This is a genomic window from Bifidobacterium aerophilum, assembly GCF_010667685.1.
Classification (GTDB): Bacteria; Actinomycetota; Actinomycetes; order Actinomycetales; family Bifidobacteriaceae; genus Bifidobacterium; species Bifidobacterium aerophilum.
Map to the genome: position 1 here is coordinate 1 of NZ_WHZW01000002.1, position 57671 is coordinate 57671.

Here is a 57671-nt window from a genome sequence, read left to right on the forward strand (position 1 = left end):
GAGACCTACCTCTCCGATGTTCACCTCGCGCTCATCGCCATCCACCTCAAACGACCCTTAGAGTAAACACACCCTAGTAGAAACGACTCACTTCCCTTGCGCGATGCGCTTGCATTCGGCGGAGAAGTCCTGGTGCTGCTGCAGCAGGTCGACGGTCAGGGGCTTGGGGAACGTCTTGGAACGCTTGGACGCGTTGGCGGGGGCCTTTTCGCCCACGTACAGCGGCGTCGGATACGTTTCGAGCAGTTCCTTGCGGCCCTGGTCGATGATCACCGCGGCCATCTTCTGCGCCTTCGGGTTCGTCATGCGGCCCTTGTCGAGCACCGCCACCGATTCGGTCAGCGAGTAGTTGCCCTCCTCCGGGTCGACGTAGTCGATCGGCAGGCCCTTCTTCTTGTCGGCGACGGCCTGATGGCGCAGGCCGAAGCCGATCGCCACCTCGCCCGAACGCACGGCCTTCAAGGGTCCGGAACCGGACTGTTCAAGGTGCGGGCCGGCGTTGCGGTAGATCGCGGTGAGGATCTGCTTGCCTTCCTCGCCGGTGCCGTACGCGTCCGCGATCGCCTGGATCATCAGCCAGCCGGTCGACGAACCTTCCATGTCGGGCACGGAGATCAGCCCCGCGTACTTCGGGTCCGCGAGATCCTTGAAGCTCTTCGGCGCATCCACACCGGCCGCCTCAAGCGCCTTCGTATTGACGATGATCGCGCCCTCCTGCGCGGTGGTCGGACGGCGGTAGTCCGGCGCCTTCGAGTTTTCGGACGTGCCCAGCAGCTGGGACTTCACGTCGGTCAGCGGCGCGAACATGTGGTTGCGCTCCTGCGCCGAATCGACGTAGTAGGAGCTCATGGTGAGCATGTCCGCCTCGAGCGCCTTGCCTTCGGCGAGCATCTTGCCGCCGAGCTCGGAGGTGCCGAAGCTCTGGATGATGTACTGGTCCTTGAACCCGTTGTTGTCGAGCGCGTGCTGGAAGGCGACCACGGCCTCGTCGTCGGCGTTCGTGTAGATCACGACCTGGCCGTTGGCGGAGGCGGTGGACGTCGCACCGAAGCCGAAGCTGACGAGCAGCACGGCGAGCACGGCCGACAGTCCGGCGGTGAACGCGTTGCGGGCGCGGCGGTTGCCGCTGGTCGGCAGCGGGAAGTCCGGCGTGCCGTTCTCGGCGGCCTGCACCGCTGCGGTCAGTCGGGTGTCGGCGGCGACGGTGGAGCGTGCGGCGGCGACCTGCGGCGTGCGCACGGTGGCGCGCGCGGTCGCGCGGCTGCGGGCACGTTCGGCGGAACGGTCGCGCGTGGCGAACGCGATCACGCCCTTGACGACGAGGTTCGTCACGAGGATGAGCAGCGACAGCACGAACACGTCGTCGAACTTGGCGATGTGCTGCAGCGCGGAGATCTTCGTGGTGATGACCTGCGTGCGTGCGCCGGTCAGGAACACGACCGCGGAGATCGTGACCATCGCGTTGACGAAGTAGTAGCCGAACACCTGCAGGATCGTCGGCAGCGCGTTCGGCGTGACCACGCGTACGATCGTCTTGATCCAGTTGTCGCCCATGAGCTTGGCGGTCGTTTCCCAGCCGGCGTTCATCTTCGACAGGGAATCCTTGATCATCTGGTACGGGGTGGCGAAGTAGTGGATGATGTTCGCCGCGATCAGGATCCAGAACGTGTTCTGCAGTCCGGAGCCGGAGAACGCGAACAGGAACGCGATGCCGAGCACCATGCCGGGCACGGTGTTGATGATCGCCGAGATCGCGTCGACCGAACGCTTCGCCCAGTTCGGCAGCTTGGAGCGCGAGGTCACGAGTCCGGCCGCGTACGCGAACAGGCAGCCGATGATGGCGGTCATCACGGCCACGTACAGCGAGTTCGTGAACACCTGCGTGAGTTCCGAATCGGTGAACATGTTCGCGATGTGCGCGAACGTCGGCGCCGTGTTGAACGGCCATTCGGAGACGAACGGGATGAGCAGGATCACCGCGAACACCGAGAGCGTGCACACGAGCACGACCACGGAGGCGATGCCGCATGCCCAGTCGCGGCGCGGTCCCTTCGGCAGGTCGACCTGGCTGATCTGCTTGTAGCGGATCGCGAACCGTTCGAGCACGGTCATCAGGATGATCGAGATGATCGAGGGGATGAGCATGAACACGGCGATCACGGCGCCGCGGTTGAAGTTCGGGATCGAGCCGAGCATCTGGTTGAACAGCGTCATCGCGAGCACGTCGTACTCGCCGCCGACCGACGTCGGGATGCCGTAGTCGGTGAACGCGAGGAAGAACGATTGGATGAACGCGACGGCCATCGTGCCGATCAGCGGGCGCAGCACCGTGTTGAGGAACGTGGTCAGCGGCTTGTCGCCCATGATGTGCGAGACGATGATGAACTTCTTGTCGACGAACTGGAAGCTGTTGTTGATCAGCAGGAAGCAGGTCGGCAGCGTGTAGATCACATAGCCGAGCAGCAGGCCGTTGAACCCGTAGATGTCGAACAGCTGGTGGCCGCCGAGCAGGCGGGTGATCAGGCCCTGCTTGCCGAACGAGTAGATGATCGCGAATCCGTACGTGATGGTCGGCAGCAGCATCGGCAGCTGCGCGAGCAGTCCGATCGCGCGCTTGAAGCCGGCCGGCACGTTCGTGCAGTTGATCGTGTACGCGAGCAGGAACGCGAGCAGCACGGCCACGAGGGCGGACACCGCGGAGACCGCCAGCGAGTTGGTGATCGAGCGTGTGAATTCGGGGCGCGAGAGCACGGCCGCGTAGTTGGCGAGCGTCGCGCTGCCGTCCGCCGTGGTGAACGACTTGACGATGACGAGCGCCATCGGCACGACGAGGAACGCGGCGAACGCGACGGCCACGATGACCAGCAGAGTCCACAGTTCGGTCTGCTTCGGCGCCTTCGGACGGCGTTCGTAATTGACGATTTCGGGGCGGATGTTGGGCAGCTGATTGGCCGCCTGGATCGATTCGGCGGACATGTCAGGCCTCCTGCGCGCTCTGCTCGGCGGCGGCCGGCTGCGCGTTCGCCGCCGTCGCGTGCGCGTCGCCTTCGTTGAACAGCGTGTAGATGTTGTTGCGCTTGACCTCGAGCTGGTGCAGGATGAACTTCTTCACGAAGTCGGACGCCGGGTGCTCGATGATGTTCTCCGGGGTGTCGTACTGTGCGATCTTGCCGTGGTTGATGATGAGCACGCGGTCGCTCATCGTGCACGCCTCCTCGGGGTCGTGCGTGACCATGATCGTCGTGAGCTTGTACTGTTCGACGATCTGCTTGATCTTCGCCTTGATCGACTCCTTGATCACGCCGTCCAATGCGCTCAGCGGCTCGTCGAGCAGCAGCAGCTTCGGCTTCATCACCAGCGTTCGGGCGAGCGCGACGCGCTGCTTCTGACCACCCGACAGCTCGTCGATGCGCTTGCCGAGATGCTCCTCGAGTCCGAGCAGGGAGATGAGCTCCTTGATCTCGCCTTCCGAGGAGATGCCGGGGTTGTTGCGCAGACCGTACGTGATGTTCTCGTAGGCGGTGAGGTTCGGGAACAGCGCGTAGTCCTGGAACACGATGTTGAACCCGCGCTTCTCCATCGGCACCTGCGTGAGATCCTCGCCGTTGTAGAGGATCTGCCCGCTGGTCGGATCGGTGATGCCGAGGATGATGTTGAGCAGCGTGGTCTTGCCGCCGCCGGACGGGCCGAGGATCGACATGATCTGGCCGTCTCCCAGCGTCAGGCTGATGCCGTTGAGGACGTGCGTGTCCCCGAAGGATTTGGTGATGTTCTTCAATTCGAGCATATTTCTCAACTTGCCTTCCGGCAGGCTGCCCGCAGCGGCCTGCTCGTTATCGACGCCGGACCGTGCGCCGGCGTCTCCGTTCGGTATTCAGTTATGTGCGACCGAACTTCACGCCGCAGTTTCCATCGTCCGCCCGTGCGGCGGCGGCGCGTGCCAGTTGAGGGGAAAGGTCAATAAAAGAATGGTGAACAATGCGTAAAACTACGCCACGCCGTTGTAGTTTCGTAGTCCATGGACGTTGCGTGGCGTTTTTCGCTCACCGAGCATGCGCTCAGCGAGCGTTTTCTGCCACGGGGGGTGCGGTCCACGAGGTGCCGCGGAACGGGTCAGCCGTGGTATTCGCGGTCGGCGATGATCCTGCCGGAACGGTCGAGTTCGGTGGAGAAACGGCCGTAATCGCTCAGGATCACGCCCATGTACAGCATGTCCACGATCGCCGTGTGGGCGACGCGCGAGAAGATCGCGTTGCCGTAGATCGTGTGTTCGCCGTGGCCGGCCAGCAGGCACACGTCGGCCCATCCGGCCAGCGGCGTGCCTGCGGCGTTCGTGACGGCGATCGTGTGCGCGCCCCGCGACTTCGCCAGCCGAAGGGCCTTGACGGTGTCGGCCGAGGATCCCGAATAGGAGAAGGCCACCGCCGTGTCGTTCGCGTCGAGATGGCCGGCGCCGATCTGCTGCAGGTAGGCGTCGGTATTCAGCCTGGCCTTCAGGCCGAGATATCCGAGCTTGGTGAACAGGTCGGTGGCCGGCACGAGTGAATTTTCCACGCCGTAGATGTCGATCATCGACGCCCCGGCGATCAGGGACACGGCTTTGCGGAACGCGGTCTGGTCCAGGGCCGACGCCAGATCGTCGAGCAGCGTTTTCGCGCTGTTGACGGCCTTGGCCGGCACGCCGTCCACGTCGTCCCACGGGTTGAGGTCGAACCCTTCCAGCGGGTCGAAGGTCACGCGGCGCTCCGCTTCGGGATGACGCAGCACATATCGCAGTTCGCGGTACCCGCCGAAGCCGAGCTTGCGGGAGAACCGGATCACCGTGGGCTGGCTGACCCGGGCCGCCTGCGCGAGCTGACCGACGGTGAGTTCCGCGGCCTCGGTGAGGTGATCGCGAACGTATTGGGCCACGGCCCGTTCCGCAGGGCGCAACGAGGGATACACGTGGTCGATGCGTTCGCGAATGCCGACCGAGGATTGCATGACGTCTCCTTCACGCCTTGACTCACTGTTCGGCATTCAGCTTATGCGGTTCAGACGAGTTTTCGTGCATCGGAAGTTGAAGACCGGATGAACACGCATTGAACAGTTCGCTGGGGAGCGGTTGGGACGATAATGGGACGCATGGTGACGATAACGGTGGGCATGCCGACGCATCCGGCCAGCGAACGGCTCTACGGCGTCTTCTTCGAGGACATCAACCACGGCGCGGACGGCGGCCTGAACGCGAACATGGTGAACAACTACAGCTTCGACGGCGTGTACCTGCGCCACGAATCGTTGCGGCTCAAAGGCGCCGACCGGTGGCGTACCGAAGCCGACCCGCTGCGCAACTGGCGGTTCGACGGACTGTCCGCGACCAGCTGCGGCACCGAGATCCGCGGGGAGCACGGCCAGCGGGTCGCCACGGACTGTCCCGCGCCGCCGATCCACCGCAACAGCCGATACACGCGCATCGCGATCACACGTCCGGACGACGGCGTTGCGAACGGTGATGTCGCGGACGGTGAATGCGCGGCCGCGTCCATCGAAAACCTCGGATACAACGGCGACGGCGACCATGCGGACTCCTGCGCGATGGCGGTCGAATCCGGGCACGCCTACGATTTCTCCGCGTGCGTCCGCCCGGTCGCGCCGTCTCCGGACGGCACGCCGGTCACGCTGCGCGTCATCGTGCTCGGCGCCGACGGGCGCCCGCTCACCGACGACGTGCGTTTCGACGTCGACCGGTTCGCCGGCGAGCCGATGCGAGACGGCTGGATCCAGGTACGGCATCGGCTCAGCGGACTCGGGACCGGCTACGGCAAACTGCATATCGACGTGACCGGCGAACCGGACGCGACGTTCGACCTTGACTGCGTCACGTTCATGGACGCGGACTCGTGGGGTGCGGGCGATCCGAAATGGCGGCATGGCCGGCTGCGGCGCGACCTGGTCGAATCGATCGCCGCGCTGAAGCCCGCATTCATGCGTTTCCCCGGCGGCTGCATCGTAGAAGGCGTCACCCCGGGCAACGAATACCGGTGGAAGGATACGGTCGGCGCGCTGCCGGCCCGCCGTCAGCAGGCCAACATGTGGGCGTTCAAGACGCCCGACGGCTCCACATACTCGCAGAGCTACCAGATCGGCTTCTACGAGTACTTCTGCCTGTGCGAGGACCTCGGCGCCAAGCCACTGCCGACCCTGTTCGCCGGCATCACCTGCCAGTCGCCGTACCGCGACCCCAAGCACGTCGACACCGACTCCGACTGGTTCCGCAACGTCGTCGTGCAGGACTACCTCGACCTCATCGACTTCGCCAACGGCGACCCGGACACGAGCGCATGGGCGGCCGCGCGGCGCGACATGGGCCATCCCGAATCGTTCGGACTCGACATGATCGGCGTGGGCAACGAGAACTTCGGCGCGGACTACGTCGAAAAATTCGACGCGATCAGCCGAGCCATCCACGCCAAGGACCCGCACATGCTGTGCGTGATGAGCGCCGGATTGTTCCCGTTCCGGCTGCCGATGAGCCGGGCGTGGAACCACGCGCACCAGGTCGCGGCCGGGCAGGTGCCGGGCGTCGAAGCAACGCGCGATGACGGAGCCGGCCGTGACGCCGACGAGCCGGGATTCGGCGAGCCGTCCATCCTCGTGGACGAGCACGCATACCATTCCGCGGACTGGTTCATCTCGCAGGCCGACCGGTTCGACGACTACCGTCGCGACGGCACCGGCGTCTACTTCGGCGAATACTCCGCCAACGGATACTTCGCCGCCCAGCCGCAGGACTACGACCACGCCAGCCAATGGCGGTCCGCGCTCGGCGAAGCAGCGTTCCTCACCGGCTGCGAACGCAATTCCGACGTTGTCAAGATGACGTCGTACGCGCCGCTGCTGTCTCACGTCACCGGGCACGGCTGGGAACAGAACCTCATCGAATTCAACCCGGCGTATGTCATGCCGAGCGTCAACTACGAGGCGGAGCGGCTGTTTTCGACGAACTACGGATCGTTTGCCTGTTCGTGCACGACCGACGGGGAAACGGACGGCCTGTTCGTGTCCGCCACCGGTGACGACGCGCAGGGGAGCGGAGCCGATGCCGCTCGCGGGGCACGGCGGTTCGTCAAACTCGTCAATACCGGACAGACGCGCATCGGCGTCACCCTCAATGTCGCCGTACCGGTCACGGGAACCGACCCGCTGCGATCCCTGCACATCGAAACGTTGGCCGCCGACCCGCACGAGCGCAACACGATCGGCTACATCGGCTCCGGACATGACTGCGTCAGCCGTACGGTACGCGACTCCGTGCTGCCGTCCGACGCCGCGGCGCCGGTGCGCATCGCCCTCACTTTGCCCGCGTACAGCATCACGCTGGTGCGACTGTCCTGATGCGACGCTACGTGTTCGAATCCGAAGATCGGTCGGAACGGGAGGGCATGCGGCCGTAAGGCTGAGCGGGTGTATACGGCGAAATCGGTCGGAAAACAACACGTCGAGACGACGTAATTGGCTTGTTTCCCCGCTAAAATCATCCACGGTTAACGAACGGTGAACTTCGGAGGAACAATGCGTCGCTGGGCCATCGAGCTGCTCAAAAGCGAAACGATCCTGATCGTCGCCACGGTGCTCGCGATCATCTCCTGCTTCATCGTTCCGCCCGACGCCGACTACAAGGACTGCGTGCACATGAGCACGATCAGCCAGCTGGTGTGCCTCATGCTCGTGGTGTGCGGCTTCCAGCGCATCGGCGTGTTCCGCATCATCGGCTCGCGGCTCTTGCACCACGTCGGCACCGCGCGCGGCCTCGTGATCACGCTCATCTCGCTCACGTTCTTCTCCGCGATGCTCATCACCAACGACGTCGCGCTCGTCACGTTCATCCCGTTCGCGATCTCCGTGCTCATCATGGCCGACATGGAGGAGCATGCCGTGCTCGTCGGCACGCTCATGACCATCGGCGCGAACGTGGGCAGCATGCTCACGCCGATCGGCAACGCGCACAACCTGTATCTGAAGGCGCTCACCGGCATGCCCGCGATGGAGATGATCGGCATCATGGCGCCGTATTCGGCCACGGCTGCCGTCATGCTCGTCATCATCTCGTGCATCGTGTTCGGCAAGAAACCCGTTTCGGAATTCCGCTCGCTCGACGGCGCCGGCATCGAACAGGGCGTCCTCGCCCCGTCCAGCGAAGGCCACCGGCCCGACGAGATCCGCATCACCGGCTACGGCGCGGGCTACGGCGGCTGGCGCACCGTCGTGTACACGCTGCTGTTCGTCGTCTGTCTGCTCGCGGTGAGCGATTTCATCCCGTTGTGGGCCATGTGCGTGATCGTGTTCGCCGCGTTCCTCGTGTGCGACCGCAAGGTGTTCAAGAACGTCGACTGGGGTCTGCCGCTCACGTTCACCATGTTCTTCATCTTCATCGGCAACATGAAACGCGTGCCGGAATTCTACGAACTGGCCGCGTCCTTGGTCAACATCCGCCCGCTCGAGGTCGCGGTCGGCTCCAGCCAGCTCATCAGCAACGTGCCGACCACGCTGCTGCTGTCCGGCTTCACCGAACAGTGGCGTCCGCTCATCATCGGCACGAACCTCGGCGGCATGGGCACGCTCATCGCGTCGATGGCCTCGCTCATCGGCTACAAGAACGTCGTGCGCAAGTACCCGCATCAGAAGGGCCGCTACCTGGCCGTCTACTCGGCCGTCAACGTGCTGTTCCTCATCGTGCTCGTCGGGCTGAGCTGGATCATCGAGCCGTGACGTCGCCGACGCGGCAATGGCGTTTGGTGATCCGTTGTGCAGACAGGTGCCGATAGGAGTTCCGAATCGGCACCTGTCTGCACAACGGATCACCTACCGGGAAACTGGATCGTTGAGTTCAAGAACGATTGTCTGATGCTCTTTCCGTTGAACGGTAAATTCCTTTTCAGAATATAGAAAAGTAATTCCATTGTTATTTATATGCGGACAGTTTGCTTGTATGGTCCACATGCCAGCTGTTAATTCCGGTTTTATTATTCCTTTGTCATTCGTATAAAGAGCCATGGCGATATTATTTTTCGTATTTTCGCTATTTTTGAGGAAGGCCACGGAACATTGTGATTGCGGATCGCCATTGACGTCCACTAATTGAATGGTGACACGAGAAGTATATTTCGGATTGCTATTTGAGATAACGAAAATTGTTGTTGCTGATATGACAAATATCAGCAACAACAATAATGACTTCATATATTTAGTCAATCTCATGATTTTCTATTATAATCCGTCCTTATTGGCGTCATTGTATAATTTGTATGTTCTGTCGTTGAATCGGGGACTATAAAGAATCTGACTTTCCTCGTTTGCTGCCGAAGAAAGACCGTTGGCCCAACCAATGCCAGTTGAAGAATTGTAGAGTTGGAGCCAAGGTCCTCCCGAAGCTCCTCTTGCATTTTTGAAACTGCAATCCGTTGCTTGAAGAATGTTTCCAATATTCAGAGGAGAGACTGTAGTGACCTTGGACGTACAGGATTGGGGTATTTGATTATCTCCCGGATCGGCAGGATATCCTATTATTGTGGCGTCAAAATTTCCGAGATTGGAATGACCGAATCCATGTCCTCCATACTTTTTAACGAGTTCTGCAGTGCCTGAGGGAAGAATAGATGAGTTTATTGTAATGAATCCAATATCATTGGGTATGTCGGAACTTTTTATTGATTCATTTTCGAGCTCGGCCTTATTTATCCAATCGGTAAAAACTCTTGCCGTTCCTCCGGGATACATTTGATGACTGCCGCCTGTAGGTGCGGCATTAGGGGCAAACATGAAGTTACTGTGCCAGTTCTTATTCTTTCCGTCATGCAGACAATGAGCGGCAGTGAGTATTAATTTTTTCGAGCTACTATTAATCAAGGATGCGGTACAACTTCCCTGGCCATCGTCCGTTGAAAATAGGAGTAATCCAGTGGGCTTGGAAGACTGATCCTTATCGAAACCGGATCTAGCGGAGGGTATTTCAGGTGCACTGGGAGGGGTGGGTTGAAAAGTTGTTGTGATGTCATTTTCGATAGTCGATGCGTGGCTTCCGTCCTCCTTGATTGTTGTAATGTCAATCCGGTTTGAAATGGCGTTATTGATATTCTCTTGATTCCAATAAGTGTATGGATTAGCCCTACTATTGTTAATAGTATACGATGTGGTACTATCTGAATAATAGCTATTGGATGTTATGGGTAAGATGTCGTTTTCATTTGGATTATTGTTTGTTGCATAGGCTGCACTTGTGGGGATCAATGACAGTAATCCGCACAATGTGATGCTAAATAGTTTTTTTTATCATTAGCCCTTCTTCGTTGAAGATTGTTTTTGGGATTGCAACTATGCAATCCAATAACGATTATACATCGTCTCGGGTGTGGTCTGACCGGCGTGGTTTTATCATGGATGTATTGAAACATGGGTGTTCTGGTCTGTTGACGGGGGAGAACTTCATGGAAAAGACCCCGCAGAAGAGGCGCCGCGAACGCGTCGCGCGCATTGTCGCCGGCGTGGTCGCCGCGCTGATCGTCATCGGACTGCTGCTGTATTACGTGCCGTGGCCGCAACGCATCCGTATCGACGGCGATGCGTACCGGGCCGACAAGAACGCCGGTTCCGATACCTCGTACACGATATCGCTGGACGTGACCCGACTGCACTATCTGTTTCGGGAGGACCGGCTGACCGGACACGTCGTCATTCGTCCGGCCGGCGGCGGGAATGCGGTGGTCGATCATGACCTCGACCGTTCGGTGTGGTGCATCACGGATGTGACCCAGCCCGGCACCAAGGACACGGTCTCGTATTTCAGCGGATTCTGGGTCGGCTACACCGACTCGGGCCCTGACATGACGCAGGTGAGCGGCCTGCTGACGGCCGACCGGACCTCGATGTTGATCGAGGTCAACGGGGGCCAGGACCGAGGCGTCTACATCGCGCCGGCCTCCGACGAACAGTCCGCCGAGAAGATCAAAGCCGAACTCGGCAAGGTCTTCGACGTGAACGGCTGGATCGACCGGCAATAAGTACTTTTTGTATCTTTTTGTTGGTAGGTGATGTACAAGTTTTTTTGAACCATGTACATGGTTTATGTTGAGACTTGGGTTGTTGAGTGCTACTTGCCGAAGTCGGTAAGCATGGAGATGAGGGCGCGCTTGCGCTTGGTGTAGGGCGGGTAGATGGCGGCGAGCGTGTCGGGGAGCGTCGGCTTGGCTACGACGGTCTTGACGTGGCTGAACTCGAGAAAACCGGCATAGCCGTGGTATGCGCCCATGCCCGACGCGCCGACGCCGCCGAACGGCAGGCGGCTGGACATCAAATGCCCGAGCGGCAGGTTGAAGCCGAGCGCGCCCGAACTCGTATCGCGCTCGAAGCGACGGCGCGTGGCGGCATTGCGGGAGAAGACGTAACAGGCCAGCGGGCGCGGGCGAGCGTTGATGAACGCGACCGCCGAGGCTGCGTCCGCGATCTCCAGGATCGGCAGGATCGGACCGAAGATCTCCTCCTGCATCACCGGTGCGTCCGGTGAGACATGCGTGAGTATGGTCGGCGCAATATGACGGTTCGCCCGGTCGCCGTACCCGCCGCAGACGATATGCGCGGCGGACGACGGGCCATCGGGATTCGGCATCAGCGACATCAGCCGGTCGTAATGACGGTCATTGACGATCTGCGCGTAGCTGGGCGACCATACGTGCGCGTCGCGAGCATCATCGTGACCGTTGCGATCATCCGGCCGGCGGCCGTCTTCCGTCGTGCCGTCGGCCGCAACGGTCCTCAGCCGTCCGTCATTCCGACCGATGCGGGTGTTCGAGTCGTTGCCGGACGCGACGACATCGCGCCGTCCGCCGGTCATCCCGAACATCTGATACGCCGCCTTCGCGATGCGTTGTGCCAGATCGTCGGCGACATCCGACGTGGCCAGCACGTAGTCGGGCGCGACGCACGTCTGTCCGGCGTTGACGAACCGGCCCCATGCAATGCGCCGCGCGGCCGTATCCAAGTCAGCCGTGCAGTCGACGAACACCGGCGACTTGCCGCCCAGTTCCAACGTGATCGGTGTCAGCTGCTTCGCCGCGGCCTCCATCACGATCCGGCCGACCCGGCCGCCGCCCGTATAGAAGATATGGTCGAACGGCTGCTCCAACAGTTCGCCGGTCTCCTGCGCGCCGCCCTGCACCACGGCGAACGCGCGGCGGTCAAGATACCGGTCGACCAACGTCGCCAGCACGCGACCCGTCTTCGGCGAGAGTTCCGACGGCTTCAGACACACGCAGTCGCCCGCTGCGATCGCATCGACCATCGGTTCCAGCGACAGCAGAACCGGATAATTCCACGGCGAGATCACCAACGCCACGCCCTTCGGCTCCGCAACCGTCCACCCGGCCGCCGGCTGCAAAAGCCAGTGCATCGGCTTCGGTTTGCGGGCAGTCCAACGGGCCAGACGGGGACGTGCGAACCGAATCTCCTCCAATACCAGATTGATCTCCATGAGCATCGTCTCGGCGACCGGTTTGCCGAAATCGTCACGCGCCGCACGCGCCAGCCGAGTACTCTGCTCGCGCAGCATCCGCTCCATCGCATCCAACTGTGCGCGCCGCCAACGCAACGGCCGCGTCACGCCGCTGCGGAACGTCTTATGCAGACGATCGATCGCTTCGTGCGCGGTGGCCATCGCATCGGCCGTACGTACCGCCGTCGGTACCGTGGAATCCACACCATTCGAGCCGCCGTATTCGTTCATGATCCCGTTATACCAGCGATCGTCACACTGCGGCCGACAACGCGACTTGTTGACGCGCGGTGATACTGTATGACCCGGAAAAAGCCGCGGAACACGTCGCACAACGGTCCACAAGACCGTGGCGCACGGGCCGCGACGGCGCTCGCCGCAACCATCATCAATGGGCGACGAACGGAACATGTGGTAACACCGGGTTCGGCGAAGCGACGTGACATACCGCGTCCTCACGAACATGCCGGTGGCCAGATCGAACGCAACGAATCAATCGCAAGGAACAACTATGCGTTATACGGTAATCGGCGCGGGCGCGATGGGCCTGCGCTACGGCATCCTGCTGCAGGAACACACGGACGCGCACGTCGACTTCATCGACGCGTGGGCGCCGCACATCGACAAGATCCGCGAACAGGGCGGCGTGTACGTCAGCCGCGACCACGAAAATCGTCGACTCATCCCGATCAACCTGTACACGCCGGAGGAATACGACGGCGACCCGGACGTGTGGATCATCTTCATGAAGCAGATGCAGCTCGAGGACATGCTCAAGCGCTGCGCCCACCTGTTCAAGGACCATCAGGTCGCGTTCAGCGCGATGAACGGCTGGGGCCACTTCGAGAAGATCTCCCAGTACTTCTCCGAGGACCGCATCTACGGCGGCACCGCGCTCGTCGCCACCGTGCTGAACGGCCCGGGCGACGTGGACTTCATCGGCAAGTCCGGCGCCGGCACCATGCACATGTGCGCCATGACCAACGAGGTCACCGACATCGAGAAGGCGATCTTCGCGGATTTCCAGAAGGCCAACCTCAACCCGGAGATCTCCGACGACTTCAAGGGCATGTGCATGGCCAAGATCGTGTTCAACTCCGTGGTGAACACGCTGTGCACCATGTACCAGATCACGATGGGCCAGTTCATCAGCTACCCGGGCGCCCGCGACATGGCCATGCAGCTGATCAACGAGGCGTACGACGCGTGCGAGCGCGCCGGCATCAAGCTCATCAACACGCGTGCCGAGGAGCTGGAATCGGTCGATTACGTCAGCCGTACCGGCAACCCCTTGCACTACCCGTCGATGTACCAGGACATGAGCCGCGGCCGCAAGACCGAGGTCGACTACATCAACGGCTACATCGCCAGGATTGGCCGCGAACACGACTACGTGTGCCGCACCCACGAGTTCCTCACTCATGGCGTGCACCTTGCGGAGCTCGCGTTCCAGTACCATCACCAGAACGACGCCAAGTGATGTTGCGGCCGTCATGTCAGTCGTGATGCCGCCGGTTCGACATCCGAAAGACCATGCGGCGCATGTGCGTAATTGCCTGCAGCGTCTTCTCCAGTGCGAAACCTACAGCAAAACCCTTGGAAACCTGAAAGGTCAGTGTTTCCAAGGGCTTTCTCGTGACCCCGGCCGGGCTCGAACCGGCGACCCTGAGATTAGGGGACACAATTAACGAGCCATTATGACGCATTGGGACAGAGCGAGAAACGTTGATTTCATTGGGTTCTACCAATTCTTAAATCTCACTTCATCATGCGCGACAATGACGTTTTATGAAGTCCATTGCACACGAAGTGCACACCGATATAAATACGCACCTCTTCTGTTCTCCGAAATAAGGCATATGAAATACCGGGATAGCCAGAGGAAGCACAAAACAGCATTCGTTATTCCGATTTTCTTTTTTGCGCCGCTCTTACTTGTTTGGCGAGCTTGTCAAGTGCGTTAACGTCCCATCGTGGACTGCTGATAACGTATGCGCTTTCCAGCCATTCGGACGTTTCTTCGATGATGGAGCGTGTTGCGCTGCCTCGTTTTTGCGGAGAGGCGTTTTCCCCTACAACTCGTTCTATCTCTTCATCGAGTGTGTGTCCATATGATGCGAAACACAGGTACGCATACAGTCTAGCCGAAACACCGATTTTCTTGGCAGCTCGTTCTTCTGTAGCCGTTGGCGTGTGTGTGGCGAAAAACTCAAGCAAATCGCGGTCATGTTGGTATTCGTCTGAGGTTGCAAGATTCAAGATATATTGGTCTCTGCTGTCCAGTTTTTCGCTTAGTTGAACCTCGCTGCCCGATAGCACCTTCATTAATTGCGTAGCCGTAAGCGAAGACGACTCAGCGACACTCACCTCTTGCAAATCCTTGAATATGTCAGAGATCGTCAAACCAGCTAAATCGCGTTGTCGCCTCAGGTCATTTATCGATGCCAGCAACAAGATGATCGTCGTTAATGAGTCCGCTTTGCCGCTTCCTTTCTCTATATCCCTGATTTTGGCAGCAGTCCAACCACTACCATATTTGCGCGATGCTGTGGCTACGTCATCCAGCGTTAGGCCATGTTCGTCGCGGTATCGCCTCAAAAAACTGCCGACCGCCTCGTTGATTCTCATGTTTTGAAATCTTAGCAATCAAAACGGCGCGTCACGAAAGAATCTATTTGGGAATTTCCCAACGTGTGATATTGTAAGTTATACGAGTTGGGAATTTCCCAATCTGACAATTTGGAGGTAATCATGACTACTGATGTGCTAACCGTTGCGCCGGCGTTCTCGGAGATCGCCGGACAGCTTGCCCCGCTTAACACCGCGGAAAAGGTGAGCGAGGTCGTCGGAATTCCCGTGAACACGCTGAACGACTGGCGCACCAAGGGGAAAAACCTGAGGTTCGTGAAGCTGGGACGCGCCATCTACTACCGGCGTGACGATGTGCTCGACTATCTGCAATCCCAAGTGTTCAACAGCACGGCGGAAGCCAAGGCCGCGAGCGCCGGGGGCGTGCGATGAGCGGCGCGATTCGTTTTGAGAACGAGTACGACCCGGATCGTCCGTTGATCGTTGACCGTTACCCGGCCGGCTTCTACGTGTTCCGGATCGGCGCGGAAGAGTTGACGGCGCATCCCGTGAGCCTGTCGCCGTCGCAGGTCGGCGACCTCGTGGCGTTCCTCACGAAGGGGGTGGGGTTATGAGCCGGGTAATCGTTTTCGCTTACAAATGCTCGTTCGTGATTACCCGCATGGGGTTCGCCGTGTGCTGGATCGCCGCTATCGGCTTCACCCAAGCCGAGGACTACGGGCGGGCGCTCGCGGCGCTCGCCGTCACGGGACTGTGCCTATGGGTTATGGAAACGCCCGGCGTCGGAAATTGGGAGTCGACGCCGGGCAGTGAGAGAGAGGTTCCGAACCTTGGTAAAACCAGAAGCCCTCGTGTCGTCCAGTCTACCCCCACGGGACTACGCCGGCGAGCGCCGTTACATGGAGGATGTGGCCGCGTATTACCGGTATCTGAACCGGGCGGCGGAATTGAGGGAGCTGGAATACCTTCATGGCGTGTGGCCGCAGGGCACGCGGCAGACGTACGCGAACGGGTATACGGCGGGATACAACATGGCGCTTGCGAGGGCGCTGACTGGACGTTAGGGGCTGGATGCTATGGGCGATTATGAACGGTTCTTTGCTTGTCGTGAGTGGCTGCGGTATGCGTATGGGTACGCGCGGGCGGTTCGCGTCAGCCCTTGGGGCTTGGCGGGGATGCTGCTGGTTCGCGTGTGCGCGCTGACGCCGCCGAACGTGGTGGCGCGTCTGACCGACGCCGATCTTCCCATGACGTTGAATCTCGATATGGCGCTTGTCGGCCCCAGCGGCAGCGGCAAGGGGAAGATCATGAGTCATGCGCGGCATCTGATCCCGACGCCGGAAACGACGGAACTCGTGGAGGTCAAGCCGAAGACGGGCGAGAGCATCCCGGCGAAGTTCGTGTCCAAGATTCCCAAGCTCGACGCGGACGGAAAGCCGGTCAAGGGCGAGTACGAGGACGATATCGTGGCGAGCAAGTGCCTTGTGCTGATACCCGAGATCGTGTCGCTTCGTGCGTCGATGAACCGTCAGGGTTCTACGATGCTGCCGACGCTGCTGGAGGGGTTCAGCAACGAGCCTCTTGGCGACGACACGAAGGGCAAGCAGTACCAGATCAAGATACCGCCGTATGCGTATCGTCTGGCGGGCGTGGTCGGCGTGCAACCGTCCAATTCGGGCGTGCTGTTCGATGAGGCCGACACCGGGCTTGCGGGCCGTTTCCTGTACATGCCCAGCACCGACCCGGACGCGCCGCCGTCGTGCGAGAAGCCGGACAGGCCGGCCGACCCGTTCCCGTTCGACCTTTACGACCTGCCCATGTCGGTGGACAAGAGACAGCGTGAGGCGTTGTACGAGTTCGGTTCGCGCGAGGCCATGCCGGGCGGTGGCGAACGAGGGTACCCGTTGACCGAGATCACGTTTCCGGCCGAGGCGAGCGGCTACGCGGACACCATGCAGCTGCTGTCATGCAGGGGCGAGGCCGACCCGTTGGACGCGCACCGCATCGAGATCGTGGCGCGTATAGCCGCGCTGCTCGCCATCATGGAGCGACGAACGGAAGTGGATACGGAAGACTGGCGGCTCGCGCTTACGCTCATGGACAAGTCGGACGAGACGCGCGCCGTATGCCTGTCCCAGAAACGGCAGTCCGCCGTGAACTGGGAGGCCGAACGCATCGCCACGAAGAACGACGCGATGGATCAGGTCGAGACGCGCAACGTCGGCAAGGCGAAGGCGAGGATACTCAAGCTGCTTCAGGACAACCCCAGCGGCATGACCCGCAAGCAGCTCGTCAACGCATGTTCGGGCGGATACCGCAAAAGCGCCGACGCGGCCATCGAGCACCTGTATTCCACGGGCGAGATCAGCAGCAACGGCGACGACGAACACACCGTCTGGTACCCCGCGTGACATTCACGCATTCCCGCAACAGGCGTCTACCGTCGTCTACCCGTCTACCCCTACTGCCGTAAGGGTTTCGACCGTCTACCAAACCGTCTACCAGCGTCTACCGGACACGAAAAACCGGTAGACGGTAGACGACGGTAGACGGTCACGGTAGACGGTCAAACCCCAATGATTCCAAGGGGTAGACGGGTAGACGGCAAAAACCGGTCAGAAAGAAGAAACGATGAACATGGATATGAGCAAACTACCCGCCTCGTGGCGTGATCCCGTCGCGGGCTTCATCGAGTACAAACGCGCGGGCGGTTGCAGCGAGAAGACACTACTCACCCGCTACTACCAGCTACGACACTTCGCGGACACCTCAGACACGCCGCCCGAACAGGTCACGACCGGGCAGCTCGTGGAGGCGCTCGCGGACGGGCGCTCGCAGGACTCGCGCAAGGGACTGCGCAACTGCTTCGCCACGTTCTTCCGCTGGATGAAGGCGGCGGGACTCGCCGACCACGACCCGGCCGCGACGCTGCCGAACGTCAGGAAGCCGCGCCCGCACCCCAAGCCGTGCCCCGACCGGTACATCACCGCCGCATTGGAGAAGGCCACGAGCGCCGAGCGCGTCATGATCCTCTTGGCGGCGGAATGCGGGCTGAGACGCGCCGAGATCGCCCAAGTGCACCGCGACGACGTGATCGGCACGCAGGGCGCGTACTCGCTCGTCGTGCACGGCAAGGGCGGCAAACAGCGCATAGTGCCCCTACCCGACGACCTCGCCGAGACGATCACGCACTGCGGCGGCTGGATGTTCCCCGGACGATGGAAGGGCCACTGCGAGGAATCGCACATAGGCAAGCACATATCACGCCTATTGCCGGAAGGATACGGCCCGCACAAGCTGCGCCACCGGTTCGCCACCGTCGCGTACCAGCACTCGCACGACATGCTCGCCGTCAGCACCGCCCTAGGCCACGCAAGCACCGAAACCACGCAAATCTACGTGGCGCTCGCCAACGAATCGCTTCGCGGACTCGTGGACGCGGCAACGATCGTGGAAAGGAAAAGCGACCGGGCGACGCCTTCCACGGACGCCGCCCGGCCGATGGGCTGCGCCGCCGCCGCGAACACGGCAACGACGCATCACCACCCACCCAGAACGCAACGATACACGCCCGCACCACGGAAAGGAAGCACACGATGACAACAGCCGACAACGACGGCGCGGAACCGGAACCGTACGCGCACATGAGCCGGGCGCAGCTCATACGCTGCATCCAATCGCTCACCATCGAATCGGCCCGGCACCGACGCGGCAAACGCTCGTGGAAGACCTACGCGCAACGACTGGAACGGGAAATCGGACATGATGTAGAATGACATGCAGCACAAGCCCCTGTGGCTTGATGCAGAAGGCAGCCGGACGGCGCACCAACAACAGCGCCCGCCCGACTGCCTTCACTGGTTTTCCGGACGCGGCGCACACCCACGAAAGGAAACCACATCATGCCAATCGCCACGTCAAACGGCGTACAGGCCGGAACCAAGGTCGTTCGCAGCGAGATGTTCTATCCCGCCCGCGACATCATCCCCACGGCGCTGGTCTACCAGCTCGCCACCAACTGCGGCACCATCGAAGGCGACGAACCGGTGGTAAGCATCCCGATCATCATGCCGATGACAGCGGCCGAGATCATCGCCGAGGGCGAGGAAATCCCCGAGACCGACGCGCTCATGCAATCCATCGACATCCGCACGTACAAGGTCAGCATCCTGTCCGCCGCATCCAACGAGATCGCCGTATACGGCAACACCTCCGACGAGATACAGGACATGCTCGGAGCCGCCATGATCAAGGCGATCGTGGACAAGGCCGACGCGATCCTCCTGCAGAACACCCCGACCACGGACAGTGAAGGCGGCAGGAAGGGGCCGGCCGGACTGTTCAACGCGCCCGGCATCACCACCGGATACACCATCACCACCGGCAACACGATCCCCAACACGCTCGGCCCGCTCGTGGACGCGCTCGCCGCCGTGGCCGCGAAGGGAGCACGCCCCACGCACTTGGTGATGAACTTCGCCACATGGGCCAAGCTGCTCAACCTCAAGTACGCGGACGGACGGCCGATCATCGCACCGGACGTGGCGAACAGCCCCGCCCCGGTCATCTACGGCGTTCCCGTGGTCATCAACGCCCAAGCACCGGACGACAAGATACTCATCAACGACAGCAACGTCGTATACGCGGCCGTCAGCCAAGTACGCGCCGCGTCGAGCGACCACGACAAGTTCAGGAACGACGCCGTCACGTTCCGCACCACGTTCCGCTTCGGCTTCGGCAGCACCAACCCCGAACGGCTCGCCGTCGTGGACATCGCCGCCGCGACCACCGGCAAGGGGGCGTGATGGACGACAACGACAACGCCACCACGGGCGATGAAACGACGCCGGCCGGCGACCGTATCGCGCAGCTCGAAGCGAAGATCGCCGAATACGAGGCCGAGGAAGCACGGCGAGCCGCCGAACAGCAGTACGCCGAATGGGTCAGACAGGTAAGCGAGCAGAACGACATACCCGCCGAGATACTGCGAGGCGACACGCTCGAGGAACTGCAAGCCCACGCCGCCGCGCTCGCCCCGATCATCCACCCCCGTCCCAAGGTTCCCGCCGTCCACGGCGTCGACCGACAGCCCGAAGGCAACCCCTTCATAAAAAACAACAACATCCTGCGCGACCTGCGCTACCTCAACTACTAACCCGACACGAAAGGAAACCCACACCATGAGCACGAACACCTTCACCGAAACCCGCAACCCGGACGGAACCACCACCATGCACGTCAACGACACCATGCAAGCAAAACTCTCATTCGCCAAGGCAACCCACGCGCTCGCCGAGGAAGCCGCGCTGATCGACCTCGAAGCCAAATGCAGAGCGGCCGACGCGCTCGCCGCCATCGCCGACGCGCTGACCGCACGCAACGACGGCGAGTGACACACGACAGGCCGACCGGATCACCCGGCCGGCCTTCCCATATCCAAAGGAGGAACCGTGAGCGGCAACCCCCGCAAACGCAACGGCCACCGCCGACGCTTGGAGCAGCAGCGATGGCGACACATGCAGGCCGACTGCTACATATGCTTCCGCCCCATCGACTACACGCTGCGTTCGCCCAACCCGTACAGCTTCGTGATCGACGAGACGATACCCTTGGCAAGAGGCGGCACCCTGACACACGACAACAGCGGGCCGGCGCACCGATGGTGCAACGCCATCAAAGGCACACACAGTCTGGCATGGGCGCGTGACCGCGTCGCATGGCTCATCGCCCACGGCCAAGCACCACAACACGACACCACGCCATCGGCTTCGACGCCGATCCGCTGCTCGAACTGGTTCGGGGGTGGGGAGTAGCCCCCACCCGCCCCCGCCACGGCCACCACGGGCAAAGGGCCAGTTTTTCCCCGGACGTTTTTCCACAGGGAAAACCACGCGCCAAAACAACGAAAACCATTGGAATCAAGCCAATACGGCAACTCTCAAAACATCGAAATTCACCACATCATCACAAGTAAGCGAACAGAAAACGGAAGGACTGAAATGGCTAAGGCATGGATAGTTGACGAGTGGCTGAGGGATGATGCGCCGGCAAGTGCCCGGCGTCTGTTGAACGCGGCGAAGTACCCGGAGAGGGTGGCTTGCCGTATCCCGGAAAGGTATCGCAAGGCGCGTTTCGGCAGGGGTAAGCGTTGGCGCGTGCAATGGTTCGAGAACGGCGGGCGCAAGACGGGGCGTAGTTTCGCCGCCAAGAAGGATGCCGAGAAGATGGTTTCGGCGATCTCCGACGATCAGTATTCGGGGCGTTACATCAACGAGGCGGATCGTAATAGGACGTTTCGGGATGTGTGCGGCGAGTACATGGCCGGCAAGCATGGCGTGAAGCATTCGACGCTGCGCGGCTATGAGCGGTATCTGCGTATGTACGCGCTGCCGATGTGGGGTGGGCGCGCCGTGGGATCGATCACGCGGGCTGAGGTGTCCAAGTGGGTCGGCGAACTGAGGGACGGCACGGCCCCGCATGATTTCAAGGGCGAGCGCGAGCCGAGAGGCCAACTAAGCGAGAACTATGTCAAGAACGTGTTCAAGGCCACGAAAATGGTGGTGAACTATGCGAAGGCCAACCGGCTGATACTCGATAATCCGTTCGACGGTGTAGAGCTTCCGAGAGACAACAAGCCGGACGACAGCATGGTGTTTCTTGATTACGCTCAGGTGGAACGGCTGGCCGGCGCATGTCTGCCCGGTGATGATCTTCTGGTTCGGATGCTGGCGTACACGGGGCTGCGTCCAAGCGAGATGATGGCGTTACACGTCTCCGATCTCGATTTCGCCGGGCGACGCATCAATGTGGTGAGGAACTTCACCGAAGACAAGAGCGGCAGGCAAGTGGAAGGCACGCCGAAGACGTGGGAGGTTCGGCAGGTAGCCATACCCGCTTTCCTTGTGGACGATCTGCGAGCGCATTGTCATGGCCGGGATGCGGACTGGTATGTATTCACGTCGCGCAAGGGCAAGCGGCTTAATCTGTCGAACTGGAGACGGCGCAACTTCTCAAATGCCGCGAAGCGTGCGAAACTGGACGACATACCCGGCTTGCGACCGTACTCGCTGCGTCACACCTATGCTTCGCTGGCGATCGCTGCCGGCTGCGACGTGAAGACGCTTCAGAATGCGATGGGGCATAAGAACGCCACGGAGACGCTGAACACATACGCGATGCTCTGGCCGGACAGGCTGGATGAGGTGGCCGACGCATTGGCGGAAAACAGGGCGGCGACGTTGAGTGCACGCCATTGCACACCGAACGCAGATTTCATCGAATAGGCAAAGCCCTTGGAACCGTGTGATTCCAAGGGCTTTTACGTGACCCCGGCCGGGCTCGAACCGGCGACCCTGAGATTAGAAGTCACATGCTCTATCCAGCTGAGCTACGGGGCCAAACGAAGGGATAGTATACCAGCATGCCGGTACTTGGCCCGCTGTGATCCGTCGGCCAGTAATGACGTCAGTCATACTGAGACAATGGTTTATAAACAACGTTATCAAAAGAATCTAATCTATTATTGGCAGAATCATAAATATCCAGATACATGGAATTCAGCCGTATATGATCTTTTCTCCACTCTAATAAGTAATAATGATAGTCATATCTATGATACGGATCACTAATATACGTCACCGATATATAATAGCCATCTTGGATATAGTCCTTGAAAACTTTCTTCTGTTGTATATCAGAAGAAGACACTCCTTGCTCCATGGAATAATCAGAGAATTTCATTATGGCCAAAGCGCGTTGAATCGGAAAGTAGTACAAAAAAACCATCAGCAGTACTGAAAGGCAAATGATAAATATTTTTCTCTTAGCCATATTGTTGCACCAAACTAATTCCAGAGATGTCTTCATCGAGCCCATAAGGAACAACGATACGCGTAAACGGAATCGTCGCACTGGGAGTTGACGGTCCATAATAATATGATTGCCATACTAGTTTTGAACAATAGGTTTTATCTGTCGAAGCTAGGTCAAGATTAATATAGTAAGTCGCTTTAGAGTTAACGTATGTTTTTCGAGCCCAATTAGCAGCAGCTGAGGCGACACTCGCGCTTTTATGTCTATATATCTTCGTCCACCCTCCTGGATACAAACTTCCCGTCCAAGCGAGTTGCGATACAGTTTCCGGATTTTTCCCAGGACCAGCAATATGCACAATCCGCAAATCACTATAGGCAATCCCAGAATGTCCCGTTAAACCAAAAGAACTTGTAGCATTAGTTACAAATACATCTCCCGCTTTCATGGCATAATATGAAGCACGATTACTATCGTACACTTTTTCAAATTCGGAAGATTCCTCCAACTCCTTTTCTAACCGAGCCGACCGAATATTAGTTTGATGCCAGATATCAAAACTAACGTCTTCGCCTAAAATACCATCCTCAAGAAGCTGCTGATACCTCGCATATTCTAAATTGTTGATGCTTTCCTCATTCCCTAGGGCATATGCCGTTGGAAAAGGCAATATCAACAACATAACAATGGAAACAAACGCGGCAAGAATTCTTTTCCTCATAATAAGCATCTCCATCAAGTCAATACAGCACCATTGGTGAATGACATTGACAACATAGTCGTTATTGGGAGTTTATCAAAAAATAAAACGATTGTCCATAGCCAGTTTCTCAAAATCGTCTCTCATCCAGCCTCACTCATTTTTGGATGATTATTGAGCCTGACAACTAGTGATATGCTCATAAAACTACTGACTGGCACATGCGTAAAGAGTTCTGCGCCATTGCCGCATTCTCCAGTATTGTATTCCGCTCCCCTAGCGGCTTCTACTTGATTCTCAGTGGAAGCACCACACCTGTCCACGGTTGATTTCGGCCGACATTTGCATTGAATGTTGCATGTGATGCCGTATGGGCGGGCGAACAAGTGCTGTTCGGCGGCCGCGGCGGGATGCTGTCGGGCGTGGTCGTCACGGCCGACTCCCGTGACCTGTGTTATGCCGGCGTGGACGGGAATGGCGTGGACCGGTGGGTGCGTGACGCGTCGTACGACATCGTGCGCCCCGCCGTCGCGGATGCCGGCGATGCGGACACGGAGGTGAACGGCACGGGCGACATGCTGTTCAAGCATGTCGCGGAACGGTTCGTGTGCCGGCTGGGCCACACGCTGCCCGAACCCGAGGCGATGCCGGCGCGCGTATGGCCCACTGGCATCGGCAAACTCGAGCATGGATCGTATTCTGTTCGTCGGGGACATCCACGACAAGGCCGGTCTGGTCTGCCCGATGATCGACGAGACGGCCGATGCGACTGGCGCGGGCGTGATCGTCCTGTTGGGCGATCTGCTCAACGAGTGGGATGTCGACGTCCGGGCCGAGGCCGATTCGCTTGCCCTGCTGGCCGATTGGGTCGAACGCCAACGCGAACGGCGTGAGGTGGTCGTGCTGCTCGGCGACCATTCCATGCTCGTCTACGACCGTGCGACCGGCGATGCATACCGTATCATCTCGTCCCGCGCTTCCGACGAGCGCACGGCCGGGGACGTGACTGACGACCGGATGCTCGCACGTCATCACCACACTACAAAGGAGACGCGGATGGGCGATGAGCTCGGCAAGGAGGAGGCCGTCAGATGCGGTTCACCGATCTGCCGGCGGCCGAGCGGGCCGAGCTGGACGCGTTCGGCCAGACGGTCGCGGCCGAGATGGAAGCGGGCGTCGGCCTGGAGGACGCGCGGCCGATCATCCTGATCGACTTCGACGGGACGGTCAACCAGTTCCCCGACGACATGACACCCAACCGGCACGATCCGGCCGACTGGTTCGTCCCCGACCATGAACAGCGCGTGTGGACCGACCGGCGGCACGGGCACCTGACCCTCACCTGGTCCGGCGAGCTCGTGGACCGACTGCGCGCGTTGGACGCGCGCGTCCTGTGGCTGAGTACTTGGCAGCCGTACACCGGCATCCTCAACCAAACGCTCGGCGTGGACTGGAAGACCGTCACCTGGTACGATCCGGTCACCCTGGAGGGCCTGCGCACCGGCAAGCGCCGCAGCGTGCTGCGCCACCTGACGCTCGCCCGGCCGATCGTCTGGATCGACGACGAGGAAACCACGTACGACGCGGGACTCGCGATCCAATCCGCCCCGCCCCTGGCACCCGTGCTCGGCATTGGCCCGAACGCCCATATTGGCATCAGCCGAACCCAGATGACGTTGATCGAACGGTTCGTCCACCAGCCGCCGGAAGAACCCACGACCACGTTCGACATCCACGGCGACCACCACGACCAGCACTGGGGCTTCTGACCACACAATCACCATGCATGTGGCCGGCCTCCACGCGACGGACGCCGGCCACGCACCCGGGGATTCGCGGGGCCGTCATGCTTCTTTTGTGCCACGGTAGAGGAAAATCGACGAAAAACCGCTACCGTGGCACGCGCATTTGCCACGGTAGCGACGGTAAGCGGTTACTGCGCGAACCGGGACAACATGCGCTCTCGCAAAACCGCGGAATTCCGCCATTTTCGAAATGACGGGATTTCCCCACCATCACGACGCTTGCCACGGTAGCCCCAAATCGCCTTAAATCCGCTACCGTGGCACGCCAACGACAGACATAATGCCCCCGATAGAGCCCGCATCGGCATCGGCCTGACCAACTCCCACCCCGAGCCCAGTGGCCGCCGAACGACCGGACCACCAGACACACAATTCGGCCTATAACCTCCTTCTTCAATCCTCGGTACCCGAATCATCCCTGGGATGGATTGCCGATGCGCATTGCCGTGGCGCAGACTTCTATGAGAGGATAGGAAGCCGTAGGCTTAAGTCGGTGCGATCAAGAAGGGACATGTCAATGGCGATATTCGAAGGCGGATTGCACCCGAAACCGGCCGGGGAAGGGGATATGGCGGCGAGGTCGGCCCGTCCGATGATCGAAGTGAAGAACCTGCGCAAGGAGTATCCGGTCGTCGACGAGACGGTCGTCGCGCTCGAACGCATCAACCTGGCCATTCCGCGCGGACAGATCTGCTGCATCTACGGCGAATCCGGCTCCGGCAAATCCACGCTGCTCAACCAGCTCGCCGGCATGGAGAAACCGACGCGCGGCGGCGTGCGTATCGGCGGCGTGGTCGTCTCCCAGCTGGACGAGCGCGAACTGGCCGCGTTCCGGCAGAAGCATCTCGGCTTCGTGTTCCAGTCGTACAATCTGTTGCCGAATCTCAACGCGGTGGAAAACGTGGCGATGCCGCTCATGTTCCGCGGCATGCCGAAAGCCAAGCGCGAACGGATCGCCAAAGGCATCCTCAAACGGGTCGGCCTCGGCAAGCGCCTGACCCATTACCCGACGCAGATGTCGGGCGGCCAGCAGCAGCGCGTCGGCATCGCGCGCGCGTTCGTGGCACGGCCCGAGGTCGTGTTCGCCGACGAGCCGACCGGCAACCTCGATTCGAAAACGAAGGTCGACGTGATGGAGATGATCGTCTCGTTCGCGCGCGACTTCAACCAGACGATCGTGCTCGTCACGCACGACGACAACATGGCACAGTACGCCGATCGCATCGTCACCCTGCTGGACGGCCGCATCGTCGGCGACCGGCTGACCCACTGAGCCGTCCGTACATCACCGAACGTCACCCCCGAGAGACCACGAGAAAGGGAACCCATGCACACACAAGACCTGACCCGCCGACTGATCGGTGCGGCGGCCGCGCTGATCGCCACGCCGGCACTGCTGCTGGCCTGCGCCACTCCCGACGCATTCGCCATGGCCGGAGCATCCGATGCCTCCACGGCGTCCGATGCGGTGTCCGGCGCGACGTCCGATACGCGCACGTCCGGCGGCGGCCTGAGCGACGCCGCGACCGGCGACGACGATGCCGCCGGTTCGGGATCGGTCAACCACGCGGTCGACGGCGGCACGAACGGCGGCGACGGCTCCGACACGACCACGATCGCCGGTCCGGTGCCGAACATCATCATCACGAACTTCACGTACGGCGACGGCTCGGTTGTGGCCGGCGGCGACTTCAACCTCGCGTTCACGTTCCAGAACATGGGCAAGGTCGCGGTCGACAACATGGTCGTCACCGTCGACGGCGGCGAAAGCTTCGCGATCGCCGGCGGCACCAACACGTTCTACTTCGACAAGCTCGGCGCCGGCTACGCGATGACGCAAAGCCTGCCGATGCAGGCCGTCCCCGGCGCCCAGTCCGGCGCGCAGGGCGTGACCGTGAGCTTCAAATACGAGTACGTGGACGGCGGCGCGCGCAGCTCCAACTCGTCCGACATCAAGATCTCCGTGCCGATCTCGCAGCCCGACCGCTTCGAACTCAACGACCCGGTCCTGCCCGAAGGCGTGACCGTCGGCTCCGAAACCACGATCACCATGAACTACGTGAACAAGGGCAAGGGCGACATCGCGAACGTCGAGGCCAGCATCGAAGGCGAAGGCATCCAGGTCACGAACGCCAAGCAGTACGTCGGCAACGTGGCCTCGGGCGCGACCGGGTCGATCGGCTTCGCGTTCACGCCGACCCAGGCCGGCGACATCAACGCGAAACTGCGCGTCACCTACGAGGATCCGGACGGCAAGACCCAGACCAAGGAATTCCCCGTCACGGTCAGCGCGGCCGACGCCGAACCCGCGATGCCGGACGACGGCATGGTCATGCCGGACGACGGGACCGTCGACCAGCAGGGGATCCCCGGCTGGGTGTGGGCCGTGGTCGCCGTTGCCGTGCTTGCCGCGGGTGCCGTGACGGTCGTGCTGGTGCGCCGCCGCAGGAAGAAGGCGAAGCAGGCCGACATCGACGAGGAATGGGATGACTGGACCGGCTCGAACGGCACGTCCGCCGGCGCCGCGAACGGGTCCGCCGACACGGACGCGACCCAGGTCATCGCCGCGCAGGGCGCCGCGCCGGCCGCGTCGCCGTCCCCGGCTTCCGGCGAGGGCCGCGCATGAGACTGACCGACATCCTGCATCTGTGCAGCCAGAACCTGTGGCGACGCAAATCGCGCACCATACTGACCGTGCTGGGCGTGATCGTCGGATGCTGCTCGATCGTGACGATGGTCTCGATCGGATCCGGCATCAACGAGATGAACGAACAGTCGCTCAAACAGATGGGCGACCTGACCATCATCAACGTCTACAGGCAGGGCGGCTACGGCACCGGATTCGGCTCGTCGACCTCGACCGGCGGATCCCAGACGGAAAGCAAGCTCGACGACAAGGCGATCGAGAACTTCAAACGGATTCCCGGCGTCGAAGGCGCCACCGCGCAGATGTCGCTCAGCTACTCGGTGTCCATGACTGCCGGAAACGGCCGGTACATCACCACGTACGGCGACGTCCAGGCCATCGACATGACCCAGCTCGGGAACATGGGCTACAAGCTCACCGACGGCACGGCCCCGACCCGCGACGGCGAGGTGCTTGCCGGACAGTATCTCGCCTACCAGTTCTACGACAAGTTCCGCCCCGAAGGCTCGAACATGCGCTACCAGCCGCAGGACGCGGGCGATGGCACGTACTGGACGTGCGATTCGACCGGCAACTGCTCGCAGGTGCCCGCCGACCAGCTCGGCGAGGAATCCAAGCCGTTCTTCGACCCGATGACCACGGAGATCACGCTGACCATCCAGACGGGCGACGACTCGTCAAACGGGGACGGCATGACGATGGGCATGGGCGGCACGTCGGGGGCGATCGGCTCGACCGGCACCGGCGGCGCCGACGGCTCGACCGGCTCGACCGGCTCCGGCAACACGTTCAAGCTTAAGGCCACCGGCATGCTCAAGGAGGACTACAACAAGGGGACCGCAACCTCGTCCGGCATCCTCATGGACATCACCCAACTCAAGGACATGATCGCCAAGGTCGACAAGTCCGCGGCGAAGACCGCCACGTACGAGCAGGCGCTCGTCAAGGTCTCCGACATCCGGCAGGTGTCCGACGTCGAACAGCAGATCAGGGACATGGGCTTCTCCACGTCGTCGTACGAGGAGATCCGCAAGCAGATGGAGGAACAGTCGCGCGGCATCCAGATGGCGCTCGGCGGCATCGGCGCGGTGTCGCTGCTCGTCGCGGCCATCGGCATCACCAATACGATGATCATGTCCGTGACCGAACGCACGCGCGAGATCGGCATCATGAAGGCGCTCGGCTGTTATGTGCGCGACATCCGCATCATGTTCCTGGGGGAGGCCGGATTCATCGGCCTGCTCGGCGGCCTGGTCGGCTGCCTGCTCAGCGCGCTCATCTCGATAGGCATCAACCTCGTGTACATGGGCGGCATCAGCGGCGAGAACATATGGCATGCGATCGTCGGCGGCGAGAACGTGACGAGGCTGTCGGTGATCCCCTGGTGGCTTTTCGTGTTCGCGATCCTGTTCTCCACGCTCATCGGCCTGGTCTCCGGATTCCAGCCGGCCAACAAGGCCGTGAGGATCCCCGCGCTCGACGCCATCAAGAACGAGCAGTGAGCCGCGTTGACTGCCTCTTTGCGTAGAGTGGAACGGTACTGAAGCACACCCGTTTCGGAGGTTCTTATGGCAGACAGCAAGCCCGAAGTGGCAGTCATCATGGGATCGGCCAGCGACTGGGAGACGATGAAGCACGCGTGCGACATCCTCGACCAGTTCGCCGTGCCCTATCACAAGCAGGTCATCTCCGCCCACCGCACGCCGGAACTCATGGGCGAATTCGCGCACAACGCGCGCGGCAACGGCTTCAAGGTCATCATCGCCGGCGCCGGCGGCGCCGCGCACCTGCCGGGCATGGTCGCCGCGCAGACCACGCTGCCGGTCATCGGCGTGCCGGTGCGCTCGCACGCCCTGTCCGGCTGGGATTCGCTGCTGTCGATCGTGCAGATGCCCGGCGGCATCCCGGTCGCCACCACGGCCGTCGGCAACTCGGGCGCGACCAACGCCGGCCTGCTCGCGGTGCAGATCCTGTCGACCAACGACGAGCGGCTTGCGGACGCGCTGCAGGAATACCGCGACTCCCTGAAGGAAAAGGTGGCTGAATCCAATGCCCAGCTTGTCTGAGGAAACGCACGGCGCGGTCAAGATGCTGCAGCCGGGCGCGACGATCGGCATCATCGGCGGCGGCCAGCTCGGCCGCATGATGGCCCTGAGCGCCAAATACATGGGCTTTCGCATCGGAGTGCTCGACCCTACCCCGGACTGCCCGACCGCGCAGGTGGCCGATTTCCAGATCGTCGGCGAATACGACGACAAGACCGCCATCCACGATCTGGCCGAAAAGTCCGACGTGCTCACCTACGAGTTCGAGAACGTGGACGCCGAGGCGATCGATGAGGTGCGCCATCTCGTCGCCGCGCCGCAGGGCACCGACTTGCTGCGCGTCACTCAGGATCGCGTGCACGAGAAGACGTTCATCAACGAGCACGGCACCGAAACCGCGCCGTGGCGCGAGGTGAACAACTTCGAGGAACTCGACGCGGCGATCGACGAACTGCACTACCCGTGCGTGCTCAAGACCCGTTCCGGCGGATACGACGGCCACGGCCAGCATGTGCTGCGCAACGACTCCGACCTCGAGAAGATCCGCGCGCGCGGCGACCGCGGCGGCGGCTTCCCGCCGTCCATCCTGGAGGGATTCGTCGACTTCGCGTTCGAGGCGAGCATTCTGGTGTCCGGCAACGGCGAGCAGTACGTCACGTTCCCGATCGTGCGCAACGACCACCGCAACAACATCCTGCACATGACGATCGCGCCCGCCGAAGTCAGCCCCGAGATCGCGCAGCAGGCGCACGAGCTCGCGCTGCGCCTGGCGAAGGGCTTCGAACTGGCCGGCACGCTCGCCATCGAGCTGTTCGTCACCAAGGACGACCGCGTGATCGTCAACGAGCTCGCGCCCCGCCCGCACAACTCAGGCCACTACACCATCGAGGCGTGCTCGATCGACCAGTTCGACGCGCACATCCGTGGCATCGCCGGATGGCCGCTCATCCAGCCGAAGCTGCTGAGCCCCGCGGTGATGGTCAACGTGCTCGGCCAGCATGTGCTGCCGACCCGCGCGCTCATCGCCTCGCACCCCGAATGGAACGTGCATGACTACGGCAAGGCGCAGCTGCGGCACAACCGCAAGATGGGCCACATCACCGTGCTCACCGACGACACCGCCGCCACCGTGGCCGATCTCGAGGCCACCGGCTGCTGGGACGATCTCAAGTAGCCGGAAAACGGCACAGACGCAGGATTCGTCCAAGCGGGGTTCCCGGCCGGGAACCCCGCTTTTCGTTTGGCCTCACGCCGTGCTACGATGTGGGGCGTTGTAAGGCGATGATCCGTTATCAGCGGGGAGTCTTCGGAAGAACGGTGCGGGCCGTCATGGCGCGCGCTCAGTAGAACCGACGGGATCGGCCCGACACAGCCGAAACTCAAGCGGTCGCCGATCCGCAAGGAACGGGCGACAAGCGAGGTGGTACCGCGGTGACGGGCTGCGATCAGTCCCGGTCATCGTCCTCGTAGGCAGGAATGACACTGACCGTCATGCCCGGCCGCGAGGCTCGCGCATGGCATGTCAATCGCCGCTCCTGTAGGCCAGAGCAACATATTGACGAGGAGAACCATGGTGAGCGAAACCACCAATCATGTGTATCCCAAGGCGAACGAAGGCGGCGAAACCGCGTCCGTCGCGCCGAACCCGAGCTTCCCGAACATGGAGGAGACGGTCCTCGACTACTGGGACAAGGACGACACCTTCCAGAAGTCGGTCGAACGCCGCCCCTCCGGCGACCACAGCCAGAACGAGTTCGTGTTCTTCGACGGCCCGCCGTTCGCGAACGGCCTGCCGCACTACGGCCACCTGCTGACCGGCTACGCGAAGGACGTCATCCCGCGCTACCAGACCATGAAGGGCCACAAGGTCAACCGCGTGTTCGGCTGGGACACGCACGGCCTGCCCGCCGAGCTTGAAGCGCAGAAGGAGCTCGGCATCGACTCGGTCGCCCAGATCGAGGAGATGGGCATCGACAAGTTCAACGACGCCTGCCGCGCCTCCGTCCTCAAGTACACGCGCGAATGGCAGGACTACGTGCACCGCCAGGCCCGTTGGGTCGACTTCGAGCACGGCTACAAGACCCTGAACATCCCGTACATGGAATCCGTGATGTGGGCGTTCAAGCAGCTGTACGAGAAGGGCCTCGCCTACCAGGGCTACCGCGTGCTGCCGTACTGCCCGAAGGACCAGACGCCGCTGTCCGCGCACGAGCTGCGCATGGACGCCGACGTGTACCAGGACCGTCAGGACACCACCGTGTCCGTCGCCGTCAAGCTGCGCGACGAGGACGCCTACGCCGTGTTCTGGACCACCACCCCGTGGACCGTTCCGACCAACTTCGCGATCGTCGTCGGCGCCGACATCGACTACGTCGAGGTCGAACCGACCGAAGGCAAGTTCGCCGGCAAGAAGTTCTACCTCGGCAAGGACCTGCTGCCGCACTACACCAAGGAACTCGGCGAGGACTACAAGGTCGTGCGCGAGCTCAAGGGCTCCGAGCTGGCCGGCCGCCGCTACTGGCCCGTCTTCCCGTACTTCGCGGGCGAGAAGGCTGAGACCGAGGGCAACGTGCCCGGTCCGAACGGCTACACGATCTTCACCGCCGACTACGTCGACACCGTCGAGGGCACCGGCCTCGTGCATCAGGCCCCTTACGGCGAAGACGATATGAACACGCTCAACGCGCACGGCATCAAGAGCACCGACGTGCTCGACAACGGCTGCAACTTCACCGCGCAGTGCCCGGACTACGAGGGCCTGTTCGTGTTCGACGCCAACCTGCCGATCCTTCGCAACCTGCGCGCCGGCGACGGCCCGCTCGCCCAGATCGACGAGGACAAGCGCGCGATCCTCTTCCAGGAGAAGAGCTACGTGCACTCCTATCCGCACTGCTGGCGCTGCGCCACGCCGCTGATCTACAAGCCGGTGTCGTCCTGGTTCGTGTCCGTCACCAAGATCAAGCCGCGCCTGCTCGAGCTCAACCAGCAGATCAACTGGATCCCGGGGAACGTCAAGGACGGCCAGTTCGGCAAGTGGCTCGCCAACGCGCGCGACTGGTCGATCTCCCGCAACCGCTTCTGGGGCTCGCCGATCCCGGTGTGGGTGTCCGACGACCCGAAGTACCCGCGCGTCGACGTGTACGGCTCGCTCGAGGAGCTGAAGGCCGACTTCGGCGACTATCCGCGCGACAAGGACGGCAACATCAACATGCACCGTCCGTGGATCGACAACCTGACCCGCCCCAACCCGGACGACCCGACCGGCAAGAGCCGCATGCACCGCATCACCGACGTGCTCGACTGCTGGTTCGAATCCGGTTCAATGTCGTTCGCGCAGTTCCACTACCCGTTCGAGAACAAGGAGAAGTTCGAACAGCACTTCCCGGCCGACTACATCGTCGAATACATCGGCCAGACCCGCGGCTGGTTCTACCTGCTGCACGTCATGGCGACCGCCCTGTTCGACCGTCCGGCGTTCAAGAACGTGATCTGCCACGGCATCGTGCTCGGCTCCGACGGCCAGAAGATGTCCAAGCACCTGCGCAACTACCCGGACGTCAACGGCGTGTTCGACAAGTACGGTTCCGACGCGATGCGCTGGTTCCTCATGAGCTCGCCGATCCTTCGCGGCGGCAACCTGATCGTCACCGCCGAGGGCATCCGCGACACGGTCCGCCAGGTCATGCTGCCGGTGTGGAGCTCGTACTACTTCTTCACGCTGTACGCCAACGCGGCCAACAAGGGCGCCGGCTTCGACGCCCGCCAGCTCACCGCGGACGAGGTCGCCGGCCTGCCGGAGATGGACCGCTACCTGCTGGCCCGCACGCGCCGCCTCGTGGAAAAGGTGCAGAAGTCGCTCGACGAGTTCGCGATCTCCGACGCCTGCGACGCCGCGTCCGACTTCATCGACGTGCTCACCAACTGGTACATCCGCAACACCCGCGACCGCTTCTGGAACGAGGACGCGAACGCGTTCAACACGCTGTACACCGTGCTCGAGGTGTTCATGCGCGTGCTCGCGCCGCTCGCCCCGATGGAGGCCGAATCCGTGTGGCGCGGCCTGACGGGCGGCGAATCCGTGCATCTGGCCGACTGGCCGTTCCTTGCGGACGAGAAGACCGGCGAGGCGACCGAGCTCGGCCGCGTGCTGGTCGACGACCCGAAGCTGGTCGACGCGATGGAGAAGGTGCGCGAGGTCGTCTCGGGCACGCTGTCCCTGCGCAAGGCCGAGAAGATCCGCGTGCGCCAGCCGCTCGCCAAACTCACCGTCGTGGTGGAGGACACCGACGCCGTCAAGGCGTACGCCGACCTGCTCAAGGGCGAACTCAACATCAAGGACATCGAGTTCTGCACGCTGGAGGACGCGCCGTCCCACGGTCTGAAGATCGTGCACCAGCTCAAGGTCAACGCCCGCGCCGCCGGCCCGCGTCTGGGCAAGCAGGTGCAGTTCGCCATCAAGGCGTCCAAGACCGGCGACTGGCACGTGGATGCCGCGACCGGCGCCCCGGTGGTCGCCACGCCGTCCGGAGAACTGGCGCTGGTCGAAGGCGAGTACGAGCTGATCAACCGCGTGGAGGAGGAGAACGCCGCCGAAGCGGCCGCATCCGTGTCCGCCGCGCTGCCGACCGGCGGCTTCGTGATCCTCGACACCGCGCTGACGGATGACCTGATCGCCGAAGGCTACGCCCGCGACGTGATCCGCGCCGTGCAGGACGCCCGTAAGGACGCCGGACTCGACATCGCCGACCGCATTTCGCTCAAGCTGGTCGTGCCCGCCGCCGACGCGCCGAAGGCCGAGCAGTTCCGCGACCTCATCGCGCACGAGACGCTCGCCGAAGCCGGCGTTGAGATCGTCGCCGACGAGAACGCCAAGGAGCTCGGCGTGACGGTCGCCAAGGCCTGAGCCGCGCCCGCCAACCGGCGAAAAGCATCCTCAACCAGGACCGTTCGGGGTCCGCTTCCCATCGGAGGCGGGCCCCGTTCCCGTATACGGGCGGAAAACCGCGGACGGCGGGAGCGATACGATGCCATGTCAGTCGCACCTTCCCATGCGGCCCTGATAGTATCTGGTCTCCTCAAGCTCGCCGTCGATGACCTGCCGGAAATGCCGCTCATGCGCGCCCAATGCGGGCGAACCCAGATCGGAGGCATTGCGGTAGGCGGCCTGATGGTATTTGAGCCAATGGGTGATCTCCTTGCCGTCCGGCGCGTCCTTCACTTCGGTTCCCTCGTAGCCTCGGCTCCATGCCGATGATGCGTCGCCGGGAACGCACGAACCGTCTTCTCCGACCGAGCCGGGCCGGGAAACCCCGGTCGCCGTCGCGTATCCGCGCACGGTCAGCCAATGCTCGCCGGTCGGATTCGCCGCGCCGTCCAGCGCCGCGACCAGTTCGTCATGCATCTCGATGCTCGTCACCCAGGTCTTCGATGGAATGGGATGGTTCGCGATCGGCGACCCAGCCGTCACCACATGTTCGATGGTGTATCGGTCCGCCATATCCGCCGCGATCGCGGCGGCCACGATGCCGCCCTGAGAATGCCCGATCAACGCGACCGGCTCATCGGCGCCGATGCCGGCCTGCCGCATCGCCTCGGCCACCATACGCGCGCTGTCCGCATGCATGCGCCGCTCGGGATCGTCGCTCATCAGCTCGACGTTCTGCGGCCATCCGAACGGCGAATCGGGCTGTCCGTCCGTTCCCGGTATCGTCACCAGCCAGCCGACGGTGCCGTCCGGACGACGATACTTCTGAATGGCGATCGTCGCATAGCTCAGGCCGCTGCCCAGATCCACCTTGCCGAGCCGTTCCTCGGCCAGCCGCCGCAGATGCTCCAACGACTGTGCCACGGACGAGGAGGCTCCCACCACCTCCACGTCGGTCGTCACCTCATGCACGTCCAGCACGTCGCCCTGAGCCAGATCGTTGGCGGTCCGGCTGAATCCCGAAACGAGCTCAGCCGCACGTTTCACCTCATCGGTGCCGGTCAGCGCCGTGACCGGGTCGATGCCGCCCACCAACGTGGCCACGCCTCCCATCAAACCTTCATGCGCGCCGGCGGTGGATGTCAGTCCCCAGATCGGATTGAACCTGCCCTCGGCCAGCGATCCGCCCGCCATCCCACCGACGGCCAGCGCCGCGGCTCCGGCGGCCGTATACGTCGGATACAGCGTCGTCACCGCCTGCACCAGTTCGTTGACCAGCCTCGTGGCCCAGGATTCGGCCTCGTCATACAGCGAATGCGCGCGGATCAGCAGTGCCGCCATGCGGTCAAGCTCGTCGCCGACGCTTTGACAGGTCCGGGCCTGATCCGAGCATCGCGCGATCAGCCGGTCGTAGGGGAGCGTCTCGTGCCCGGCCGTTCCCGAATCGGTCCGCCCCGAGGCGAGCGTCGCGCACAACGGCACGCTGAACCGCTGTTGGGCAAGCCTCAGCACCGTTGCCGACCATGCGTTCGAGGCGGCGCGCCAATCGGCCGCCGCGTCATGCAGACAACGGGCCACCCGCAGGTATTCCTCGCGGGCGGCGGCCGACATCCGCGTTCCGCCGTGGATCGTCGCCGTGACCTGCCAGCCCATCAGCGGCCCCCGCCCCATGCGAGCCGATGCGCGGCCGCAGCCTCGTCGCGCGCGCGTCTGCCCGCGGCAAGACAGTCGTCCAGCCGTTGGCGGAACAGCGTGGCGGCATTGCCCTCCCAAGCGATGGATGACGCCGCGGTTCGTGCGGCCGCAGTCATGTCGTCGGCGCGCCGGACGGCACGCTCGTGCAGGGCGATGAGGTCACGCCCGTTCGCGACCACGGTGCGGCACGGGCAGGATGCGTTCGTCATGCCGAACGGCGCGGATGCCGAGCCGGTGGCGAACGGGGAACCCGCAGAAGACCATGACGGGGATGTTTGCAGGGCGGTGAGGCCGGTGATGTTGTCGTTCATGACCCCATTGAACGGGAGACGGGCGAAGCCTGTCCACCGCGAACGGGGTCTGTGGACGCAGACGCGACCCGTCGGCGTGTTGTGGATAACCGGCGGTGTGCAACGTTGTCCACAACACGGTTCCGATCACCTTCGATCGACTCCGGTCACCACGGCTTGGACGTGTTGCCGGTGTTGTTGGTCGTTTCCGACTGCGATTCGTCGGTGGTCGTGCTTTCGGACTGCGCCGGCGTCGACTGCTCGTTGGCCTTGAGCAGCTCCTCGACCTGCTTGCGCTGCTCCTCGGTCAGCCCGCCGTCCTGCGACGTGCCGGAACCCTCGGAGGAGCTGCCGTCCGATGACTGGGACGATTCGGCGTTCGACGAAGACGAGGACGACGAGCCTTCCTCCTGCTCGCTCAGCCGCAGCCGGACCAGTTGCGACAGCTTGTCCGACACCCGCGCGTTCGTGTCGATCGCCTTGCGGATCTGCGGCAGCAACGCCGCGCCGGCCGCCGCCGCGTCGTCGAACTGCGCATCGGTCTGCTCCTGCAACGTGCTCAGCCTGTTGTAGTCCGGCGTGTCGGAGGAGGCTTCGGCGATGTTGCTCGACAGGCTTTGCGTCGCCTGGTTGAACGTGGACACCGCGCGCAGGTTCACCCACGCCACCACGCCCACGGCGATGGCCAGGGCCGCCATCACGCCGAGTACGACGCGTACCGCCAGACCGGCACGGGCGCCGCCTCGCGCGGACCCGGCCCGCACACGCAAACGATCATCCTCCGCACGCCTCGCACGGCTCCCATGTCGTCCGTCCACGGCGGCATCGCGAGTGTCATGTCTGCCCATCGCACGCTCCTTACCATCGTCCGTCATATCATCCGCCTCGACAGCGCGATCCACGATCCCAGTTCCCACGTGAGCAGCGCCAGCGCGAGGATCGCCAGCGGCCAGACCACCGGCGTCGTCCGCGTGCGCTCCTTCACCGTCGAACGCACCTGCCATTGCGAGGACCGTTCCTTCGACACCCCGTCGGCCATCGTCGTTCCCGCGTTCACGGCCAGATACGTGCCGCTGATCTCGTCCGCGATGGCGCGCAGGTTGTCCTCGTCCATCTTGGAGATGCCCGGCTTGCCGGTGTCCGGATCGGTCACCCACGAGCCGTCCTGCGCCTGCGCGCCGCCGACGCCGTCGCGTATGACCGGGATCTTGCCGCCCTGCGTCGAACCGACGCCGACCGTGAACCCGTCGCTCAGATACCGGCGCAGCGTCGAATACGAGCGGCGCGTGGTCGTGCCGGTCTCCTCGCCGTCGGTGATTACGTACAGGATGATCGCATCGTCCGGCCTTGATTCGCGGATCGACTTGAGGTTCACCAGCAGCTGGTCGAGCGGCGCGTCCAGGGTGGATCCGCCCGACACGCTCGTCGCCTCGGGGGTGAGCGTGCTCGCCCAATTGTCGATCGCCCGCGCATCCGGCGTCAACGGCACGTCCACCGTGCCCGACGCTCCGAACCGCATCGCCATGAAACTCGCGTCCGGATACAGCGAAGTGATATCGGCCACGGCCTGTTTCGCCGCGTCAAGCCGGCTGATCGTCTTGTCGGAACCGTAATGCGCGTCCGACACGGCCATCGAACCGGTCACGTCGACTGCGACCACCACGTCGGTCGCGTTCACCGCCTGACTGGTCGTCGACGAGACGACGCTCGGCGTGAGCGTCATGACCGCCAACGTCGCGCACAGCAGCACGCGGCGCACGCATGCCCCGGTCGTCTCGTCACTGGACCCGTCATGCGAACGCCGCACATGCAGCACAACTTCCGCCACGGCGAGCGCCAGCATTACGGCGGCCACCGCAAGTCCGGCCGGCCAGCCCAAGGCGGGGGAGAAGGTCAGGTTCGTCAGCGTCGCCAGCAACGTCGTCATCATGTCGTTCATCGGCGCAGCCTCCAAGCCGTGACCATCCATCCGACCGCCAGCACGACCAGTGCAAGCGTCCACCAGCCGGGCGTGTCCGTCACGGCGGCCTTGCTGTCCCGCTGGCTGGCGGCCTGACGACGGGCGTCGATCTCGCGTACGAGCTGGTTCACGCTCGCGCCGTTCGACTGGGTGAGGAATAGGCCCCCATGCGTTTCGATCTGGTTCTTCATGTCGGTGGTCGTCTCGTCCGACTCGCTCGAACGCGGCCCGGAGAACAGGCCGTCCACCGTGATGCCCGCCTTGGAGACAAGATCGAGCGCCTCGGTGAGCGTGTAGGTGGTATCACCGGAGACGACGTTGTCGGTCGCCAGCACGATCGACGCGGCGCGCTGGCGTTTCGTGTTCTCTCCCGACGGCGTGCCGTAGGCGAATCCGGGCAGCATCGCCGCGCAGCTGACCACGCCGTCGCCGATCAGCGACGTCGCGTTCGTGCGGTTCTGGGTGCCTTCCAGCCAGTCGGAGATCTTCTGGTACTGTTCGTCGCTCATCTTGTCGATGTCGTCCTGCGTTTCGACGCCCTTGAGGATCTCGGCCGCGGACTTGAGCTGTCCGGTGACCAGATCATAGTCGTCGGTCAGAGGGAACACCGTGCGCGACGTGGAGTTGAAGATGCTCAATCCGATACGTTCGCCCTGAAAGTTCGACACGAGGTTCAGATACGTTTCGATGACCTCGCGGTCGTACGGCAGGGTCGAGCCGGACACGTCGAGGCACAGGACGATGTCGCGGCGGCTGGCTCGCTCCTCGCTCACATCCACGGTGGACGGACGGGCGATCAGCGTCACCGCAAGGATCGTCGCCGCCGCAAGCAGCGCCACGGCGACGCGGTTCCACGCACGCCACCGGCGCAGCAGTTTCGCCGCGTGCTCGGTCGCCAGATCGTCGTCCAGCGAGAACACGGGAGCCTCGTCCGGAGTCGCCGCCCGCCCCGACCGGCCGGCGCCGGACAGCACCGCTACAAGAATGATGACGGCCAGCGCCGCCAGCACGCCGGCCAGCGCGGCCCATGGCCACTGCCATGCAAGGGTCGCCGTATGCATCAGCGCCACCTTTCGATCAGATTCGTCACCCATCCGGCCGCCTCGTCGACGTCCACCGCGCCGGCATGGCGGTTCATCGCGGCATCGGCGAATTCTGGAGGATACAAGGCGGCGATGGTCTGCTTGAGCAGGTCGAGGCTGTGCCTGTTGCCGCTGGTGCGTGGCATCACGGTCAGATCACGCAGCGTGCTCGCGCTCATGTCCTCGCCGCTCGCCTCGCCGGCGAACCGGCGGGCCACGTCGGCGAGCTCGACGAACGCCTCCTCGCGCGACAGCGAACCGGCATGATTCCGACGCACGATATCGGCCACGGCGTCGCGCCAGCGTTCCAGCGCATTGCCGTCGACATGGACGCCGCGGCGGGCCGGTTTCGCACCCGTGCGACGCGGCTTCGACAATACGACGATCGCCGCGACCAGCACGACGGCCAGCGCAAGGCATGCGACGATGAGCGCGACCAGCGGCGTCGTCAGATCGATGGGGCCGACCGGCACGAGATCGCCCACCTCGTCCGCGACGGTTCGGGCCGCGACGGCGAGCGTGACGGCGGCAAACGAAGTGCCGGTCAACGGCAGGGCAACCATCATCGCGCACCTCCCGAACGGATCTGATTGAATGCCGGCGACACGCTCGCCAACGACACGAGCCGCACGAACTCGTCGAACATCGCCTCGCTCGACGCCGCGCGGATCAGCCGGGAGCCGCAGCGCGTCAGTTCGCGGCGCAGGGCCTCCGCCACGAACCCGCGATGCACGTCCACCTGCTCGGCGGACTTGCGGGACCTGAGGAACGCCGGCACGTACCGTCCGCTCACGCCGTCCGTGACGGCCGCATCGCGGGCCGCGAACGGGTTGAGCGTCGCCACGTCGATCAGCACGACCGGATGCGTGCGGGCGATGCGCCCGATCGCCGCGACATGACGGTCGCGCAGCGCATGCTCGTCGGTCGCCAGCACGATCAGCGCGTCACGGTCGCGGATGCGCCGCGCATAGTCGAGCAGCGCGTCGATGTTGCGTCCTTGGGACCAGTCGCGGTCCAACGCCTCGTCCAGCGTGCGTTCGAACTGGCTGAACCCGCCGTGGAACGGCACGCGCGTGATGCTCGACGCGTCGCCGAACACCAGCGAGATATCGTCCGATCGACGCAACGACAGCGCGGCGAACATGCGCAACGCGTTCGCGGCTACCTGCCACGCTCGCTCGCCGCGTTCGCACGCGCCGGTCATCTCGCGGCTCACGTCCAGCAGCAGCCAGACCCGGCTCGTGACGCGACGCTCGCGCTGGACCACCATCGGACGGCCCTGACGGGCGCTGGCACGCCAATCGATCAGACGCGCCTCGTCGCCCGGCTCATACGCCCGGATGTCCATCACGTCATCGCTGCCGCCGCGGCGGGCCGACGCATGCTCCCCTTCAAGGATGCCCAGCGCCTTGCGCACCGTCGGCAGGCTCAGCGACGCACCCAACGCCTCGATCCGCGCACGGACCGGATCGTCGGCTGCTGCGAAGCGGTCGATCATGGGACCGGAACCGCCTTGACGATCGAATCGACCACCTGGTCGGCGGTCACGCCGTCGGCCAGCGCCTCGAACGTGAGCATGATGCGATGACGCATTACCTCGGGCACGAACGCCTTGATGTCCTCGGGCACCACGTAGTCGCGTCCGGACAGCAGCGCGTTCGCCTGGCCGATGCGCACGAGCGCGATCGAGGCGCGCGGGCTGGCGCCCAGGCGCACCAGCTGCGACAGTCCCTTGACCGGATGCGTGCCGGCGCCGCGCGAGGTCGCGGCCAGATCGACCGCGTACCGCATGATCGCGTCGGACACGTGCACGCGGCGGGCCGACGCGCGCAGGAACTCCACGTCGCGGATCGACACCACGTCGGGATTGGGTGCGTTCGGGTCGAGCGTGTCCGAACCGCGGCGGGTCAGCATCGCCAGCATGCGCGCCTCCTCGTCGGCGCTCGGATAGGTCATCACCGCCTTCATCATGAAACGGTCCATCTGCGCCTCGGGCAGGTTGAACGTGCCCTCCTCCTCGATGGGGTTCTGCGTGGCGATCACCATGAACGGCTTCGGCAGGGCGATGCGCTCGCCGCCGATCGTGGTCGCCCCTTCGGCCATCGCCTCGAGCATGGCCGACTGCGTCTTCGCGTTGGAACGGTTGATCTCGTCGAGCAGCACGAAATTCGCGTGGATCGGGCCGATCTGCGTGGTGAACCGCTGCGAGGCGAAATCGAACACCTGCGTGCCCACCAGGTCGGACGGCATGAGGTCCGGCGTGCACTGCACGCGTTTGAACGTGCCCGACACCGAAGTGGCCAGCGTCTGCGCGGCCGTGGTCTTCGCCAGGCCGGGCACCGATTCGATGAGGATATGGCCGCCCGCCGTCAGCGTGACGATCAGGGATTCGCGCAGGTTGTCCTGTCCGATCAGGGTCGAGGCGAACCGCGAGCGGATGCGGTCGGCGAGCTGTCGCGCACGCGCCACGTCGTCCGGGGTCAGGCCGGCGGTCGCCGTCGGCTGGGGGACGGGAACGGTCATCGCCGGGGCCGGCATGGGCGATGCGGACGCGGGCTGCGGCGGAACATTCGATTGGAACGGAAACAAAGGCATGGATTCCACTGTAACCTTGCACCGCGATCTCGGGGCCGGCTGAGGCCTGCTCTTACGCTTGCCGCGATAGATCCGCGCGGAATCCGCACAGGTCCGGGGAGAGGGGGCGTGGGCTCGTCACGGCAACGAAAAAGGGTCTTCCCCGGAGGAAAGACCCTTGCGGCGTCACGGTTTCATGCCCCGTGACGGACGGAAACCGCTATCAGGCGAGGCCGGAGAGCTTGTTGATAAGCTCCGGATCTCGCGTGGCTCCCTTGTCGGCGGAACGCGCGAAGGCGGCGTACGCCTTGAGCGCCTGCGACACCTTGCGGTCGCGGTGCGCCACGTAGCCGTCGCCGGCCTCAAGCTCGGCACGACGCTCGGCCAGCTGCTCGTCGGTCAGCTCCACGTTCACGGAACGGTTCTCGATGTCGATGTTGATGATGTCGCCGTTCTTGATGAGCGCGATCGGGCCCTTGTTCGCCGCCTCGGGAGCGATGTGGCCGATCGCCAGACCCGAGGAGCCGCCGGAGTAGCGGCCGTCGGTCAGCATGGCGACCTGCTTGCCGATGCCCTTGCCCTTGACGAAGGAGGTCGGGTACAGCATCTCCTGCATGCCCGGGCCGCCCTTCGGACCCTCGTAGCGGATCACCAGCGCCATGCCCGGCTTCAGGGTGTCGTTGAGGATGACCTCGATGGCCTGCTCCTGCGATTCGACGACCAGCGCCGGTCCGCGGAACTTCCAGATCTCCTGCGGCACGCCGGCGGTCTTCACCACGCAGCCGTCGGGCGCGAGGTTGCCGCGCAGCACGGCCAGACCACCCTCGTGGATCTCCGGGTGGTCGATGTCGTGGATCGCGCCGTTCACGCGGTCGGTGTCGAGCGAATCGAACAGCGTCTCATGCGTCCATGGTTCCGGCGACGTGATGTGGCCCGGAGCCGCATGGTACATGGTCTTGGCCTCTTCGGTGCAGGTCGGGCGCATGATGTCCCAATCGTCCAGCTTGGCCTCAAGCGACGGGTAGTCGACCGAATGCACGTCGCGGTGCAGCTTGCCGGCGCGATCCAGCTCGCCGAGGATGCCGGTGATGCCGCCCGCGCGGTGCACGTCGGAGATCTCCCACTTGCCGGACGGGGAAGCCTTGCAGATGCACGGCACGGTGTGCGAGATGCGCTCGATGTCGTCCAGCGTGAAGTCCACGTCGGCCGACTGCGCCATCGCGAGGATGTGCAGCACGGTGTTCGTGGAGCCGCCCATCGCGACGTCCATCGTCATCGCGTTCTCGAACGCGTGCTTGGTCGCGATCGAACGCGGCAGCACGGAATCGTCGTCTTCCTTGTAGTAGCGGTTCGCGATGTGCACGATCTCGCGCGCGGCCTTGCGGAACAGCTCCTTGCGGAAGCCGTGCGAGGCCAGGATCGTGCCGTTGCCCGGCAGGGCCAGGCCGATCGCCTCGGTCAGGCAGTTCATCGAGTTCGCGGTGAACATGCCGGCGCACGAGCCGCAGGTCGGGCACACGGTCTTCTCGTAGTTGAGCAGGTCCTCCTCCGAGATGTTGTCGTCGGCGGACGCGTACATCACGGAGATCAGGTCGGTGTTCTTCTTGACGGTGCCGTCGGCGAGCACCGTGGTGCCGGCCTCCATCGGGCCGCCGGAGACGAAGATCGTCGGGATGTTCAGGCGCAGCGCGGCCATGAGCATGCCCGGCACGACTTTGTCGCAGTTCGGGATGCAGATCAGCGCGTCGGCGCAGTGCGCGTTCACCTGGTATTCGACCGTGTCGGCGATGATGTCACGGCTCGGCAGGGAGTACAGCATGCCGGTGTGGCCCATCGCGATGCCGTCGTCCACGGCCATCGTGTTGAACTCGCGCGGGATGCCGCCCGCCTCCTTGATCGCCTCGGAGACGATGCGGCCGACCTTGTTGAGGTGCACATGGCCGGGAAGGAACTCGTCGAACGAGTTGGCGATGGCGATAATCGGCTTGCCGAAATCCTTGCCGTCGACGCCGGCGGCACGGTAGAGGGCTCGGGCGCCCGCGAATACGCGCCCATTCATCAGTTTCGCGGATCTCATTTCTGCCATGGCTCTATTCAAGCCCTTTATAGAGACACGCGTGTTGTCAATAGTCGGATAGTGGAATTCACACAGCGTTTACATTACCGTGTCCGCATCCGCCGTCTCCCCGAGGCGTTCGCGATCGTACGCGCGCATCCATTCGAAGCACATGCGCGTCTGTTCGGCATCGGCCAGGGCGCGGTGCTCCTCCACGTCGGCGATGCCGAACCGCTGGATCAGGTCGAGCAGACGATGATGGCGCTCGTTCGGGAACATTGCACGGCTCATCTCCAGCGTGTCGATCACGCGGTTCGGCACCGGGCGGTCCAGCAGGCGCTCGGCGGCGACGGCGATGAACCGGATGTCGAAACGGGCGATGTTGTGGCCGATCAGCGCATCGTCGCCGCACCAGTCGAGGAACACGGGCAGCACGTCTTCGAGATCGGGGGCCGGTTCGAGCATGTCGGACGTGATGCCGGTCAGCTGCGTGATCCGCCAGTGCAACGGGCGATGAGGATTGACCAGCTGCTGGAACGTGGCGACCGGCCTGCGGCCGCGCACCTTGACCGCGCCGAACTCGATGATCGTGTCGCGCTGCCAGCTGATGCCGGTCGTCTCCAGATCGAGCACCACGTAATCGTCGGGCAGCTGCTGCAAGGTCATCGGCGCGTCTCCATACCATCCATCGAAAGCGTTGCGGGCGCTCGCGGCCGGTCGGAAGGCGGCGAGCGCACCATCATGGCGAACTCCATATCATACAGGCACGCGCCGATGGGTATGCTGGTGGATGCAATCGCAGGCCGGCAGAGGAGTCACGGACAGAATGAAGCATATCGTCGCAGGCATTCTCGCGCATGTGGACGCGGGCAAGACCACGTTGTCCGAGGCGCTGCTGTACCAGACGGGCACGATCCGCAGGCTCGGCCGGGTCGACCACGGCGACGCGTTCCTCGACACCGACGCGATGGAGCGCGCCCGAGGCATCACGATCTTCAGCGAACCGGCCGTCATCGAATCCGGCGGCCTCGAACTCGCCCTGCTTGACACTCCCGGCCACGTCGACTTCGCGGCCGAGACGGAACGTACCCTGCGCGTGCTCGACTACGCGGTGCTCGTCGTCTCCGGCGCGGACGGCGTGCAGGGCCACACCGAGACGCTGTGGCGGCTGCTCGCGCGCTACCGGGTGCCCACGTTCCTGTTCGTCAACAAGATGGATGCGCCCGGCGCCGATCGTGCGGCGTTGCTGGCGCAGCTCAAACGCCGCTTCGGCGACGGCGTGACCGATTTCGAGGATGCAGCCGCGCCGGTCGAGACCAGCGAGGACGTCGCCATGCAGGACGAACGCGCGACGGACGCGCTGCTCGCGGACGGCGAGATCCCGCTCGACGACATCCGCCGCATGATCGTCGAACGCAAGCTGTTCCCGTGCTACTGGGGATCGGCGCTGAAAATGGACGGCGTCGACGAGTTCCTCGCCGGATTCGAACGGTACGTGCGCGAACCGTATGGTGCGGGTGATGACGGCACGCATGATGCCGCCGGCACGGACGGCGGTGACGCGTCCGAACCGTTCGGAGCACGCGTGTACAAGATCTCGCACGACGCGCAGGGCAACCGTCTGACCTGGCTCAAGGTCACCGGCGGCACGCTGCGGGCGAAGATGATGCTCACGAACGAGCGCGACGCCGGTGCGCCCGGCGGCGGCGAGACGAGCGGGCCGTGGCATGAGAAGGCCGACCAGGTGCGCGTGTACTCCGGCGCGAAGTTCACCACCGTCGAATCGGCGCCGGCCGGCGCGATCTGCGCGGTGACCGGCCTGACGCGCACGTTCCCGGGCGAGGGACTGGGATGCGAGGGCGACGCGGAAAGCCCGAGCCTGCAGCCGGTGCTGACGTACACGCTGCTGCCCGGCGACAACGACGTGCACAAATGCCTGCTCGCCCTGCAGCAGCTCGATGATGAGGATCCGCTGCTGCATGTGGTCTGGGTGCCGCGCCTGCAGGAGATCCATGTGCAGCTCATGGGCGCGGTGCAGTTGGAGATCGTGAGGCAGATCATGCACGACCGGTTCGCGTTGGACGTCGAATTCGGTCCGGGAGGCATCCTCTACCGCGAGACGATCACTCATGCGGTCGAAGGCGTCGGCCATTTCGAACCATTGCGGCATTATGCGGAGGCGCACATTCTGCTCGAACCGGGCGAGCCGGGAAGCGGCCTGAGCTTCGCGAGCGCGGTGAGCGAGGATATGCTTGCGCGCAATTGGCAGCGTCTGATTCTCACGCATGTGGCGGAGAAGGAGCATTTGGGCGTGCTGACCGGTTCGCCGATCACCGATATGCGGTTGACCTTGGTTGCGGGCCGGGCGCATGAGAAGCATACGGAGGGCGGTGATTTCCGTCAGGCCACGTATCGTGCGATACGGCAGGGGCTGATGATGGCGAGGGCCGAGGGCGATGTGTCGGGGTATGGAAGCGATGCCGAGTCCGACGTGTCGGGCGATGCCGGTTCCGTGGCGGTCCGAGGCGGCGATGCCGGTGCGATCGGCGGCCGCGACGATGGCGACGGCCGTCCGGTCGGGCAGGGTTGGTGCCGGCTGTTGGAGCCGTGGTATCGCTTCCGTCTGGAGGTGCCGCAGGATATGGTCGGCCGTGCGATGGCCGACGTCCAGCGCATGTCGGGATCGTTCGACCCGGTGACGACGGACGGGGAGTATGCGGTGCTGGCCGGGGACTGCCCGGTCAGTGAGATGCGTGACTATGCGATGGACGTGAACGCCTACACGCACGGGCTGGGCAGGCTGTCATGCACGTTCGGGGGATACCGGCCGTGCCACGACGCCGACGAGGTGATCCGCGAGGCCGCCTACGATCCCGAATCCGATCTCGACAACATCCCCGATTCGGTGTTCTGCGCGCATGGCGCCGGCTATCCGGTCAAGTGGTACAAGGTTCCCGAGTTCATGCACCTCGACTACGCGGCCGCCACGGAATGATATTGCGCGCGAACCAACGCACAAGCGCCATTCGGCGTTGGTTCGCGCGCAGGGGACGTTACCGTTGGAGGGTCTTGATCATGGCCAGCGCCTCGGCCGCGCTGACGGAGGGCACGTAGGCGCGCATGACCGCAAGCCCCAGCTGCGGCAGCATCGCCGGATCCGGATAGCACACGTACACCGGGTCCTCGCCGGGCTGGAATTTGCGTTTGAAGTTGAACAGGGAATGGAACCCGTACGCCGGTTCCATCCAGTCGGCCACGATCTGCAGCGCGTGCTGCAGCATCGCCGTGCCCGTATCGGTATGCCCGCTTTCGTCCGTGTTGTCGCGGTCCGGGTTCATGCCGGCCAGCGGCGCGGCCGACAGGCTCATGAACTCGGCGGCCCGGTCCGGATCGGCCTGGCCCTCGTCGCGCAGCCGTTCGGCCATGCGCGCGATGAGGAACTCCATGATGCCGTTCGGCGAATCGGTGCGGTGCCGCATGAAGTCCAGCGTCCAGCCGACGATGCGCCCGTCGCGCCATGTCGGCAGCCAGCTGGTGACGCCCAATACCAGGCCGTCCGCGTCGACCGCGTACAGGATCCGCACCCGCGGGTCGCGCAGCTCCTCGACGCCGCCCAGCGTGAACTTCATCTCCGGCAGCGCCTTCTCGCCGGCCCACTGTTCGGAGATCTCCTCGATCTGCTCGCGCACGTCCGAACCGGCATCGTCGAACGTCGTCAGCACGTCCACGATGCCGTCGCGCTTCGCCTTGTTGATCGCCGTGCGAATGTCCTGCCATTTCTTGCCGGTCGTCTTCCACGCGCGCGGATCGACGACCATCTCGCCGCCCACCTCCAGCGAATACCAGCCGGAATCCACCAACGCGTCACGCTGTTCGCGATGCACCGCATAGAACGCCGGAGTCCACGAATTCGTCGCGCAGAACCGGGCGAACTCGCGCAGGTCGGTCAGCCATTCGCCGCGCTCGCCGAACGGGCCGGTGCAGGTCAGGGCGATGCCGTTGATCACACGGTACGCCACCGCCGAACGGCCGGTGGGGGAGAACCAGTACCGGTTGCCCTCCCACGTGGCCATGAAACTCATCGACTCGCCGCCATGCTCGACCAGGCCGTCCGCCACGCGCCGCGCACGCTCGTCATCCACAAGCATGTCGCGCATCCACCGGGCGCATACGATCAGCACCATCGTCCAGAACACGAAACCGACGCCCTGATACACGACGGACGACAGGAACGTCACCGGCATGAACCGCAGCCGGGTATGACTCAGGAACCCGATCGGCACGAACCGGCCCGGCAATTCGACCAGCAGGTCGGACGGGGTGGCCGTGGGCCTGAAATCATGCGGATGAGACAGACCGAACCCCAGATAGACGGCCATGCACGCCAGCAGCGTGGCCACGATCGCGGCAAGCCCGCGCCACACATGCCGGGCATCGGTGCGAATCGGGAAATGCCGCAACGACATGAGCAATGCGACCGCGAACCCCGCCGGCAGCACCGCGTTCACCACGCACGCCGTGATCGCGCCGTGGCTGGCCAACGAAACCAGTCCGTCCGGCGCGAACGCCAACGGCATCACCAGATAATAGGCGACGGCGATCACGGTCGCGCCCAGATCGCAGACGGCCGTTACCCATGCGGCGAGCCGGCGGCCCCGGTACAAGCCCCACGCCATGAGCGCCATCACCGCGGTCGGCAGCAGCGAACGCAGGATCGCGCCCGGCATCGAGGAACGCAGCAGATCAAACTGGAAGAAACACCCGTGCCGCGCGGTGCCGGCCAGGCGCGCGGCCAGACGGGCGGTATCCGGATCGACCGGGCTGAGCAGCAGGCCGAGCGAACTCAACGGTCCGGCATGGGCGGGGGATGTGACGGCCAGAATCGGACCGAGCGCGAGCACCAGCGCGAACGCGGCGAACATGCGGCGCGCCTCGAACGACGTGCTCAACTGCCAGTGCATCGGATCGACATGCGCGACGGCGGTGCCGTCGCGCTTCGCCATGAGCGAGCCGATCAGATGGCCGGTCAGCGCCGCCGCCAGCATGCAGTAGGTGCCGGGATTGCCGCTGAACAGCAGCACGGCGACGATCGACGCGTAGCCGATCAGCCGCATGCGCCGCCGCCACAGCGGACGGCTGAACGCGCTCGCCGCCATGAGCATGCCCACGCCGAGGGTCAGCGGGCTGAGCACGAACCGGACACGGTCGATGACGGGCGTGCCCTGCATCAGCGCCGCGAAACCGGCGCACAGCGACAGTCCGATCAGCGTGCCGATCAGCGCGGATACCATGCCGGTGAGCAGCATGCGTACGCGTCCCAGCAGCGGTTCCGACAGCGAGAACATCACCAGCAGCAGCACGACGTCGATCATCAGCTGCAGGACGCCTCGCGCCAGCAACAGCGTCGTCAGCAGTTTCGGAAGACTGAATTCGCCCATCGACGTGGTCAGTTCGGTCAGCGGCAGTCCGTGACCGAGCATGGCGGCGACGATCCAGACGACCATGTTGCAGACCGCGAACGTGGCGACGAACCAGACCGAGAACAGATGGCTCATGATCCATGCGCGCACGTCGCCGGACAACGCGCGCAGGGCGGGGGAGTGCCGTGTGCGGGGACGACTGCGGCGTTCGGTGCGGGCGACGGCGGATGTGCCGGTCCGCGTGCCGGACTTCGACGGCTGCTTCGCGGGCGCCGGCAATTGCTGCGCGGACCGTGCCGCCGAATTGATGCTTGCGGGGGTGTTCATCGAATCACCTTCAGTCTTGTGTAGTCCGACCATGTCTTGTGTGTTGCTCCTAATCCGATCCGCGCGCACCACCACGGCAGCGCCGCCTGAAGCGTCGCGTTCACCGCATGCCAGTCATGCCCGGTGCCGGGCACTTCCAGCGTGACCGTGTCCATGCCGGCCTCGCGGGCCGCCTTGCCGATCGTGCGCACGTTGGCGACGGACGCGGTGTCGTTCTCGCCGGCCGCCAGCACCGCCGCCTGATCGGACGGCGCGTGCGCGGCGATCGCGTTCACCGGCACCTGCTCCTCGTACTTCGCGCGATCACCGCCGAAATACGAGGCGACCAGGTGATCCACGCCGCCGTCGGTCGGTGCGATCTCACCGTCCACGGCGATCATCGTGCCGAACAGGTCGGGATGGCGCGGAGCCAGCTGCGTCGAACAGGTGCCGCCCTGCGAGAACCCGCCGATCGCCCAATCCTTCGTGTTTGCAGACGCTGGCAGATGGGCCCGGATCCAATCCGGCACGTCCCGCGTCAGATACGTTTCCGCCTTGCCGTGTTTCGTCGTGTCGGCGCACAGGCTGTTGATCGTGTCCGCGCCGTTCTGATCGGGCGAGACGACGATCGGGGCGAGCCCGTCATGGGCGGCGGCGTAGTCGTCGAGCAGCGTGGCGATGCCGCTGGCCGACATCGCACGACCCGGACTGCCCGGCTGGCCGGCGAGCAGGATCAGCACCGGCAGGCGCGGCGGCGTCTCGCTCAACGCCGCCGGCGGCATCCAGACCAGCGCGTCGCGCGCCCGGAACCCGGAGTGCGAATTGTCGATATGCTGCGAATACGTTGTGCCGTGGTCCGGCATGGACGGCAGCTCGCCGTCCTCCGCCAGCTTGCGCCATTGCGCCACGCTGATCGAGGCGTCCTTCAAACCGGCCGAGTCGACGGACCGGTACGGCGAATAGTTGAACAACGCCCCGAGCGTCTGGTATTCGCCGTAGATCGCGTCGATGCGCAATCCCGTGCACACCAGCAGCACCGGCACCATGAGCACCGCGATCACGCGACGCAGCCTGTGCGCCCGCACCGCCGTCGCGATCGCGAATCCCACGGTGGCACACCCGGCAGCGGCCGTGAAGATCACCGGCCATCCCAGCGAAACGCCGAACACCATGATCCCGTCCGAGATCAGCCAGGCCGTCAGCAATCCCAACGCGCCGCCGCCGACCGCGGCCATCGCCTGACCGAACAACAGCCTGCGGTCATCGCGCAACGCCTGCCATACGATCAGCAATACCAGCCCGGCCGCGCCCAACGCATACGCCACCGCGGGCACAGGGCCGGACACCAGTTCCATCGACATCAACGAGCGGACCCAAGACGCCGATCCCTCCATGTTTCACGCCTCCCATATACAGCCCAACCGCGCTAGTGTAGGCGCGTAATCTGCAAACGCGAATCCATCGCGGGAATGATCTTGGCTCATCATGCCGGCCGATACGAGTGTCGCCCCGCACAGCCGGGCGGAAAAACGAAACAATCGTGAACGTTGCGTGCGCGATGCCCGCTTTGTCAGCAACGGCGAGGACAATATATGCGACATGCCGTCAAGCGAGGGGACGATCGGGTTCGGTAGCCCGGCTCCGATGACGGCTGACCGTGAAGCAAGCAGACAGTGACAGACTACTCGTGAAGTGCAGGTTTATGACCAACGACAAGACACCATCCGCTGTGAACGACGATGAGATCGAGGAACTGTGGATCGCGCGCAAGGGCGAGCGACCCCACGCCGCCGCACCGGCTCCGGACGCCGGCGCCGCCGAGACGAATGCCGGCGGCGCCGACGACCCGTCGGACGACGGCGCGTCCGACGAATCCGACGAGCGCGCAGAACGTGCCGAACGCCGGTGGTTCAAGTTCCGCAGCAAGCCGTTCCCCGGCTGGCTGTACGCCATCTGCTTCCTGGTGTTCGACCTCGCCGCGGTCGCCACGCTGCAGTGGGGCGTGTCGCTCAAAAGCACGCGCGTCAAGCTCTCCAGCCCGACCGTGGGCTGGGGCTTCGTCACGAAGATGTGGACCGACCTCAACTTCGTGCTCGTGCTCAACCTCATCCTGTGGGGTCTGATCTACCTGATCCTGCTCATGCTCATCAACCGGTTCTGGATCGCCACCCCGATCTTCCTCGCCGTGGCGATGACCGTCGCCGTCATCGAGCATTTCAAGGTGCAGATACGCTACGAGGCCGTGCTGCCCAGCGACCTGAACTTCCTCAAGGCCGACAAGGGCAACCTGCTGAGCTTCATGCCGCCGGGGGCGCATTGGACGATCATCGGCGCATGCTCCATCTTCGTCGGCATCGTCATGCTGTGCTACCTACTGTACCGCATCGACGGCCGTTCCGGCCGGCTCATCCGCTTCGAACACCCCGGACTCGCCGCGGCGACCCGCCTGCTGCTCATCCTCCTGCCGGCGACGTTCCTCACGCTGTACACGATGCAGGTGAGCACCGTCGGCTCCTGGGCGAAGACCTTCGCCACCGTGATGGGCGACAAGCCGAGCATGTGGGATTCCGTCTACGACGCGCAACGCAACGGCCCGCTCGTCTCGTTCACCCGCCAGCTCAACCCGCGCATCATGGAAAAGCCGAGCGACTACAGCGAGGAGACCATGAAGGCGCTCGCCGAAAAGTACGCCAAGCAGGCCGACACGATCAACGAGAACCGGTCGGGGAAGATGACCGATTCGACCGTGATCTACGTGCTGAGCGAATCGTTCTCCGACCCGTCGCGCGTGCCGGGCCTGAAGGTCAACAAGGATTCCATGCCGAACATCCGCGCGATCAAAAGCGGCACCACGTCCGGCCTGATGCTCTCGTCCGGCTACGGCGGCGGCACCGCGAACCTCGAATACATGGGCCTGACCGGCATGAGCATGGCGAACTTCGACTCGTCCCTGACCAGCCCGTACCAGCAGCTCGTGCCCGGCGAGCACTGGGCGCCCACGATCAACCAGATGTGGGGGTCGGCCGAGTTCTCCGAGGCGTTCCACCCGTACGAGTCGTCGATGTATTCGCGCGCCACGAACTACAAGAAGTTCGGCTTCTCGCATTTCTACACGCTTACGGGCAACGAGGACGGCAGCGACGTCATCAAGTACCAGGACAAGATCGACGATTCGCCGTACGTGTCCGACGAGGCGACGTACAAGAGCGCGTTGGAGGAGATCTCGAAGACCGACGACAACCAGTTCATCCAGATCATCACCATGCAGAACCACATGCCGTACAACGACTGGTATGCGAACAACGACTTCACGGCCGAATCGACCGACCCGTCGCAGCCGTTGGACACCGACGAGACCAAGTCGATCGAAACCTACCAGAAGGGCGCAAGCCTGACCGACGAGGCGACCGCGGCGTTCCTCGACGAGCTGAACAAGCTCGACAAGCCGGTCACGGTCGTGTTCTACGGCGACCACCTGCCCGGCATCTACGAGACGGCCAGCGCCGACACGAACAATTCGCTCGCGCTGCACCTGACCGACTATTTCATCTGGTCGAACGAGGCGAGCGGCTCGCAGGGCACGCAGATCGACAACGCCGAATACTCGTCGCCGAACTTCTTCGTCGCGCAGGCGGCGGAACACATGGACGCGAAGGTGTCGCCGTATCTGGCGTTCCTGACCGAGATGCACGCGAAGATCTCCGCGATGGAACCGCCGGTGGTCAATTCGATCCAGGGCTGGGACCGTATTCCGGAAGGCCAGAACATCTACCTCGACGCGGACGGCAATCCGATGGCCGAATCCGATTTCGACGAGGAGACCAAGCAGCTGCTGGCCGACTACCGGCTCATCCAGTACGACATCACGGCCGGCAAGAACTATCTCAAGGACACCGACTTCATGGACCTGCCGTAGTCTGCCGGCACGATCCCCAAAGCAAGAGAAGGCTCCCGAATCGGGAGCCTTCTTGGCATCAGCGATGGTTCTCATGAACCCGGCTGAATGGGTGAGTACGCGTGCGGCTTCAAGGCGCACCGAGGGAAGCGGTACTGAGTACCGCGACCGAGGAGCAACGCCGAAGACGCTCCGTACTCACCCATTCAGCGCTTTGGAGCCGATGTCGTGGCGATAGAACATGCCCGTGGTGTCGAGCGCGTCGATGATCTGGTAGACCTTGTCCTGGGCGGCCTTGATGGAGTCGGCGGAGGTTTCGACGAACAGGACGCGGCCGGAGCTGGCGACGAGGCCGTGCTTGTCGTCGCTGGTGACGCCGGCGTAGTACACGTGGGAGTCGGGGTCGACGGTGATTTCGGGGATCGGGGCTCCCTTGATCACGTTGGTCGGGTAGCCCTTGGAGGCGAGCACGACGCCGAGCGTCGCACCGTCGGTCTTCCATTCGAACGTCGGGGTTTCGCCGTTGAGGATCGCGTTGATGCCGGCGCCGAGATCGGAGGTCAGACGCGGCAGCACGACCTCGGTCTCCGGGTCGCCGAAGCGGGCGTTGAATTCGATGACCTTCGGACCGTCCGCGGTGGCGATGAGGCCGGCGTAGAGGATGCCGGTGAACGGCGTGCCTTCGGCGGCCATCGCGTCCACGGTGGGCTTGACGATCGTCTCGATCGCCTCGTCGACGACGGACTGCGGGATCTGCGGCACCGGGCTGTACGCGCCCATGCCGCCCGTGTTCGGGCCCTCGTCGTTGTCGTAGGCGCGCTTGTGGTCCTGCGAGATCGGCATGGGCCAGAATTCGGTGCCGTTGACGAAGCTCATGAGCGAGAACTCCTGGCCCTCGAGGAAGTCCTCGATGACGACCTTGGCGCCGGCGTTGCCGAAGCGGTGGTCGATGAAGATGTCGTCGAGCGCCTTGATCGCGGTGTCCTCGTCCATGGCGACGGTCACGCCCTTGCCCGCGGCCAGACCGTCGGCCTTGATGACGATCGGGGCGCCGTGCTCGCGCACGTAGGCGACGGCCGGTTCGAGCTCGTGGAACGTCTCGTACTTGGCGGTGGGGATGCCGTGGCGGACCATGAGCTGCTTGGCGAAGTCCTTGGATCCTTCGATCTGCGCGGCGGCCTTGGACGGGCCGAACGCCTTGATGCCGGCGGCGGCGAACGCGTCCACGATGCCTTCGATGAGCGGCACTTCGGGGCCGACGAACACCCAGTCGTAGCCGTTGTCCTTCACGAAGTCGATGAGCGCGGCGTGGTTCGACGTGCCGAGCGAGACGACGCGGATGCCGTCGAGCGCCATGCCCGGGTTGCCCGGGGCGACGGTGACCTCGTCGACGCTGCCGCCGCGCAGCAGGGCGTGCGCGATCGCGTGCTCGCGGGCGCCGGAACCGATGACCAGAACCTTCTGTCCCATTGTTGTTGTCCTTTCACACATAAGAGGCTCCCCTCGTCGAGGGGAGCCGAAAATCGAAACTACTTGAGCGTGATCTGCGTGCCGTCGGCATCCGGCGTGATCCTGCCGATCACGTAGCCGGCCTCGCCGTTGGACTTGAGCAGTTCGAGCGTTTCGTCGGCGCGTTCGGCCGGGACCGCCAGCACCATGCCGATGCCCATGTTGAAAATGTTGTACATCTCCATGTGATCGATCTCGCCGGCCTTCTCGAGCACGTCGAAGATCGGCAGCACCGGCCACGAGCCGAGCTTGATCTCGGCCGCAAGTCCTTCGGGGATCATGCGCGGCACGTTCTCGATGAAGCCGCCGCCGGTGATGTGCGCGACGCCCTTGACCACGCCCGCCTTGAACAGGGGGGCGAGGGCCTTCACGTAGATCTTGGTCGGGGTGAGCAGCACGTCGCCGAGCTTGGCGCCGCCGAGCTCGGCCAGCTCGGTGTCGACGGTGTAGCCGGCCTGCTCGAACAGGGCCTTGCGCACGAGGGAGAAGCCGTTGGAGTGCACGCCGGTGGACGGCAGGCCGATGAGCACGTCGCCGTCGGTGATGGTCGAACCGTCGACGATCGCGGACTTTTCGGCCACGCCGACCGCGAAGCCGGCCAGATCGTACTCGTCCTCGTCGTACATGCCCGGCATCTCGGCGGTCTCGCCGCCGATCAGGCCGGCGCCGGCCTGCACGCAGCCGTCCGCGACGCCCGCGACGACCTGCTCGAGCAGCGCCGGATCGTTCTTGCCGCATGCGATGTAGTCGAGGAAGAACAGCGGCTCGGCGCCCTGGGCGGCGATGTCGTTGACGCACATGGCCACGCAGTCGATGCCGATGGTGTCGTGCTTGCCGGCCATCTTGGCGACGACGAGCTTGGTGCCCACGCCGTCGGTGCCGGAGATCAGCACCGGCTCCTTGTAGCCGAGGGAGGCGAGGTCGAACAGGCCTCCGAAGCCGCCGATGCCGCCGACCACGCCCGGACGGTTGGTGCGCGCGACGTGCGACTTGATGCGCTTGACGACCTCGTAGCCGGCTTCGACGCTCACTCCGGCGTTCTCATAGGCTTTGGGCATGACAAACCTTTCTTGTACTGCTTTCTTGTGGAAATCTGGATGGGTGACTGATGGGAGGATCCGTTACTTCGTCGGATCGACGGTGGCGTATTCGTTGCCTTCGTACTTGCTCTTGTAGAGCGCGAACTCGGGCAGGCGCACGCGGTCCTCGGGGGTGAGCGACTTGAGGAAATCGTCCTCGTAGTCGTCCAGCGCGGTCGGGTAGTCGCCGTTGAAGTACGCGACGCACAGGCCGCCGTACGGGGCGTCCGCGCCCAGGCCGATCGACTCGACCAGGCCGTCGAGCGAGAGGAACGCGAGCGAGTCGGCGCCGATGTAGTCGCGGATCTCCTCGACGGACTTCTTCGCGGCGATGAGCTCCTTGGTCGTCGAGATGTCGATGCCGTAGAAGCACGGGTACTTGAGCGGCGGCGAGCTGATGCGCATGTGCACCTCGGCCGCGCCGGCCTCCTTGAGCAGCTGCACGATGCGCTTCGAGGTGGTGCCGCGCACGATCGAATCGTCGATGACGATCACGCGCTTGCCCTTGACGACGCCGCGCACGGCGGACAGCTTCATGCGCACGCCCTGCTCGCGCAGCTCCTGCGTCGGCTGGATGAACGTGCGGGCGACGTACTGGTTCTTGATCAGACCCATCTCGTTCGGCAGGTGCGCGGCCTCCGCGTAGCCGGATGCGGCCGACAGCGACGAGTTCGGCACGCCGATGACCATGTCGGCCTCGACCGGGGATTCGGCGGCGAGGCGCGCGCCCATGCGCTTGCGGGCGGAATGCACGTTG

The 57671-nt window shown here is 63.5% G+C and carries 50 protein-coding genes and 1 tRNA gene (1 of these 51 running past the window's edge); 25 read left to right on the forward strand and 26 right to left on the reverse strand.

Going from position 1 to position 57671, the window contains the following annotated elements; translation table 11 throughout:
- Positions 1 to 87: 87 nt before the first annotated feature.
- From GFD25_RS11985 to GFD25_RS00935, 3 genes are all read right to left on the reverse strand, one after another.
- Positions 88 to 2976 (reverse strand): extracellular solute-binding protein, encoded by a 2889-nt coding sequence (locus GFD25_RS11985; protein WP_204314724.1) that lies wholly within the window; start codon positions 2974 to 2976, stop codon positions 88 to 90.
- A gap of 1 nt (position 2977) precedes the next feature.
- On the reverse strand, positions 2978 to 3787 hold the full coding sequence (locus GFD25_RS00930) for an ABC transporter ATP-binding protein (RefSeq protein WP_163229045.1): 810 nt from the start codon (positions 3785 to 3787) through the stop codon (positions 2978 to 2980).
- Positions 3788 to 4113: 326 nt separating this feature from the next.
- A complete protein-coding gene (locus GFD25_RS00935) occupies positions 4114 to 4983 on the reverse strand; it encodes a MurR/RpiR family transcriptional regulator (protein WP_163229048.1) in 870 nt (289 codons plus the stop codon).
- A gap of 141 nt (positions 4984 to 5124) precedes the next feature.
- On the opposite strand from GFD25_RS00935, the gene GFD25_RS00940 reads away from it, so the two are divergent.
- Both GFD25_RS00940 and GFD25_RS00945 read left to right on the forward strand, forming a co-directional pair.
- A complete protein-coding gene (locus GFD25_RS00940; protein ID WP_163229050.1) occupies positions 5125 to 7377 on the forward strand; it encodes an alpha-L-arabinofuranosidase C-terminal domain-containing protein in 2253 nt (750 codons plus the stop codon).
- A gap of 177 nt (positions 7378 to 7554) precedes the next feature.
- Complete coding sequence (locus GFD25_RS00945; RefSeq protein ID WP_163229052.1) at positions 7555 to 8751, forward strand: SLC13 family permease; 1197 nt, start codon at positions 7555 to 7557, stop codon at positions 8749 to 8751.
- Between the two features lie 93 nt (positions 8752 to 8844).
- Here GFD25_RS00945 and GFD25_RS00950 read toward each other — a convergent pair whose 3' ends face one another.
- Both GFD25_RS00950 and GFD25_RS00955 read right to left on the reverse strand, forming a co-directional pair.
- A complete protein-coding gene (locus GFD25_RS00950) occupies positions 8845 to 9240 on the reverse strand; it encodes a hypothetical protein (protein WP_163229054.1) in 396 nt (131 codons plus the stop codon).
- Positions 9241 to 9249: 9 nt separating this feature from the next.
- Entirely contained in the window at positions 9250 to 10269 is a 1020-nt protein-coding gene (locus tag GFD25_RS00955) for a trypsin-like serine peptidase (protein ID WP_163229056.1), read from the reverse strand.
- A gap of 197 nt (positions 10270 to 10466) precedes the next feature.
- Between GFD25_RS00955 and GFD25_RS00960 the strand changes: the two genes are divergently transcribed.
- On the forward strand, positions 10467 to 11039 hold the full coding sequence (locus GFD25_RS00960) for a hypothetical protein (RefSeq protein ID WP_163229058.1): 573 nt from the start codon (positions 10467 to 10469) through the stop codon (positions 11037 to 11039).
- Between the two features lie 89 nt (positions 11040 to 11128).
- Here GFD25_RS00960 and GFD25_RS00965 read toward each other — a convergent pair whose 3' ends face one another.
- Positions 11129 to 12688: an aldehyde dehydrogenase family protein gene (locus tag GFD25_RS00965; RefSeq protein WP_239512339.1), complete on the reverse strand. Its 1560-nt coding sequence runs from the start codon at positions 12686 to 12688 to the stop codon at positions 11129 to 11131.
- A 349-nt stretch (positions 12689 to 13037) separates the two neighbouring features.
- Between GFD25_RS00965 and GFD25_RS00970 the strand changes: the two genes are divergently transcribed.
- On the forward strand, positions 13038 to 14006 hold the full coding sequence (locus GFD25_RS00970) for a ketopantoate reductase family protein (RefSeq protein ID WP_163229062.1): 969 nt from the start codon (positions 13038 to 13040) through the stop codon (positions 14004 to 14006).
- A 422-nt stretch (positions 14007 to 14428) separates the two neighbouring features.
- Here GFD25_RS00970 and GFD25_RS00975 read toward each other — a convergent pair whose 3' ends face one another.
- On the reverse strand, positions 14429 to 15154 hold the full coding sequence (locus GFD25_RS00975; protein WP_163229064.1) for a helix-turn-helix domain-containing protein: 726 nt from the start codon (positions 15152 to 15154) through the stop codon (positions 14429 to 14431).
- Between the two features lie 123 nt (positions 15155 to 15277).
- Between GFD25_RS00975 and GFD25_RS00980 the strand changes: the two genes are divergently transcribed.
- The 11 genes from GFD25_RS00980 (at position 15278) to GFD25_RS01030 (ending at position 22398) form a co-directional block, all read left to right on the forward strand.
- Positions 15278 to 15547, forward strand: a complete 270-nt coding sequence (locus GFD25_RS00980; protein WP_163229066.1) for a helix-turn-helix domain-containing protein — start codon at positions 15278 to 15280, stop codon at positions 15545 to 15547.
- Entirely contained in the window at positions 15544 to 15729 is a 186-nt protein-coding gene (locus tag GFD25_RS00985) for a hypothetical protein (RefSeq protein ID WP_163229068.1), read from the forward strand. Before GFD25_RS00980 ends, GFD25_RS00985 begins: the two co-directional genes overlap by 4 nt.
- Positions 15730 to 15945: 216 nt before the next feature.
- Positions 15946 to 16179: a hypothetical protein gene (locus GFD25_RS00990; RefSeq protein ID WP_163229070.1), complete on the forward strand. Its 234-nt coding sequence runs from the start codon at positions 15946 to 15948 to the stop codon at positions 16177 to 16179.
- Between the two features lie 111 nt (positions 16180 to 16290).
- Complete coding sequence (locus GFD25_RS00995; protein WP_163229071.1) at positions 16291 to 17526, forward strand: DUF3987 domain-containing protein; 1236 nt, start codon at positions 16291 to 16293, stop codon at positions 17524 to 17526.
- 232 nt (positions 17527 to 17758) lie between these two features.
- Positions 17759 to 18715, forward strand: coding sequence for a tyrosine-type recombinase/integrase (locus GFD25_RS01000; protein WP_239512330.1), 957 nt, complete (start codon positions 17759 to 17761; stop codon positions 18713 to 18715).
- Entirely contained in the window at positions 18712 to 18891 is a 180-nt protein-coding gene (locus GFD25_RS01005; protein WP_163229076.1) for a hypothetical protein, read from the forward strand. The genes GFD25_RS01000 and GFD25_RS01005 overlap by 4 nt, the downstream gene beginning before the upstream one ends.
- Positions 18892 to 19017: 126 nt before the next feature.
- Entirely contained in the window at positions 19018 to 19920 is a 903-nt protein-coding gene (locus GFD25_RS01010; protein WP_163229078.1) for a phage major capsid protein, read from the forward strand.
- On the forward strand, positions 19920 to 20270 hold the full coding sequence (locus GFD25_RS01015) for a hypothetical protein (RefSeq protein WP_163229080.1): 351 nt from the start codon (positions 19920 to 19922) through the stop codon (positions 20268 to 20270). Before GFD25_RS01010 ends, GFD25_RS01015 begins: the two co-directional genes overlap by 1 nt.
- Before the next feature lie 25 nt (positions 20271 to 20295).
- Positions 20296 to 20508, forward strand: a complete 213-nt coding sequence (locus tag GFD25_RS01020) for a hypothetical protein (protein WP_163229082.1) — start codon at positions 20296 to 20298, stop codon at positions 20506 to 20508.
- Positions 20509 to 20565: 57 nt separating this feature from the next.
- Entirely contained in the window at positions 20566 to 20928 is a 363-nt protein-coding gene (locus GFD25_RS01025; RefSeq protein ID WP_338024594.1) for a hypothetical protein, read from the forward strand.
- Positions 20929 to 21114: 186 nt separating this feature from the next.
- Positions 21115 to 22398, forward strand: a complete 1284-nt coding sequence (locus GFD25_RS01030) for a tyrosine-type recombinase/integrase (protein ID WP_163229084.1) — start codon at positions 21115 to 21117, stop codon at positions 22396 to 22398.
- Between the two features lie 40 nt (positions 22399 to 22438).
- Here GFD25_RS01030 and GFD25_RS01035 read toward each other — a convergent pair.
- From GFD25_RS01035 to GFD25_RS01050, 4 genes are all read right to left on the reverse strand, one after another.
- Positions 22439 to 22512 (reverse strand) — tRNA-Arg (locus GFD25_RS01035).
- A 67-nt stretch (positions 22513 to 22579) separates the two neighbouring features.
- Positions 22580 to 23044 (reverse strand): DUF3139 domain-containing protein, encoded by a 465-nt coding sequence (locus tag GFD25_RS12500; RefSeq protein WP_420837534.1) that lies wholly within the window; start codon positions 23042 to 23044, stop codon positions 22580 to 22582.
- Positions 22938 to 23648 (reverse strand): hypothetical protein, encoded by a 711-nt coding sequence (locus GFD25_RS01045; protein WP_163229088.1) that lies wholly within the window; start codon positions 23646 to 23648, stop codon positions 22938 to 22940. The genes GFD25_RS12500 and GFD25_RS01045 overlap by 107 nt, the downstream gene beginning before the upstream one ends.
- 122 nt (positions 23649 to 23770) lie before the next feature.
- On the reverse strand, positions 23771 to 24316 hold the full coding sequence (locus tag GFD25_RS01050) for a hypothetical protein (RefSeq protein ID WP_163229090.1): 546 nt from the start codon (positions 24314 to 24316) through the stop codon (positions 23771 to 23773).
- On the opposite strand from GFD25_RS01050, the gene GFD25_RS01055 reads away from it, so the two are divergent.
- The 8 genes from GFD25_RS01055 to ileS all read left to right on the forward strand — a co-directional run bounded on the left by GFD25_RS01055 (position 24315) and on the right by ileS (position 35027).
- The gene (locus tag GFD25_RS01055; protein WP_163229092.1) at positions 24315 to 24836 is read left to right on the forward strand and encodes a metallophosphoesterase; all 522 of its coding nucleotides are present in this window, start codon (positions 24315 to 24317) and stop codon (positions 24834 to 24836) included. The two genes, GFD25_RS01050 and GFD25_RS01055, sit on opposite strands and share 2 nt — an antisense overlap.
- On the forward strand, positions 24719 to 25396 hold the full coding sequence (locus tag GFD25_RS01060; protein WP_163229094.1) for a hypothetical protein: 678 nt from the start codon (positions 24719 to 24721) through the stop codon (positions 25394 to 25396). Before GFD25_RS01055 ends, GFD25_RS01060 begins: the two co-directional genes overlap by 118 nt.
- Positions 25397 to 26000: 604 nt before the next feature.
- The gene (locus GFD25_RS01065) at positions 26001 to 26705 is read left to right on the forward strand and encodes an ABC transporter ATP-binding protein (RefSeq protein WP_204314727.1); all 705 of its coding nucleotides are present in this window, start codon (positions 26001 to 26003) and stop codon (positions 26703 to 26705) included.
- A 54-nt stretch (positions 26706 to 26759) separates the two neighbouring features.
- Positions 26760 to 28058: a COG1361 family protein gene (locus tag GFD25_RS01070; protein WP_163229096.1), complete on the forward strand. Its 1299-nt coding sequence runs from the start codon at positions 26760 to 26762 to the stop codon at positions 28056 to 28058.
- Positions 28055 to 29581 carry an ABC transporter permease gene (locus tag GFD25_RS01075; protein WP_163229098.1) on the forward strand — a complete coding sequence of 509 codons (1527 nt, stop codon included), beginning with the start codon at positions 28055 to 28057 and terminating at the stop codon, positions 29579 to 29581. Before GFD25_RS01070 ends, GFD25_RS01075 begins: the two co-directional genes overlap by 4 nt.
- 66 nt (positions 29582 to 29647) lie before the next feature.
- Positions 29648 to 30145 (forward strand): 5-(carboxyamino)imidazole ribonucleotide mutase, encoded by a 498-nt coding sequence (gene purE / locus GFD25_RS01080; RefSeq protein ID WP_163229100.1) that lies wholly within the window; start codon positions 29648 to 29650, stop codon positions 30143 to 30145.
- Positions 30129 to 31298 (forward strand): 5-(carboxyamino)imidazole ribonucleotide synthase, encoded by a 1170-nt coding sequence (purK, locus tag GFD25_RS01085; protein WP_163229102.1) that lies wholly within the window; start codon positions 30129 to 30131, stop codon positions 31296 to 31298. The genes purE and purK overlap by 17 nt, the downstream gene beginning before the upstream one ends.
- A gap of 399 nt (positions 31299 to 31697) precedes the next feature.
- Complete coding sequence (gene ileS, locus GFD25_RS01090; RefSeq protein ID WP_338024599.1) at positions 31698 to 35027, forward strand: mupirocin-resistant isoleucine--tRNA ligase; 3330 nt, start codon at positions 31698 to 31700, stop codon at positions 35025 to 35027.
- A 129-nt stretch (positions 35028 to 35156) separates the two neighbouring features.
- Here the strand turns inward: ileS and GFD25_RS01095 are convergent, their stop codons facing one another.
- The 10 genes from GFD25_RS01095 to GFD25_RS01140 form a co-directional block, all read right to left on the reverse strand.
- Positions 35157 to 36701 (reverse strand): PGAP1-like alpha/beta domain-containing protein, encoded by a 1545-nt coding sequence (locus GFD25_RS01095; protein ID WP_163229106.1) that lies wholly within the window; start codon positions 36699 to 36701, stop codon positions 35157 to 35159.
- Complete coding sequence (locus tag GFD25_RS01100) at positions 36701 to 37054, reverse strand: hypothetical protein (RefSeq protein WP_163229108.1); 354 nt, start codon at positions 37052 to 37054, stop codon at positions 36701 to 36703. Before GFD25_RS01100 ends, GFD25_RS01095 begins: the two co-directional genes overlap by 1 nt.
- A gap of 146 nt (positions 37055 to 37200) precedes the next feature.
- Positions 37201 to 37881, reverse strand: a complete 681-nt coding sequence (locus tag GFD25_RS01105) for a DUF6466 family protein (RefSeq protein ID WP_163229110.1) — start codon at positions 37879 to 37881, stop codon at positions 37201 to 37203.
- Positions 37882 to 37904: 23 nt separating this feature from the next.
- Positions 37905 to 38939: a vWA domain-containing protein gene (locus GFD25_RS01110; RefSeq protein ID WP_163229294.1), complete on the reverse strand. Its 1035-nt coding sequence runs from the start codon at positions 38937 to 38939 to the stop codon at positions 37905 to 37907.
- A 29-nt stretch (positions 38940 to 38968) separates the two neighbouring features.
- Positions 38969 to 40054, reverse strand: coding sequence for a vWA domain-containing protein (locus GFD25_RS01115; RefSeq protein ID WP_163229112.1), 1086 nt, complete (start codon positions 40052 to 40054; stop codon positions 38969 to 38971).
- Entirely contained in the window at positions 40054 to 40641 is a 588-nt protein-coding gene (locus GFD25_RS01120) for a hypothetical protein (RefSeq protein WP_239512331.1), read from the reverse strand. Before GFD25_RS01120 ends, GFD25_RS01115 begins: the two co-directional genes overlap by 1 nt.
- Positions 40638 to 41573 carry a DUF58 domain-containing protein gene (locus GFD25_RS01125; RefSeq protein ID WP_163229114.1) on the reverse strand — a complete coding sequence of 312 codons (936 nt, stop codon included), beginning with the start codon at positions 41571 to 41573 and terminating at the stop codon, positions 40638 to 40640. The genes GFD25_RS01120 and GFD25_RS01125 overlap by 4 nt, the downstream gene beginning before the upstream one ends.
- Complete coding sequence (locus GFD25_RS01130; protein ID WP_163229116.1) at positions 41570 to 42670, reverse strand: AAA family ATPase; 1101 nt, start codon at positions 42668 to 42670, stop codon at positions 41570 to 41572. The genes GFD25_RS01125 and GFD25_RS01130 overlap by 4 nt, the downstream gene beginning before the upstream one ends.
- Positions 42671 to 42872: 202 nt before the next feature.
- Entirely contained in the window at positions 42873 to 44735 is a 1863-nt protein-coding gene (gene ilvD, locus GFD25_RS01135; RefSeq protein WP_163229118.1) for a dihydroxy-acid dehydratase, read from the reverse strand.
- Between the two features lie 69 nt (positions 44736 to 44804).
- Positions 44805 to 45371, reverse strand: a complete 567-nt coding sequence (locus GFD25_RS01140) for a 3'-5' exonuclease (RefSeq protein WP_163229120.1) — start codon at positions 45369 to 45371, stop codon at positions 44805 to 44807.
- 160 nt (positions 45372 to 45531) lie between these two features.
- Between GFD25_RS01140 and GFD25_RS01145 the strand changes: the two genes are divergently transcribed.
- Positions 45532 to 47700 carry an elongation factor G gene (locus GFD25_RS01145; RefSeq protein WP_163229122.1) on the forward strand — a complete coding sequence of 723 codons (2169 nt, stop codon included), beginning with the start codon at positions 45532 to 45534 and terminating at the stop codon, positions 47698 to 47700.
- A gap of 58 nt (positions 47701 to 47758) precedes the next feature.
- Here the strand turns inward: GFD25_RS01145 and GFD25_RS01150 are convergent, their stop codons facing one another.
- Both GFD25_RS01150 and GFD25_RS01155 read right to left on the reverse strand, forming a co-directional pair.
- The gene (locus GFD25_RS01150) at positions 47759 to 50452 is read right to left on the reverse strand and encodes a bifunctional lysylphosphatidylglycerol flippase/synthetase MprF (RefSeq protein ID WP_420837535.1); all 2694 of its coding nucleotides are present in this window, start codon (positions 50450 to 50452) and stop codon (positions 47759 to 47761) included.
- Entirely contained in the window at positions 50449 to 51825 is a 1377-nt protein-coding gene (locus GFD25_RS01155) for an alpha/beta hydrolase (protein ID WP_163229124.1), read from the reverse strand. The genes GFD25_RS01150 and GFD25_RS01155 overlap by 4 nt, the downstream gene beginning before the upstream one ends.
- A 308-nt stretch (positions 51826 to 52133) precedes the next feature.
- On the opposite strand from GFD25_RS01155, the gene GFD25_RS01160 reads away from it, so the two are divergent.
- Positions 52134 to 54347 carry an LTA synthase family protein gene (locus GFD25_RS01160; protein WP_163229126.1) on the forward strand — a complete coding sequence of 738 codons (2214 nt, stop codon included), beginning with the start codon at positions 52134 to 52136 and terminating at the stop codon, positions 54345 to 54347.
- Between the two features lie 177 nt (positions 54348 to 54524).
- Here the strand turns inward: GFD25_RS01160 and purD are convergent, their stop codons facing one another.
- The 3 genes from purD to purF all read right to left on the reverse strand — a co-directional run.
- Positions 54525 to 55796 carry a phosphoribosylamine--glycine ligase gene (gene purD, locus GFD25_RS01165; RefSeq protein ID WP_163229128.1) on the reverse strand — a complete coding sequence of 424 codons (1272 nt, stop codon included), beginning with the start codon at positions 55794 to 55796 and terminating at the stop codon, positions 54525 to 54527.
- A gap of 59 nt (positions 55797 to 55855) precedes the next feature.
- Positions 55856 to 56893: a phosphoribosylformylglycinamidine cyclo-ligase gene (purM, locus tag GFD25_RS01170; RefSeq protein ID WP_163229131.1), complete on the reverse strand. Its 1038-nt coding sequence runs from the start codon at positions 56891 to 56893 to the stop codon at positions 55856 to 55858.
- Positions 56894 to 56956: 63 nt separating this feature from the next.
- A protein-coding gene (gene purF, locus GFD25_RS01175) for an amidophosphoribosyltransferase (RefSeq protein ID WP_163229133.1) crosses the window boundary here: on the reverse strand, positions 56957 to 57671 show its final stretch. The gene runs 794 nt beyond the window's last position; only the last 715 of its 1509 coding nucleotides appear in the window; the start codon falls outside the window, past its right edge; the stop codon is at positions 56957 to 56959.

Bases quoted from the DNA above. Each gene is read 5' to 3' on its own strand.
- GFD25_RS11985 (WP_204314724.1), bottom strand. From the start codon at position 2,976: ATGTCCGCCGAATCGATCCAGGCGGCCAATCAGCTGCCCAACATCCGC.
- GFD25_RS00930 (WP_163229045.1), bottom strand. From the start codon at position 3,787: ATGCTCGAATTGAAGAACATCACCAAATCCTTCGGGGACACGCACGTC.
- GFD25_RS00935 (WP_163229048.1), bottom strand. From the start codon at position 4,983: ATGCAATCCTCGGTCGGCATTCGCGAACGCATCGACCACGTGTATCCC.
- GFD25_RS00940 (WP_163229050.1), top strand. From the start codon at position 5,125: ATGGTGACGATAACGGTGGGCATGCCGACGCATCCGGCCAGCGAACGG.
- GFD25_RS00945 (WP_163229052.1), top strand. From the start codon at position 7,555: ATGCGTCGCTGGGCCATCGAGCTGCTCAAAAGCGAAACGATCCTGATC.
- GFD25_RS00950 (WP_163229054.1), bottom strand. From the start codon at position 9,240: ATGAGATTGACTAAATATATGAAGTCATTATTGTTGTTGCTGATATTT.
- GFD25_RS00960 (WP_163229058.1), top strand. From the start codon at position 10,467: ATGGAAAAGACCCCGCAGAAGAGGCGCCGCGAACGCGTCGCGCGCATT.
- GFD25_RS00965 (WP_239512339.1), bottom strand. From the start codon at position 12,688: ATGGCCACCGCGCACGAAGCGATCGATCGTCTGCATAAGACGTTCCGC.
- GFD25_RS00970 (WP_163229062.1), top strand. From the start codon at position 13,038: ATGCGTTATACGGTAATCGGCGCGGGCGCGATGGGCCTGCGCTACGGC.
- GFD25_RS00975 (WP_163229064.1), bottom strand. From the start codon at position 15,154: ATGAGAATCAACGAGGCGGTCGGCAGTTTTTTGAGGCGATACCGCGAC.
- GFD25_RS00980 (WP_163229066.1), top strand. From the start codon at position 15,278: ATGACTACTGATGTGCTAACCGTTGCGCCGGCGTTCTCGGAGATCGCC.
- GFD25_RS00985 (WP_163229068.1), top strand. From the start codon at position 15,544: ATGAGCGGCGCGATTCGTTTTGAGAACGAGTACGACCCGGATCGTCCG.
- GFD25_RS00995 (WP_163229071.1), top strand. From the start codon at position 16,291: ATGCTGCTGGTTCGCGTGTGCGCGCTGACGCCGCCGAACGTGGTGGCG.
- GFD25_RS01000 (WP_239512330.1), top strand. From the start codon at position 17,759: ATGAGCAAACTACCCGCCTCGTGGCGTGATCCCGTCGCGGGCTTCATC.
- GFD25_RS01005 (WP_163229076.1), top strand. From the start codon at position 18,712: ATGACAACAGCCGACAACGACGGCGCGGAACCGGAACCGTACGCGCAC.
- GFD25_RS01010 (WP_163229078.1), top strand. From the start codon at position 19,018: ATGCCAATCGCCACGTCAAACGGCGTACAGGCCGGAACCAAGGTCGTT.
- GFD25_RS01015 (WP_163229080.1), top strand. From the start codon at position 19,920: ATGGACGACAACGACAACGCCACCACGGGCGATGAAACGACGCCGGCC.
- GFD25_RS01020 (WP_163229082.1), top strand. From the start codon at position 20,296: ATGAGCACGAACACCTTCACCGAAACCCGCAACCCGGACGGAACCACC.
- GFD25_RS01030 (WP_163229084.1), top strand. From the start codon at position 21,115: ATGGCTAAGGCATGGATAGTTGACGAGTGGCTGAGGGATGATGCGCCG.
- GFD25_RS12500 (WP_420837534.1), bottom strand. From the start codon at position 23,044: ATGGACCGTCAACTCCCAGTGCGACGATTCCGTTTACGCGTATCGTTG.
- GFD25_RS01045 (WP_163229088.1), bottom strand. From the start codon at position 23,648: ATGAGGAAAAGAATTCTTGCCGCGTTTGTTTCCATTGTTATGTTGTTG.
- GFD25_RS01055 (WP_163229092.1), top strand. From the start codon at position 24,315: ATGGATCGTATTCTGTTCGTCGGGGACATCCACGACAAGGCCGGTCTG.
- GFD25_RS01050 (WP_163229090.1), bottom strand. From the start codon at position 24,316: ATGCTCGAGTTTGCCGATGCCAGTGGGCCATACGCGCGCCGGCATCGC.
- GFD25_RS01060 (WP_163229094.1), top strand. From the start codon at position 24,719: ATGCGGTTCACCGATCTGCCGGCGGCCGAGCGGGCCGAGCTGGACGCG.
- GFD25_RS01065 (WP_204314727.1), top strand. From the start codon at position 26,001: ATGGCGGCGAGGTCGGCCCGTCCGATGATCGAAGTGAAGAACCTGCGC.
- GFD25_RS01070 (WP_163229096.1), top strand. From the start codon at position 26,760: ATGCACACACAAGACCTGACCCGCCGACTGATCGGTGCGGCGGCCGCG.
- GFD25_RS01075 (WP_163229098.1), top strand. From the start codon at position 28,055: ATGAGACTGACCGACATCCTGCATCTGTGCAGCCAGAACCTGTGGCGA.
- purE (WP_163229100.1), top strand. From the start codon at position 29,648: ATGGCAGACAGCAAGCCCGAAGTGGCAGTCATCATGGGATCGGCCAGC.
- purK (WP_163229102.1), top strand. From the start codon at position 30,129: ATGCCCAGCTTGTCTGAGGAAACGCACGGCGCGGTCAAGATGCTGCAG.
- GFD25_RS01095 (WP_163229106.1), bottom strand. From the start codon at position 36,701: ATGGGCTGGCAGGTCACGGCGACGATCCACGGCGGAACGCGGATGTCG.
- GFD25_RS01100 (WP_163229108.1), bottom strand. From the start codon at position 37,054: ATGAACGACAACATCACCGGCCTCACCGCCCTGCAAACATCCCCGTCA.
- GFD25_RS01105 (WP_163229110.1), bottom strand. From the start codon at position 37,881: ATGGGCAGACATGACACTCGCGATGCCGCCGTGGACGGACGACATGGG.
- GFD25_RS01115 (WP_163229112.1), bottom strand. From the start codon at position 40,054: ATGCATACGGCGACCCTTGCATGGCAGTGGCCATGGGCCGCGCTGGCC.
- GFD25_RS01120 (WP_239512331.1), bottom strand. From the start codon at position 40,641: ATGATGGTTGCCCTGCCGTTGACCGGCACTTCGTTTGCCGCCGTCACG.
- GFD25_RS01125 (WP_163229114.1), bottom strand. From the start codon at position 41,573: ATGATCGACCGCTTCGCAGCAGCCGACGATCCGGTCCGTGCGCGGATC.
- GFD25_RS01130 (WP_163229116.1), bottom strand. From the start codon at position 42,670: ATGCCTTTGTTTCCGTTCCAATCGAATGTTCCGCCGCAGCCCGCGTCC.
- ilvD (WP_163229118.1), bottom strand. From the start codon at position 44,735: ATGGCAGAAATGAGATCCGCGAAACTGATGAATGGGCGCGTATTCGCG.
- GFD25_RS01140 (WP_163229120.1), bottom strand. From the start codon at position 45,371: ATGACCTTGCAGCAGCTGCCCGACGATTACGTGGTGCTCGATCTGGAG.
- GFD25_RS01145 (WP_163229122.1), top strand. From the start codon at position 45,532: ATGAAGCATATCGTCGCAGGCATTCTCGCGCATGTGGACGCGGGCAAG.
- GFD25_RS01150 (WP_420837535.1), bottom strand. From the start codon at position 50,452: ATGAACACCCCCGCAAGCATCAATTCGGCGGCACGGTCCGCGCAGCAA.
- GFD25_RS01155 (WP_163229124.1), bottom strand. From the start codon at position 51,825: ATGGAGGGATCGGCGTCTTGGGTCCGCTCGTTGATGTCGATGGAACTG.
- GFD25_RS01160 (WP_163229126.1), top strand. From the start codon at position 52,134: ATGACCAACGACAAGACACCATCCGCTGTGAACGACGATGAGATCGAG.
- purD (WP_163229128.1), bottom strand. From the start codon at position 55,796: ATGGGACAGAAGGTTCTGGTCATCGGTTCCGGCGCCCGCGAGCACGCG.
- purM (WP_163229131.1), bottom strand. From the start codon at position 56,893: ATGCCCAAAGCCTATGAGAACGCCGGAGTGAGCGTCGAAGCCGGCTAC.